39 protein-coding genes, 1 tRNA gene and 1 pseudogene (1 of these 41 running past the window's edge) are annotated in these 45,486 nt (G+C 73.8%); 11 read left to right on the forward strand and 30 right to left on the reverse strand.

The genetic code is table 11. From position 1 onward, the window contains the following. Together ACPYN7_RS06530 and ACPYN7_RS06535 are read right to left on the reverse strand one after the other, a co-directional pair. Nucleotides 1-296, reverse strand: the 5' end (the start) of a protein-coding gene (locus tag ACPYN7_RS06530) for a class II 3-deoxy-7-phosphoheptulonate synthase (protein WP_424347084.1). The gene continues 1,099 nt to the left of window position 1, outside the view; only the first 296 of its 1,395 coding nucleotides appear in the window; its start codon is at nucleotides 294-296; its stop codon lies beyond the left edge, outside the window. 40 nt (nucleotides 297-336) lie between these two features. Beyond that, nucleotides 337-1,188, reverse strand: coding sequence for a lysophospholipid acyltransferase family protein (locus tag ACPYN7_RS06535; protein ID WP_424347085.1), 852 nt, complete (start codon nucleotides 1,186-1,188; stop codon nucleotides 337-339). 149 nt (nucleotides 1,189-1,337) lie between these two features. Between ACPYN7_RS06535 and ACPYN7_RS06540 the strand changes: the two genes are divergently transcribed. From ACPYN7_RS06540 to ACPYN7_RS06550, 3 genes are all read left to right on the forward strand, one after another. After that, a complete protein-coding gene (locus ACPYN7_RS06540; protein ID WP_058873729.1) occupies nucleotides 1,338-2,192 on the forward strand; it encodes an alpha/beta hydrolase in 855 nt (284 codons plus the stop codon). Next, a complete protein-coding gene (locus ACPYN7_RS06545; protein WP_424347086.1) occupies nucleotides 2,189-2,635 on the forward strand; it encodes a hypothetical protein in 447 nt (148 codons plus the stop codon). Before ACPYN7_RS06540 ends, ACPYN7_RS06545 begins: the two co-directional genes overlap by 4 nt. A gap of 70 nt (nucleotides 2,636-2,705) precedes the next feature. After that, nucleotides 2,706-4,598, forward strand: a complete 1,893-nt coding sequence (locus tag ACPYN7_RS06550) for an AMP-dependent synthetase/ligase (RefSeq protein WP_424347087.1) — start codon at nucleotides 2,706-2,708, stop codon at nucleotides 4,596-4,598. A gap of 21 nt (nucleotides 4,599-4,619) precedes the next feature. Here ACPYN7_RS06550 and ACPYN7_RS06555 read toward each other — a convergent pair whose 3' ends face one another. Beyond that, nucleotides 4,620-6,077: a mycothione reductase gene (locus tag ACPYN7_RS06555; RefSeq protein WP_424347088.1), complete on the reverse strand. Its 1,458-nt coding sequence runs from the start codon at nucleotides 6,075-6,077 to the stop codon at nucleotides 4,620-4,622. Between the two features lie 86 nt (nucleotides 6,078-6,163). After that, nucleotides 6,164-9,616: a pyruvate carboxylase gene (locus tag ACPYN7_RS06560; RefSeq protein WP_424347089.1), complete on the reverse strand. Its 3,453-nt coding sequence runs from the start codon at nucleotides 9,614-9,616 to the stop codon at nucleotides 6,164-6,166. A gap of 348 nt (nucleotides 9,617-9,964) precedes the next feature. Here ACPYN7_RS06560 and ACPYN7_RS06565 point away from each other — a divergent pair, with 348 nt between their 5' ends. Further along, nucleotides 9,965-10,753, forward strand: coding sequence for a ParA family protein (locus tag ACPYN7_RS06565; protein ID WP_058873757.1), 789 nt, complete (start codon nucleotides 9,965-9,967; stop codon nucleotides 10,751-10,753). Between the two features lie 10 nt (nucleotides 10,754-10,763). Here the strand turns inward: ACPYN7_RS06565 and ACPYN7_RS06570 are convergent, their stop codons facing one another. The 6 genes from ACPYN7_RS06570 to ACPYN7_RS06595 all read right to left on the reverse strand — a co-directional run bounded on the left by ACPYN7_RS06570 (nucleotide 10,764) and on the right by ACPYN7_RS06595 (nucleotide 14,944). After that, on the reverse strand, nucleotides 10,764-11,366 hold the full coding sequence (locus ACPYN7_RS06570) for a MerR family transcriptional regulator (RefSeq protein WP_058873734.1): 603 nt from the start codon (nucleotides 11,364-11,366) through the stop codon (nucleotides 10,764-10,766). Between the two features lie 180 nt (nucleotides 11,367-11,546). Continuing rightward, a complete protein-coding gene (locus ACPYN7_RS06575; protein WP_424347090.1) occupies nucleotides 11,547-12,071 on the reverse strand; it encodes a bifunctional nuclease family protein in 525 nt (174 codons plus the stop codon). Nucleotide 12,072: 1 nt separating this feature from the next. Further along, nucleotides 12,073-12,819 carry a MerR family transcriptional regulator gene (locus ACPYN7_RS06580; protein ID WP_058873736.1) on the reverse strand — a complete coding sequence of 249 codons (747 nt, stop codon included), beginning with the start codon at nucleotides 12,817-12,819 and terminating at the stop codon, nucleotides 12,073-12,075. Nucleotides 12,820-12,828: 9 nt separating this feature from the next. Next, nucleotides 12,829-13,284, reverse strand: a complete 456-nt coding sequence (locus ACPYN7_RS06585) for an FHA domain-containing protein (protein WP_058873737.1) — start codon at nucleotides 13,282-13,284, stop codon at nucleotides 12,829-12,831. 180 nt (nucleotides 13,285-13,464) lie between these two features. Then, nucleotides 13,465-13,851 carry a glycine cleavage system protein GcvH gene (gcvH, locus tag ACPYN7_RS06590; RefSeq protein ID WP_058873738.1) on the reverse strand — a complete coding sequence of 129 codons (387 nt, stop codon included), beginning with the start codon at nucleotides 13,849-13,851 and terminating at the stop codon, nucleotides 13,465-13,467. A gap of 94 nt (nucleotides 13,852-13,945) precedes the next feature. Next, complete coding sequence (locus tag ACPYN7_RS06595) at nucleotides 13,946-14,944, reverse strand: adenosine deaminase (RefSeq protein ID WP_424347091.1); 999 nt, start codon at nucleotides 14,942-14,944, stop codon at nucleotides 13,946-13,948. 210 nt (nucleotides 14,945-15,154) lie between these two features. On the opposite strand from ACPYN7_RS06595, the gene ACPYN7_RS06600 reads away from it, so the two are divergent. Then, nucleotides 15,155-16,075, forward strand: coding sequence for a PfkB family carbohydrate kinase (locus tag ACPYN7_RS06600; RefSeq protein ID WP_424347092.1), 921 nt, complete (start codon nucleotides 15,155-15,157; stop codon nucleotides 16,073-16,075). A gap of 86 nt (nucleotides 16,076-16,161) precedes the next feature. On the opposite strand, the gene ACPYN7_RS06605 is transcribed toward ACPYN7_RS06600, so the two are convergent. The 9 genes from ACPYN7_RS06605 to ACPYN7_RS06645 form a co-directional block, all read right to left on the reverse strand. Further along, nucleotides 16,162-16,235, reverse strand: a tRNA-Pro gene (locus ACPYN7_RS06605). 79 nt (nucleotides 16,236-16,314) lie between these two features. Further along, the gene (gene der / locus ACPYN7_RS06610) at nucleotides 16,315-17,874 is read right to left on the reverse strand and encodes a ribosome biogenesis GTPase Der (RefSeq protein WP_424347093.1); all 1,560 of its coding nucleotides are present in this window, start codon (nucleotides 17,872-17,874) and stop codon (nucleotides 16,315-16,317) included. A gap of 72 nt (nucleotides 17,875-17,946) precedes the next feature. After that, nucleotides 17,947-18,684, reverse strand: a complete 738-nt coding sequence (gene cmk / locus ACPYN7_RS06615; protein WP_424347094.1) for a (d)CMP kinase — start codon at nucleotides 18,682-18,684, stop codon at nucleotides 17,947-17,949. Beyond that, complete coding sequence (locus ACPYN7_RS06620) at nucleotides 18,681-19,805, reverse strand: prephenate dehydrogenase (protein WP_058873741.1); 1,125 nt, start codon at nucleotides 19,803-19,805, stop codon at nucleotides 18,681-18,683. The genes cmk and ACPYN7_RS06620 overlap by 4 nt, the downstream gene beginning before the upstream one ends. Nucleotides 19,806-19,814: 9 nt before the next feature. After that, nucleotides 19,815-20,945: a pseudouridine synthase gene (locus tag ACPYN7_RS06625; protein WP_424347095.1), complete on the reverse strand. Its 1,131-nt coding sequence runs from the start codon at nucleotides 20,943-20,945 to the stop codon at nucleotides 19,815-19,817. 9 nt (nucleotides 20,946-20,954) lie between these two features. Further along, on the reverse strand, nucleotides 20,955-21,569 hold the full coding sequence (gene scpB, locus ACPYN7_RS06630; protein ID WP_424347096.1) for an SMC-Scp complex subunit ScpB: 615 nt from the start codon (nucleotides 21,567-21,569) through the stop codon (nucleotides 20,955-20,957). Then, nucleotides 21,566-22,468, reverse strand: coding sequence for a segregation and condensation protein A (locus ACPYN7_RS06635; protein WP_424347097.1), 903 nt, complete (start codon nucleotides 22,466-22,468; stop codon nucleotides 21,566-21,568). The genes scpB and ACPYN7_RS06635 overlap by 4 nt, the downstream gene beginning before the upstream one ends. Next, nucleotides 22,468-23,361: a ParA family protein gene (locus tag ACPYN7_RS06640; RefSeq protein WP_058873745.1), complete on the reverse strand. Its 894-nt coding sequence runs from the start codon at nucleotides 23,359-23,361 to the stop codon at nucleotides 22,468-22,470. The genes ACPYN7_RS06635 and ACPYN7_RS06640 overlap by 1 nt, the downstream gene beginning before the upstream one ends. 226 nt (nucleotides 23,362-23,587) lie before the next feature. Then, entirely contained in the window at nucleotides 23,588-25,021 is a 1,434-nt protein-coding gene (locus tag ACPYN7_RS06645; protein ID WP_424347098.1) for a cation:dicarboxylate symporter family transporter, read from the reverse strand. Nucleotides 25,022-25,203: 182 nt separating this feature from the next. Between ACPYN7_RS06645 and ACPYN7_RS06650 the strand changes: the two genes are divergently transcribed. Then, nucleotides 25,204-26,841: an ATP-binding protein gene (locus tag ACPYN7_RS06650; protein ID WP_424347099.1), complete on the forward strand. Its 1,638-nt coding sequence runs from the start codon at nucleotides 25,204-25,206 to the stop codon at nucleotides 26,839-26,841. Further along, complete coding sequence (locus ACPYN7_RS06655; protein ID WP_424347100.1) at nucleotides 26,838-27,551, forward strand: response regulator; 714 nt, start codon at nucleotides 26,838-26,840, stop codon at nucleotides 27,549-27,551. The genes ACPYN7_RS06650 and ACPYN7_RS06655 overlap by 4 nt, the downstream gene beginning before the upstream one ends. 36 nt (nucleotides 27,552-27,587) lie before the next feature. On the opposite strand, the gene ACPYN7_RS06660 is transcribed toward ACPYN7_RS06655, so the two are convergent. Then, nucleotides 27,588-29,543 carry a propionyl-CoA synthetase gene (locus ACPYN7_RS06660; protein WP_424347101.1) on the reverse strand — a complete coding sequence of 652 codons (1,956 nt, stop codon included), beginning with the start codon at nucleotides 29,541-29,543 and terminating at the stop codon, nucleotides 27,588-27,590. A 217-nt stretch (nucleotides 29,544-29,760) separates the two neighbouring features. Between ACPYN7_RS06660 and ACPYN7_RS06665 the strand changes: the two genes are divergently transcribed. Genes ACPYN7_RS06665 through ACPYN7_RS06680 form a run of 4 tightly spaced genes read left to right on the forward strand, consistent with a single transcriptional unit; the run spans nucleotide 29,761 to nucleotide 34,094 of the window. Next, nucleotides 29,761-30,438 carry a GntR family transcriptional regulator gene (locus ACPYN7_RS06665; RefSeq protein ID WP_424347102.1) on the forward strand — a complete coding sequence of 226 codons (678 nt, stop codon included), beginning with the start codon at nucleotides 29,761-29,763 and terminating at the stop codon, nucleotides 30,436-30,438. A 52-nt stretch (nucleotides 30,439-30,490) separates the two neighbouring features. Further along, on the forward strand, nucleotides 30,491-32,011 hold the full coding sequence (locus ACPYN7_RS06670; protein WP_424347103.1) for an MmgE/PrpD family protein: 1,521 nt from the start codon (nucleotides 30,491-30,493) through the stop codon (nucleotides 32,009-32,011). A gap of 3 nt (nucleotides 32,012-32,014) precedes the next feature. Beyond that, nucleotides 32,015-32,923 (forward strand): methylisocitrate lyase, encoded by a 909-nt coding sequence (gene prpB / locus ACPYN7_RS06675; RefSeq protein ID WP_424347104.1) that lies wholly within the window; start codon nucleotides 32,015-32,017, stop codon nucleotides 32,921-32,923. A gap of 28 nt (nucleotides 32,924-32,951) precedes the next feature. Continuing rightward, the gene (locus tag ACPYN7_RS06680; RefSeq protein ID WP_368826352.1) at nucleotides 32,952-34,094 is read left to right on the forward strand and encodes a bifunctional 2-methylcitrate synthase/citrate synthase; all 1,143 of its coding nucleotides are present in this window, start codon (nucleotides 32,952-32,954) and stop codon (nucleotides 34,092-34,094) included. A gap of 94 nt (nucleotides 34,095-34,188) precedes the next feature. Here the strand turns inward: ACPYN7_RS06680 and ACPYN7_RS06685 are convergent, their stop codons facing one another. From ACPYN7_RS06685 to ACPYN7_RS06730, 10 genes and pseudogenes are all read right to left on the reverse strand, one after another. Further along, a complete protein-coding gene (locus ACPYN7_RS06685) occupies nucleotides 34,189-35,406 on the reverse strand; it encodes a D-alanyl-D-alanine carboxypeptidase family protein (protein ID WP_424347105.1) in 1,218 nt (405 codons plus the stop codon). A gap of 258 nt (nucleotides 35,407-35,664) precedes the next feature. Further along, on the reverse strand, nucleotides 35,665-36,729 hold the full coding sequence (locus ACPYN7_RS06690; RefSeq protein ID WP_424347106.1) for a site-specific tyrosine recombinase XerD: 1,065 nt from the start codon (nucleotides 36,727-36,729) through the stop codon (nucleotides 35,665-35,667). Then, the gene (locus ACPYN7_RS06695; RefSeq protein WP_424347107.1) at nucleotides 36,726-37,379 is read right to left on the reverse strand and encodes an NUDIX domain-containing protein; all 654 of its coding nucleotides are present in this window, start codon (nucleotides 37,377-37,379) and stop codon (nucleotides 36,726-36,728) included. The genes ACPYN7_RS06690 and ACPYN7_RS06695 overlap by 4 nt, the downstream gene beginning before the upstream one ends. Before the next feature lie 131 nt (nucleotides 37,380-37,510). Beyond that, nucleotides 37,511-39,235, reverse strand: coding sequence for a CTP synthase (locus ACPYN7_RS06700; protein ID WP_424347108.1), 1,725 nt, complete (start codon nucleotides 39,233-39,235; stop codon nucleotides 37,511-37,513). Between the two features lie 36 nt (nucleotides 39,236-39,271). After that, nucleotides 39,272-41,002, reverse strand: a complete 1,731-nt coding sequence (gene recN, locus ACPYN7_RS06705; protein WP_424347109.1) for a DNA repair protein RecN — start codon at nucleotides 41,000-41,002, stop codon at nucleotides 39,272-39,274. Beyond that, nucleotides 41,003-42,076, reverse strand: coding sequence for an NAD kinase (locus tag ACPYN7_RS06710; protein WP_424347110.1), 1,074 nt, complete (start codon nucleotides 42,074-42,076; stop codon nucleotides 41,003-41,005). A gap of 109 nt (nucleotides 42,077-42,185) precedes the next feature. Then, on the reverse strand, nucleotides 42,186-42,953 hold the full coding sequence (locus ACPYN7_RS06715) for a TlyA family RNA methyltransferase (RefSeq protein WP_424347111.1): 768 nt from the start codon (nucleotides 42,951-42,953) through the stop codon (nucleotides 42,186-42,188). Next, the gene (locus tag ACPYN7_RS06720; protein ID WP_424347112.1) at nucleotides 42,950-43,234 is read right to left on the reverse strand and encodes a hypothetical protein; all 285 of its coding nucleotides are present in this window, start codon (nucleotides 43,232-43,234) and stop codon (nucleotides 42,950-42,952) included. Before ACPYN7_RS06720 ends, ACPYN7_RS06715 begins: the two co-directional genes overlap by 4 nt. Then, entirely contained in the window at nucleotides 43,231-44,235 is a 1,005-nt protein-coding gene (locus ACPYN7_RS06725; RefSeq protein ID WP_424347113.1) for an HAD-IIA family hydrolase, read from the reverse strand. Before ACPYN7_RS06725 ends, ACPYN7_RS06720 begins: the two co-directional genes overlap by 4 nt. Continuing rightward, a pseudogene (locus ACPYN7_RS06730) lies at nucleotides 44,228-45,486 on the reverse strand (hypothetical protein); the annotation flags it as partial. The pseudogene ACPYN7_RS06730 and the gene ACPYN7_RS06725, both read right to left, overlap by 8 nt.

Below are 45,486 nucleotides of genomic sequence, written 5' to 3' on the forward strand. Positions count from 1 at the left end.
TCGGCGGTGGCGCCCTCGAAGGTCTCGGCGCAGTCCCCGCCCTGCAGGAAGAACGCCCGGCCGTTGGCGACCTCGGCCAGACGGTCGCGCAGCTTGTCCACCTCCCCCGCGAAGACGAGGGGCGGGACCGCGTTGAGCTCGGCGATCGAGGCGGCGAAGTCGGGGTGGTCGCGCCACGTCGGCTGCTGGTCGGCGGCCAGGCCGCGCCAGTCGTCCAGCCCCGGGTAGTCGGCCGCTGAGGGCACCGGGGAGGCCAGGTTGCGGAGGCTGTCGGGAACGGTGAAGTCGAGCATCATGTCTTCCTATGTCTCGTCCGGGGCGGGGCCGGGCGGGGGATCAGGGGGTGGTGGGCGGCGGGGCGTCCCCGTCCGCGGGCTCGGGACGGTCGCGGTGGGTGATGGAGTCCGCGGTCCGGCGCGCGCTCCGGGCGGCGGTGCGCGCCCTGTCCTTGGCGCTGCCGACGATCTCCGCGGCGGCCTGCCTGGTCTCCTGGCGCTTCTGCTCGGTGAGCCGCTTCTTGTGCTCCGAGGCGTAGACGTCCACGTAGACCTGGCCGGAGAGGGCCTGGATCGCATGCATGATCTCGTCGGTGACCTCGCGCAGCAGGGCGTGCTCGCTCTGCCGGCCCCGGTAGCGGGAGAAGTCGAGCGGCTCGCCGAAGATGGTGGCGACCCGGGCGCTGCGGCGGGGCAGCGGCAGCCTGGTCCCGATCGGCTGCACCTTGTCGGTGCCCACCATGGCGATCGGCACGACCGGGGCGCCCGTCTCGAGCGCGAGCCGGGCCACGCCGATCTTGCCCTTGTACATGCGGCCGTCCGGGGAGCGGGTGCCCTCCGGATATATCCCGAGCAGCTCGCCCTCGAGCAGCTTGCGCCCGCCGTTGCTCAGGGACTTCGCGCTGGCCCGGCCGCCGGTCCGGTCCATAGGGATCTGGTTGATGGCGCGGAAGAACGCCGCCACCGCCCTGCCCTTGACCCCGGGGCTGTCGAAGTACTCCGACTTCGCCAGGAAGAACACCTGCCGGGGCACGGCCACGGGCATGAACACCGAGTCGGAGACCGAGAGGTGGTTGCTCGCCAGGATGGCCGGGCCCTCGGTGGGCACGTGCTCCAGGCCGCGGACCTCGGGCCGGAAGGCGACGTTGATCAGGGGGCCGACGACGTAGCGCTTCAGAAACATGTAGACCATGTGGGTAGAGGACTCCTTCGTGCTGATCGGGATGTCGCGAGGGTCCGTGCCGCTCGGACCGGGTCCGGCCTCCGGTATTCTCTCACGTCCGCGCGGGCGCCGCCGCCGGTGCACCCGCCGACGGCGCCCGGCCCTGACATCATGGAGGCATGACGCCACCCGTCGGAGACCAGCACCTGTCCATCCCCTCCCCGGACGGGGCGCCCGCCGCCGAGCACGTTCCGGGCGCTCCCTTCCGCTTCCCGGCCGACGGCCCCGCGGGCGCGCTCGTGCTGCACGGCTTCACCGGCGTCCCGTTCAGCGTCCGCCCCTGGGGCCGGGCCCTGCACGAGGCGGGGGCCGACGTCGTGGGGCCCCTGCTGCCCGGCCACGGCACGCGCTGGGAGGACCTCGCCGCCGTGCGCTGGGAGCAGTGGCGCGACCACGCCGCCGAGCAGGTGCGGGAGCTGCGGGCCCGGCACGACGTCGTGCTGGTGTGCGGGCTGTCCATGGGCGGGGCGCTCGCCCTGCACCTCGCCGCGACGCTGCCCGTCGACGGGGTCGTGGCCCTGAACCCGGCCCTGTCCCTCGTCAGCCGCACGGCGCGGTTCGCCCCGGCCCTCCACCGCGCGGTGCCCTCCGTGCCGGGCGTGGGGGACGACATCAGCCTCCCCGGGGTCACCGAGCACGCCTATCCGCGCACGCCCGTGGCGGGCGTCGCCGAGCTGGGCCGGTTCATGGCCCGGACCCGGAGGATGCTGCCCGCGGTCACCGCCCCCGTCCTGGTCCTGCGCTCGCAGCACGACCACGTGGTCTCCGACGCCTCGCACCACCACGTGCTGCGCCGGGCGGGCGGGGACGTGGAGCTGGTCCGGCTGGCGGAGAGCTTCCACGTGGCCACCCTGGACCGGGAGGCGGACGTGGTCGCGGCGCGGTCCGTGCGCTTCCTCGACGACCTGCTGGCCGGCCGCAACCCGGTGACCGCGAGACCGCTGCGCCCCGCCGACCGGGAGGTGCGGCGATGAGCGGCGGCCCGGGCGCCCCCGGTGGCGCCGGCCAGGGACCCGAGGACGAGTGGAGCCGGATCGTGTCGGACCTGGACGACGTGCGCAGGGCCGGGGACCGGCACCTCGCGGGCCCACGGGACTGGTCCCCCGAGGACGCGGTCTTCGGCGGGCCCGCCGCGGGGGCGGAGGACCCGGAGGGCGCCGTGGACCCCGAGGACGACGACGCGCCCTACTCCCCCGACCCGGGACCGGTCACGCAGGGACTCAGCGGCGGGGCGCTGCTGTCCTGGACCGTGCTGGTCGGAGTGCCGGTCCTGCTGGTGGCGCTCTCCCTGCTGCCCGGCTCCCTCCCGTGGTGGGCCATCGTGGCGGGCCTGGTCGCGGTGACCGCGGCGATCGGCCACCTGCTGAGGTCGCTGCCCGACGACCGCGACGACCTGGACGACGGCGCCCGCGTCTGACGTCGTTTGCGTGAGCCAATTCACTAGACTGGCCGGGACGGCACACCGACCCCGATCCGAGGAGAACTCCATGCGCCACGTCGCGACCGACGCCATCGTGGACCCGCCGGTCCACAGCCGCATCACGGACTTCCTGCTGATGCAGGCGGACCGGGCCGAGGACCCGCACCTGTACACCGTGCTGGGGGCGGAGGGGTCGTCCCGTGAGGTGCACGCCCGGGAGTTCCTGGCCTCCGTGCAGGGGGTGGCCAAGGGGCTCGTGGCCGCGGGGATCGAGCCGGGCGACCGGGTGGGCATCCTCAGCCGGACCCGCTACGAGTGGACCCTCGCGGACCTCGCGATCTGGTACGCCGGCGCGGTGCCCGTCCCCGTCTACGACTCCTCCTCGGCCCAGCAGATCGCCTGGATCATGGGCGACTCCGACGCCAAGGCCGTCTTCGTGGAGACGCAGGCCCTCGAGGACTCCGTGCACGCGGCCGCGCGGGAGACGCCGTTCCGGGCCGCGGCGAACGTCTGGCGCCTCGACGGCACGGGCACCGGTCTCGACGAGCTCGTCCGGGCCGGCGCGGACGTCCCGGACGACGAGCTCGAGGCCCGCCGCACCTCGCGGGCGCTCGAGGACGTCGCCACGATCATCTACACCTCCGGGACCACCGGACCGCCCAAGGGGTGCGAGCTCACGCACGGGAACTTCGTGCGGCTGTGCGAGAACACGACCCTGGTCGTCGCGGACATCATCCACCCGGGCGCGCGCACGCTGATGTTCCTGCCGCTGGCCCACGTGTTCGCCCGCTTCGTCGAGGTGATCGCCCTCTACTCCGGGACCGTCCTGGCGCACACCCCGGACGTGAAGAACCTCATGGCCGATCTCGAGGCCTTCCGGCCCACGTTCATCCTGGCCGTCCCGCGCGTGTTCGAGAAGATCTACCAGAGCGCCCGCCTCAAGGCCGAGAAGGCCGGGAAGGCGAAGTCCCTGATCTTCGAGCGCGCCGTGGCCACGGCCGTGGCCTATTCGAGGGCCGGGCAGGCCGGCCGGGTGCCGCGGGTGCTGCGGGCACGCCACGCCCTCTACGACCGGCTCGTGTACTCGAAGCTGCGGGCGGCGATGGGCGGGGAGGTCACGCACGCCGTCTCGGGCGGCGCCGCCCTCGGCACCCGGCTGGGCCACTTCTTCAACGGGATCGGCGTGTACGTCGTCGAGGGCTACGGGCTCACGGAGACCACCGCCCCGATCGCCGTCAACACCCCGGAGATCGGCAAGATCGGCACCGTGGGACTCCCGCTGCCGGGCAACGAGGTGCGGATCGACGAGGACGGGGAGGTCCTGGTCCGGGGCGCCCACGTCATGCGCGGCTACCACGGGCGCGAGGACCTCACCGAGGCGGCGTTCGAGGACGGGTGGTTCCGCACGGGCGACCTCGGCTCGCTCGACGAGGACGGCGCCCTCACCCTCACCGGGCGGAAGAAGGAGATCATCGTCACCGCCGGGGGCAAGAACGTGGTCCCCAACGTCCTCGAGGACCCCATCCGCGCCTCGGCCCTGGTCTCCCAGGTCATGGTGGTCGGGGACGACCGGCCGTTCGTGGCCGCGCTCGTGACCCTCGACCAGGACGTGCTCCCCGCGCGCCTGGAGCTGATGGGCCTGGACCCCGCGATGCCTGTGGCCGAGGCCGCGCGCCACCCGCAGGTCGTCGAGCACGTCCAGGCCATCGTCGACCACGCGAACCAGGCGGTCTCCCGGGCGGAGAGCATCCGGGCATTCGAGATCCTCGACGTCGACTGGACCGAGGCCTCCGGGCACCTGACCCCGTCCATGAAGATCAAGCGGGCCAGGATCGCCCAGGACTTCGCGGACCGGATCGAGGAGATCTACTCGCGCCCGGCCCCCGAGCCGGCCCCCGCCACCCCGGCGGAGCGGATCAAGGAGAAGCTCTCCCAGGCGCACCTGCCGGGCCGCGGGTAGGCGGGTCGGCGGCCGGGTGGATCACCGGCCGCCGACGAGGGCCTCCGGGGCCAGCGGTGAGTGCTCGGGGACGTCGAGGCCCAGCAGGGCGTTCTCGACGACCTCGCTCAGGGCGGGGTGGATCCAGTACTGGCCGCGGGCCATCGTGTGGGCGTCGAGGCCGAAGTGCATGGCCTGGACCAGCGGCTGGATGAGCAGGGAGGCCTCCTCGCCGATCAGGTGCGCCCCCAGCAGGCGTCCGGTGCCCTTCTCCGCGATCAGCTTGCACAGCCCCGTGTGGTCCTCCATCGCCCACCCGTAGGCCGTGGCCCCGTAGTCCTGCACCTTGACGGTGATCTCGCCGCCCTGCTCGACCGCCCACTGCTCGGCCTCCTCCTGGGTCATGCCGACGGACGCGATCTGCGGGCTGGTGAACACGGCGGAGGGCACGAACCGGTGGTCGGTGGCCCGCAGGTCGCCGGGGTGCAGGAGGTTGTGCTGCACCGTGCGGGCCTCGGCGTTGGCGACGTGCTTGAGCTGGTAGGGCGAGCTGATGTCGCCGAGCGCCCACACCCCCTCCACGGGGTGCCCGCCGGAGAGGGCGCGCTGGTACTCGTCGACGGCCAGCAGGCCGTCCTCCCGCACGTCCAGGCCGCCGGCCCGGGCGTCGAGCACGTCGGTGTTCGGCTGTCGCCCCGTGGCCACCAGCACCACGTCCGCGGGCAGCCGCAGGACGAGCTCCGGGTCCTCCGGGTCGCGGAAGGTGACCATCGCGGCGCACTCGTCGCCGTCCCACTCCTCGACCCCGCTCAGCGTCCAGCCCGTCTCGAGCTTCCACTGCCGGGAGGCCTCGCGCGCGAACCGCTCGGCGATCTCCGGGTCGTGGTAGCGCAGGATGCGGTGGGAGCGGTTGACCTGGGTCACCCGGGAGCCCAGGTTCGAGAACACGTGGGCGAACTCGGCACCGATGTAGCCGCCGCCGACCACCACCACGCGGTGGGGCAGCACGTCGATGCGCATGACCGTGTCCGAGGTGTGCACCTGCGGCAGGTCGATCCCCGGGACCTCGGGCCGCACCGGGCGTGAGCCGGCGGCCACCACGATCTGCGCGGCCGTGAGGTCCTCCCCCGACGCGGTGCGCAGGGTCCGCGGACCGGTGAAGCGCACGTGCTCGGAGTAGACCGTCACGTGCGGCAGCGTCCGGCGGTACTCGAGACCGCCGTGGGAGATCGCGTCGATCCGCCCGAAGATCCGGTCCCGCATCTCCCGCCACCGCACGCCGTTCACCGCGGCGTCGAGGCCGAGCCGCTCGGCCTCGTGGGCGCGGCGGGCCACACTGGCCGGGTACGCGTACATCTTCGTGGGGATGCACCCCACGTTCAGGCACGTGCCGCCGAAGGTCCCGCCGTCGATGATCGCGACGTCCAGGTCCTCGTACTCCTCGGTGAGGATTGAGTTGCCCGAGCCGGAGCCGATGATGATGAGGTCGAAAGTCCGCATGGCGCCCATCCTATGCGCGGCGCGCGGCCGCTCCGGGCGCCCGGCGCCACGGCCCCGTCGCGGGGCCGCGGCGCCGGCGGGCCGGCTCAGCCGGCGGGCTCGAGGGCGATCAGCAGGTCCCCGCCGGAGACCTGGGTGACGCCCTTCAGAGCCACCCGGGCGACGGTGCCGCCGGTGGGCGCGGTGATGGAGGCCTCCATCTTCATGGCCTCGATGGTCGCGACCTGCCCGCCGGGCTCCACGGCGTCGCCCTCGGCCACGGTCACGGTGACGGCCCCGGCGAACGGGGCGGCCACGTGACCGGGGTCCGAGGGGTCGGCCTTCTCCGTCTCTGGCACGGCCGAGGCGACCGAGGTGTCGCGGACCTCGATCATCCGGGGCTGGCCGTTGAGGGTGAGCATCACGGTGCGCATGCCCTTCTCGTCGGCCTCCGAGATCGCCTGGAGGGTCACCAGCAGGCGCACGCCCTTGCCGAGGGAGATCACGTGCTCGTGCTCGGTGGTCAGCCCGTAGAGGAAGTCGCGGGTGTGCAGCAGGGCGAGGTTGCCGTACTTGGCCCGCCCGGCCTCGTACTCGCGGGTCGGGCCGGGGAACAGCAGGCGGTTGAGCGTGGCCCGCCGGGTCGCGGAGTCCCCGGTGAGGGCCTCGGCGTCCTCGGGCGCCAGCTCGGTGACCCCGACCCGCACGTTGCGCCCCTCGAGCGCCTTGGAGCGGAAGGGCTCGGGCCAGCCGCCCGGCGGGGTGCCCAGCTCACCGGCGAGGAAGCCGATCACGGACTCCGGGATGTCGAAGCGCTGCGGGTCGGCGGCGAACTCCGCCGGGTCCACGCCCATCCCCACCAGCTGCAGGGCGAGGTCGCCGACGACCTTCGAGGACGGGGTGACCTTCACCAGCCGGCCCAGCATGGCGTTCGCGGCGGTGTACATGTCCTCGATGTCCTCGAACCGTTCGCCCAGGCCCAGGGCGATCGCCTGCTGGCGCAGGTTCGAGAGCTGCCCGCCCGGGATCTCGTGCCGGTACACCCGCCCGGTGGGGGCGGTGAGCCCGGACTCGAACGGGGAGTACATCCGGCGGATGATCTCCCAGTAGGGCTCCATCGCGGAGATCGCCTCGAGCGGGATCCCGGTGTCCCGGTCGGTGTGCGCCAGCGCCGCCACCAGCGCCGAGGCGGGCACCTGGGAGGTGGTCCCGGCCATCGAGGCGTCGGCGACGTCCACCGCGTCCACCCCGGCCTCGATCGCGGCCATCAGCGTGGCCAGCTGCCCGCCGGCGGTGTCGTGGGTGTGCAGGTGCACCGGCAGGTCGAAGCGCTCCCGCAGGGCGCTCACCAGCTTCGCCGCCGCGGCCGGGCGCAGCAGCCCGGCCATGTCCTTGATCGCCAGCACGTGCGCCCCGGCGTCGACGCACTGCTGCGCGAGGTCCAGGTAGTAGTCCAGCGTGTACAGGTCCTCGGCGGGGTCCAGCAGGTCCCCGGTGTAGCACAGGGCGACCTCGGCCACCGCGGTCCCCGTCGCCCGGACGGCCTCGATGGCCGGGGCCATCTGCGACACGTCGTTGAGGGCGTCGAAGATCCGGAAGATGTCCACGCCGGTCGCCGCGGCCTCGGCCACGAACGCGTCCGTGACCTCGGTGGGGTACGGGGTGTAGCCCACGGTGTTGCGCCCGCGCAGCAGCATCTGGATCGGGATGTTCGGCATGGCCTCGCGCAGCAGCCGCAGCCGCTCCCACGGGTCCTCCCCCAGGAACCGCAGGGCGACGTCGTAGGTCGCCCCGCCCCAGGCCTCCACCGACAGCAGCTGCGGCAGCGTGTGGGCGTAGGCGGGGGCCGCCGCGAGCAGGTCACGGGTCCGCACCCGCGTGGCCAGCAGGGACTGGTGGGCGTCCCGGAACGTCGTGGAGGTCACCGCCACGGCCTGCTGCTCCCGCAGCGCGGCCGCGAAGCCCTCGGGGCCCAGCTCGAGCAGCTTCTGCCGCCAGCCGTCCGGCGGGGTGTGCTCGGAAGGCCCGTCGAAGGGCGAGCGGAACGGCTCGTCCTGCTTGTCCCCGGGGTAGTGCGGCAGCTTGGTGCGCGGGTCGATGCCCTCCACCCGCTCCCCGTTGGGCCGGTTCACGGTCACCTCGGCCAGCCAGGTCAGGGCCTTGGTGGCCCGGTCCCCGGAGGTGCGGGCCTCCAGCAGCTCGGGGCGGCGCTCGATGAAGTCGGTGGCCACGTTGCCGGCGAGGAACTCGGGGTCGGCCAGCACGGCCTGCAGGAACTGGATGTTGGTGGCCACGCCGCGAATCCGGAACTCCGCCAGCGCGCGCTGGGACCGGTGCACCGCGGTGGGGTAGTCCCGGCCCCGGCAGGTGAGCTTGACCAGCATCGAGTCGAAGTGCGGGGAGATCTCCGCCCCGGCGTAGACCGTGCCCCCGTCCAGGCGCACCCCGGCACCGCCGGCGGAGCGGTAGGCGGAGATCTTCCCCACGTCGGGGCGGAACCCGTTGGCCGGGTCCTCCGTGGTGATCCGGCACTGCAGGGCGGCGCCGCGCACGGTCAGCTGGTCCTGGGCGATCCCCAGGTCCGTCAGGGTCTCCCCGGCCGCGATCCGCAGCTGGGACTGGACGAGGTCGACGTCGGTGATCTCCTCCGTGACCGTGTGCTCCACCTGGATGCGCGGGTTCATCTCGATGAACACGTGCTGGCCGGCCCGCTCCCCGGCGGTGTCGACCAGGAACTCCACCGTGCCCGCGTTGACGTAGCCGAGCTCCTTCGCGAACTTCACCGCGTCCCGGTGCAGGGCCTGGCGGATGTCCTCGTCGAGGTTCGGGGCCGGGGCGATCTCCACGACCTTCTGGTGCCGGCGCTGCAGCGAGCAGTCGCGCTCGAACAGGTGCACCATCCCGCCGTCGTGGTCGGCGAGGATCTGCACCTCGATGTGCCGCGGGCGCAGCACCGCCTGCTCCAGGAACACGGTGGGGTCCCCGAACGCGGTGTCGGCCTCGCGCATCGCCGCGGCCAGCGCCTCGGGCAGCGCCTCCGGGGTCTCCACCCGGCGCATGCCGCGGCCGCCGCCGCCGGCGACCGCCTTCACGAAGATGGGGAACCCGATCCCCTCCGCCTGCGCCAGCAGCTCGTCGGGGTCCGCCGAGGGCTCCGTGGAGGCCAGGGTGGGGATGCCCGCGCGCTTGGCCGCCTTCAGCGCGGCGACCTTGTTGCCGGCCAGCTCGAGGATCTCGGCCCGGGGCCCGACGAAGGTGATCCCCTCCGCCGCGGCCGCACGGGCCAGCTCCGGGTTCTCGGACAGGAACCCGTAGCCCGGGTAGATCGCGTCCGCCCCCGACTCCTTGGCCACCCGGACGATCTCCGCGACGTCCAGGTACGCCCGCACCGGGTGGCCCTCCTCCCCGATCCGGTACGCCTCGTCGGCCTTCTGCCGGTGGATCGAGTTGCGGTCCTCGTAGGGGAACACCGCCACAGTCTTGGCCCCGAGCTCGTACGCGGCGCGGAAGGCGCGGATCGCGATCTCGCCGCGATTGGCCACCAGGATCTTGGAGAACATCAACACCCGTTCCGCACCCGGGTCCGTCCGGTGGACACCCGGGCACTGATTCTTGAGAGGTCGTGCGAGGTAGCGCACAGGGCCAGCATGACCACCCGTGCGCGGTCCTGACCAGTGAACCACGCCGTCACCGGGCAAACCGTGACCCCGGTCACAGAACGGCATCCCGGTCAGACTACACCGGGCGGCGGGGGACGGCCGCCCGGCCCGCGGACGGCTCCGCGCCGGACCCGGGCGGACGGCGCGCACCCGGCTACGATGGGCGCAGCCGTCTCCTCGCCCGGCCCCCGTTCCCGGAGCCGAGGAGCCGCCTCCCCCGTGTCCCCGCGAGCGAAGGGTGTCCCCTCCGTGCAGATCGTCAGCGTCAGCAGCCTCAAGGGCGGTGTCGGCAAGTCCTCCGTGACCCTGGGGATCGCCTCCGCGGCCCTGCAGGCGGGAGTGCCCACGCTGGTGGTGGACCTCGACCCGCACGCCGACGCCACGACCGGGCTGGGGGTGCACCCGGAGCGCGGTCACGACATCGGCGAGGTGCTGCGCAGGCCACGCCGCGGGTCCCTCGAACGGGTGGTCGTGGCCTCGTCCTGGGCGGTGCGGGACGGCCTGGACGCCAGGGCCCTCGACGTCGCCCCGGGTTCGGCCCGGTCCTCCCACCTCGACCGCTCCGACTACCGGGACAAGGACCTCGGCCGGCTGGAGCGGGCGCTCTCCGGCGCCACGGGCTACGACCTGGTGCTGGTCGACTGCCCGCCCACCCTGAGCGCGCTGACCCGCACCGCGTGGGCCGCCAGCGACAAGGTGCTCTCCGTGGCGGAGCCCTCGCTGTTCTCGGTGGCGGGGACCAAGCGCACGATGACGGCGATCGCCCAGTTCGAGCAGAGCCGCACGTGGGCGGTGCCGGCGGCCGGCGTGGTGGTCAACAAGGTCCAGCACTCGTCGGTGGAGCACCGTCACCGCCTGACGGAGCTGCAGGAGCTGTTCGGCCCGCTGCTGGTCAGCCCGGTGATCCCGGACCTGCCGGTCTGGCAGCAGGCGCAGGGGGCGGCCTGGCCGATCCACCGCTGGCCGGGGGCGGAGGCCCGGGACATCTCCGGGCGATACACGGCGATCCTGCAGGGCCTGCTCGACGGCCCGTCCTGAGCCGCCGGGATCAGCCGGCGTTCTGCCGGCGGGCCCGGCGGGCGGAGAGCTCGTCGTCGGGCAGGGGCTCCTGCCCGGGGGCCCGGTCCTGGCCGGTGTGCTCCCCCGGCAGCGCCGCCAGGGTGCCCTCGACCTCGCGCCACACCCGGCCCACGGCGATCCCGAAGACGCCCTGCCCGCCCTGCACCAGGTCGATGACCTCGTGCGGCGACGTGCACGCGTAGACGCTCGCGCCGTCGCTCATCATCGTCAGCCGCGCGAGGTCCTCGACACCCTGGGCGCGCAGCGCGCCCACGGCGGTGCGGATCTGCTGCAGGGAGACGCCGGTGTCCAGGAGGCGCTTGACGATCTTGAGGACCAGGATGTCCCGGAAGCTGTAGAGGCGCTGGGTGCCGGACCCGGAGGCGCCGCGCACGGTGGGCTCCACGAGCCCCGTGCGCGCCCAGTAGTCGAGCTGGCGGTAGGTGATGCCGGCGGCCTTGCACGCGGTGGGCCCGCGGTAGCCCACGGACTCGTCGCGGACCACGGAGTCGTCGAAGAGGACCCCCTGGGTGCCGTGCGCCGGAGGGCTGCCGGTCCCCGCCGTGCCGCCGGGCTGCTCGCGGTCGCTCACGCCGCCTCCTCGCTCGTGGACCCGGTCCTCGCGGTGCCGGGAGTGGATGGTCTCGCAGAGACGTCCGGATCCCCCCGGGAACACCTCGAGTACAGCTTCGACGGTAGACCTCCCCGGGGGCCGGGTCAAAGACATCGGCGGGCCGGGCCCCGTGTCGGGCGGACGGGCGCGGGGCCCGGGTCAGAAGTCCTCGGGGTCGACGTTGTCGAGGAAGTCGCGGAACTGCTCGACCTGCGTCTCCGGGGGCAGCTGCTGCTCGCCCTCGCCCGGGCGGGGACCGGGCTCCCGCAGCTCGCCGTCCCCGCTCATCACGAGGCCGGCCTCGTCGAGGACCGTCTCGGTGCACAGGATGGGGCAGTCGGTGCGGGCGGCCAGGGCGATCGCGTCCGAGGCGCGGGAGTCCACGACCGTTCCGTCCGAGAACTCGAGCGCGGCGTGGAAGACGCCCTCCTCCACCGTGTGGATCCGCACCCGGGTGAGGGTGCGCCCGAAGGCGGTGGCCACCGACAGCACGAGGTCGTGCGTCAGGGGCCGGGGCGGCTCGATGCCCTGCACGGCGAAGACGATGGACGTCGCCTCGTTCGTGCCGATCCAGATCGGCAGGTGCCGCCCGCCCTCGACCTCGCGCAGGACGACGACGGGCTGCGCCGACGGCACGTCCATGCGGACGCCGGTGATCTCCATCAGGACCTGGTGCACGGCCATGTCAGCCCTCCACCGCGGCCCGCTCCTGGAGCGCGGCGATCTCCGAGCGCACGAGCGAGGTGTGGATGGTGAGGCACAGCCCGGAGATCTCCTCGGCGCGCTCGACGGCGCGGGCCCGGGAGGCCGCGTCCCGGCGGGAGCTCAGGGGCGCCACGGCCCGTTCGACGAGGCCCAGCTCGCGGTCCGCCGCGGCCTTGAACGGGCGCAGGTGGCGCGGTTCCAGGCCGTGGGCCGTCAGGGCGTGGGCCGCGCGGGTGATGGCGAGGGCGTGGTCGTCGAAGACCCCGTTCTGCTCCCGGATCAGGCCGTAGCTCACGAGCTCGCGGACCAGCGGGATGCCGGCGCCGGTGCGCGCGGCGAGCTCCCGCAGGCTGTAGGTGCGCGGCGCGCTGACGACCGGCAGGGGTGCGGTGACGGGGTCGGCGGACTCCGCGGCGCGCCGGGCGTCCTCGTCCCGGGCGTCCTCGTCGGCGTCCAGCCGCTCCCGGATCACCTTCAGCGGGAGGTAGCGGTCGCGCTGGAGCTCCAGGATCCGCCGCAGCCGGTCCACGTCCGCGCGCGAGAACTTGCGGTAGCCCGACGCGGTGCGGGCCGGGTGGACCAGGCCCTTGTCCTCCAGGAAGCGCAGCTTCGAGGCGGTGATGCCGGGGTGGTCAGCACCGAGCTCCTTGAGCACGGCGCTGATGCCCACCCGGGGCTCGTGCTGGACGTCGTCCCGGTGGGGATCGGTCTCCGCGGGGTCGGTCATGGCTCCCTTCTACTGGTCCGACTGCGAGCGCAGCGAACGGTAGAACGTGAACCGGAACTTCCCGATCTGGACCTCGTCGCCGTTGTCGAGCTGCACGCTGTCCACGCGGTCGCCGTTGACGTAGGTGCCGTTCAGGGACCCGGAGTCGATGATCTCGAAGGTGTCGCCGCGCCGGACGAACCGGGCGTGCCGGCGGGAGACGGTGACGTCGTCGAGGAAGATCTCGGAGGACGGGTGGCGGCCGGCGGGGACCTCGTCCCGGTCCAGGAGGAAGCGGGAGCCGGTGGCGCCGCTGTCGTGGGCGACGAGCAGGGCGCTGCGCGGCGGCAGCGCGGAGACCGCGGAGCTCTCCTCGGGCGAGAGCTTGTGGGAAGCCGCGTGCGAGAGGACCTCGGCCACGATCTGGATCGACGTGGTCTCCGGCTCCCCCTGGGGTGCGTTCGAGCCGTTCTGGGTTCTGGACATCTCTTCCCTCGACTGGTGACGTGATGGTGGACGGATCCTGTGGGACCCCGACCCCGCGACCTCCTGTCCCGGCGGTTTCCGGGCGACCGGCCGGAGCCACCCGGTTGCTCTTCAGTGTACCGGGTGGTGGAGACACGCAAGGGCGGCCGGGACACGTCCCGGCCGGGGTGCCTGCGCGGTTCAGTCCAGCTGGGCGGCGTACCCCTCGGCGTCGAGCAGCCCGGACCGGTAGTCCTCGGCGGCGGGGCGCACCTCGAACAGCCAGCCCTCCCCGTAGGGGGCGGAGTTCACGGTCCCGGGCTCGTCCTCGAGCGTCTCGTTGACCGCGGTGACCTCGCCGGAGACGGGGGCGAAGATGTCGCTCACCGACTTGGTGGACTCGATCTCGCCCACGGAGGCGCCGGCCTCGACGCTCTCCCCGACCTCGGGCAGCTGGACGAACACGACGTCGCCCAGCTCGTTCTGCGCGTGGTCGGTGATCCCGATGCGCACCGCGCCGTCGGCGTCGGGGGCGGCGATCCACTCGTGCTCGGCCGTGTAGGACAGGTCGGCGGGAATGTTGCTCATGGGGTCACTCCTGGTCCGGCGGGTGCGGTCGGCTCGATTATGGCACAGACCCCACCGCGGGCCCGGGCGTGCCGGAGCACCGGGTGTCGGGCGCTCAGCGGCGCTCCCACGCGGTGATCTCGGCGTGGATCGAGCGCTTGCGCTCCGGCCCGGCGAAGGACGCGTCCACCGAGTTGCGGGCCAGGACGGCCGCCTGCCCGTCGGTGAGGCCCAGGGTGTCGCGCAGCCCCTGGAAGACGTCCCCCACGTAGCCGCCGAAGTACGCCGGGTCGTCGGAGTTCACCGTGACCAGCAGGCCCCGCTCGAGCATCTCCAGGACGGGGTGGTCGGCGAGCGTGTCGACCACCCGCAGCCGGACGTTGGACAGCGGGCACACGGTGAGCGGCACCCGCTCGGCGACGAGCCGGTCCACGAGCCCGGGGTCGCGCAGGCACTGGATCCCGTGGTCCACCCGCTCCACGCGCAGCACGTCCAGGGCCTCCCGGACGTACTCGGGGCCCGCCTCCTCCCCCGCGTGGGCGACGACGTGCAGCCCGGCCGACCGCGCTCGCGCGTAGACCGCCTCGAAGCGGGCCGGCGGGTGGCCCACCTCGGCCGAGTCGAGACCGATCCCGTCGATCCGCGCCAGCTGGTCCCCGAGCGAGTCGAAGAGCTCCTCCGCCTCGGCCGCGGGCCGGTCCCGCAGGAAGCACAGCAGCAGCGTGCTGGTGAGCCCGTGCTCGGCGCGGGCGGCGTCGAGGGCGGCGCGGATGCCGTCGACCACGGTGCCGAGCGGTACCCCCCGGGCGAGGTGCGCCTGCGGGTCGAAGAAGACGTCGACGTGCCGCAGGCCCTGGGCGATGGACCGTTCGAGGTACGCCCGGGTCAGGGCCTCGAAGTCGGAGGCGTCCCGCAGCACCGCCATCGTGGCGTAGTAGAGGCGGAGGAACGAGGACAGGTCCTCGAAGTCGTACTGCCGCCGGAGCTCCTCGACCGAGCCGTAGGGCAGCTCCACCCCGTTCTTGGCGGCGAGCTCGAAGGCGAGCTCGGGCTCGAGGGTGCCCTCGATGTGCAGGTGCAGCTCCGCCTTCGGCAGGGTGTACAGGTCGTTCAACTCCGGCGCTCCTTCGTGGTCGGCCCCGGGACCGGGGCACTCGACGTTCCGTGCAGTGTATGCGCCGCGGACCGCCGCGGCCCGCCGCCACGGGACCGGCCGTGCGGGTCCGCCGCCGCCCGACGGCGTCCCCGGCGGGGCGACCCCTGGGGACCGTGGCCGGCGTGGCCTAGGCTCGCGAACGGAAGCACTCGGCGGAAGGAGGACCGGATGTCCGGTGTCGTGGTGGTGGGGCAGGTGGCGCGGGATCTCGTGCTGACCGTGGAGGAGCTCCCGGCGGCCGGCGGGTCGACGGACGTGCTCGAGCGGCAGGAGCTGCTCGGCGGCAAGGGCGCCAACCAGGCCGTCGGGTGCCGCCAGCTCGGGGCGGAGGTCCACCTCGTCGGCGTCGTCGGTCGGGACCGCGCCGGCGAGGAGGTGCTCGCCCAGGCCGCCGGTGACGGGATCGGCGTCGGCGCCGTGGTGCGCCGCTCCGGCGCATCGACCGCGCTGCTCGTCGACCTGGTGGGGCCCCGCGGGGTCCGCCGGCTGCTGGAGGACGTGGACGCCCGGACGCTGCTGACGGCCGAGGACGTGCGCGCGAGCCGGGACCTGCTGCGCTCGGCGGACGCGGTCCTGGTCCAGCTGCAGCAGCCGGGGCCCGCCGTGGCGGAGGCCCTGGAGGCCGCCGCGGCGGGCGGGGCGCTGACGGTGGCCGACGGCGGCCCGGCGGACGAGGACGTGCGCCGGCGGGTGCTGGCCACCGCCGCCGTGGTGCGGGCCGACACGGCCGAGGCCGAGGCCCTGGTGGGCTGGGCGCCGCAGGACGTGCCGGGGACGGTGCGGGCCGCGCGGTCGCTGCTCGCGGAGGGCCCGCGCGTCGTGGCCCTGGCGACCGGGGAGGGCGACGTGGTCGCCTGGCCCGGCGGGCACGTGGTCCTGCCGCACCTGGGCGAGGACCCCGTGGACCCCACCGGTGCCGGCGACGCGTTCGTCGCCGCGCTCACCGTCGCGCTGCTGCGCGGCGAGAGCCCCGAGTCCGCGGCCTGGTGGGCCGCCGCCGCGGCGGCCCAGGTCGTGGGCACCGCCGGCGGCCGGCCGGACCTCGACCCCGACCGGCTGCGCGAGTCGGCCGCCCGGGCCCGGCAGTAGGCCGCGCGGGGCGCGCCCGCGCCGCCGCCCCGGGAACGAGAGAAGGCCGGTGGTCCGCGTTCCCGCGGTCCACCGGCCTCGAATCGTCGGGCTGACAGGATTTGAACCTGCGACCCCTTGACCCCCAGTCAAGTGCGCTACCAAGCTGCGCCACAGCCCGAACTGCTCAGTGCGTTCCCGCCCCGAGCACTCGCATCACATTACAGCAACCTCCGGCGGAATTCATCTCGGCCGGCGCCTCAGCGCTTCCGGCTCCGCTTCTCCCGCACGCGCATGGACACCTCGATGGGCGTGCCCACGAAGCCGAAGGTCTCGCGGAGGCGGCGGGTGATGAACCGCCGGTAGCCCGGGTCCAGGAAGCCCGTGGTGAACAGCACGAAGCGCGGCGGGCGGGAGGAGGCCTGCGTGCCGAAGAGGATGCGGGGCTGCTTGCCGCCGCGCACGGGGTGCGGGTGGGCGGCCACGATCTCGCCGAGGAACGCGTTGAGCCGCCCGGTGGGGACGCGGGTGTCCCAGGACTCGAGCGCCGTCTCGAGGGCGGGCACGAGCTTGTCCTTGTGCCAGCCGGTCTTCGCCGAGACGTTCACCCGCGGCGCCCAGGCCACGTGGGCGAGGTCGCGGTCGATCTCCCGCTCCAGGTAGTAGCGGCGGTCCTCGTCCATGAGGTCCCACTTGTTGAAGGCGAGCACGAGGGCGCGCCCGGAGTCCACGGCCAGCTGCAGGATGCGGACGTCCTGCTCGGAGAGCACCTCGTCCGCGGCCAGCAGCACCACGGCCACCTCGGCGCGCTCGAGCGCCGCCTGGGTGCGCAGGGACGCGTAGAAGTCCGCGCCCTGGGCCATGTGCACGCGGCGGCGGATGCCGGCGGTGTCGATGAACCGCCACGGCTTGCCGCCGAGCTCGATCAGCTCGTCCACGGGGTCGCGGGTGGTCCCGGCCAGGGGGTCCACGACGACGCGCTCGGAGCCGGCCAGCTTGTTCAGCAGCGACGACTTGCCCACGTTGGGGCGTCCGATGAGCGCCACGCGGCGGGGGCCGCCCGTCAGTTCGGTCTCGGCGACGGCGGAGAACTCGGGCAGCACCTCCATGACCGCGTCGAGCACGTCGGCGGCGCCGCGCCCGTGCAGGGCCGACACCGGGTGCGGCTCCCCCATGCCGAGGGACCACAGGTAGGTGGCCTCGACCTCGAGCTGCGGGGAGTCCACCTTGTTGGCGACCAGGATCACCGGCTTCCGGACCTTGCGCAGCATCTTCACGATGGCCTCGTCGGCCGCGGTGACGCCCACGGTGGCGTCGAGCACGAGCAGCACGGCGTCGGCGAACTCTACGGCCATCTCGGCCTGCTCGGCGACCCGGGCGTTGATGCCCTTGGCGTCGTACTCCCACCCGCCGGTGTCCACGAGGGTGAAGTTGCGCCCGTTCCACGTGGCCCGGTAGGAGACGCGGTCCCGGGTCACGCCCGGGGTGTCCTCCACGACGGCCTCGCGCCGGCCGAGGATGCGGTTGACCAGGGTGGACTTGCCCACGTTGGGCCGCCCCACGATGGCGAGGACCGGGGCGGGCCGGCGCACCGGGGCCCGGTCGCCGTCCTCCGCCCACTCGGCGAGCAGCGCGGCGTCCTCCTCGTCGAGCTCGTAGTCCTTGAGCCCGGCCCGCAGCGCCTGCGCGCGCTGGTCGGCCTCGTCGTCGTCGATGGCCGCGAGCCGCTGGGCGACGTCGTCCGTGCTGCCGCCGAGGAGCTCGGCCTCGTAGGGGTCGTGCGCGGTGTCGTGCGCGGGGTTCTCGGGGTTGCCGGTCATGGCTGTCCTTCGCTGGGCCGGGTGCGGCCGGTCGGGGTGCGGAAAATGTCTCGGGGGCCCGGGCGGGCCGGTCTAGGCGGAGCGGCCCGCGGCCCGGACGACCACGTCGACGACGGCCTGGACCGTCTGCTCCACGGTGAGCTCGGAGGAGTCGATGGTCACGACGCCGTCGGCGGCCTCGGTGAAGTTCACGACCGTGGAGTCCTTCGCGTCCCGGCCCACGACCTGGGCCCGCAGCCGGTCGGCGTCCTCGACGCCGCCGATCTGCAGGCCGCGGCGGGCCATCCGGGCCCGCTCGTCGGCGGTGAGCAGGATCCGGGCGTCGGCGTCCGGGGCCACCACGGTGGTGATGTCCCGGCCCTCGGCCACGATCCGCCGGCCGCTGTCCGCGATGATCTCCTGCTGGCGGGCCACCAGCACGGCCCGTGCCGCCGGGTTGGTGGCCACCGCGCTGACGGCCTCGGTCACCCGGGCGCCCCGGATCTCGACCCCCACGTCGGTCCCGCCGACGAACACCAGCTCCCGGTCGGGGTCGGTGCCCTGGGCGAGCGGGAAGTCGCGGGCGGCCTCGGCCACGGCGTCGCCGTCGGCGAGGTCCACGTCCCGGTCGAGGCACCACCACGTCAGGGCGCGGTACATCGCGCCCGTGTCCAGGTAGGCGAGGCCGAAGCGGCGGGCCACCTCCTTGGACACGCTGGACTTGCCGGAGCCGGAGGGGCCGTCGACGGCCACGACCAGCGGCCGTCCGGCCGGGTCCGGTGCCCCGGTCCCGGGGGCTGCGCTGCGGGCGGTGTTCGTTCCGGTGTTCACTGCACGACCTTCCATCCGCGCTCCTGGAGCGCCTCGACGAGTTCCTTGCGGCGGTTGGGCAGCACCGAGACCTCGACGAGGCCCACGGGCTGGCCCGGGGAGTGCTCGAGGCGCAGGTCCTCGAGGTTGACCCCGATCTCCCCGATCTCCGTGAGCAGGCGGGCGATCTGCCCGGGGACGTCGCCCACGAGGACGGTCAGGGTGGCGAACGCCCGGGGGGCCCCGCCGTGCTTGCCCGGGATGCGGGCCTGGCCGGCGTTGCCCTCGGCCACGAGCTGGGCGATGTCCAGCCTGGCGCCGGGGGCCCGCGGCTCCTCGAGGGTGGCGATGAGCCGCTCGAGGTCCTCGCGCACGCCGTGCAGGGACGCGACGACCGGTCCGGCGTTGGCGGAGAGGATCTGCACCCACAGGCCGGGGTCGGAGGCGGCGATGCGCGTGGTGTCCCGCAGGCCCTGCCCGGCGAGGGAGAGGTGGTGCAGCGGCGTGTCCTGCAGCCGGGAGGCCAGCAGGGAGGACATCACCTGCGGCAGGTGGGAGATCAGCGCGACGGTCGCGTCGTGCTCCCGGGCGTCCATGAAGGTCACGGTCGCCCCGAGGTCCACGGCGAGGTTCTTCGCCGCGGCGAGCGCCGCGGGCGCGGAGCGGCCCGAGTCGCACACCACCCAGGGCATGGACGTGAACAGCTCGCCGCGGGCGGCCACGGGCCCGGACTTCTCCCGGCCTGCCATGGGGTGGGTGCCCACGTACCGGGTGAGGTCCCCGCCCAGGGCGCGCACGTCCTCGAGCACCGCCTCCTTGACGGAGGCGATGTCGAGGACCACGGCGTCCGGGTGGCGCCCCAGCGCCTCGACCACGGTCTGCGCGGTGACGTCGGGCGGGGTGGCGACGACGACGAGGGCCGGCTCCGGCACCTCGGCCTCCCCGGCGGCGCGGCAGGAGCGGCCGGCGCCGATGTCCTGGGCCACGGCCTCGGCGGTGGGCGAGGAGTCCTGCAGCCAGACGTCCACGCCGAGGTGGCGCAGGCCCAGCCCGATGCTGGCGCCGAGCAGGCCGGCGCCGACCACGAGCACGGGCCCGGAGGTCGCCGCGGGGGCCGCGGGCGCGGAGGGGGTCTGCGTCACGGGTGCTCCTTACATGCCGACCGAGGCGAGGAGGTGCCCGACCTCGGTCTTCGAGAGCCGGCGGATGGTGCCCTGGCGCTGGTCCCCGATCCGGATGGGGCCGACCTCGGTGCGCACGAGCTTCTCGACGGGGTGGCCCACGGCGTCGAAGAGCCGCCGCACGATGCGGTTGCGCCCGGAGTGCAGGACCACCTCCACGAGCAGGTGCCCGGGGGTGGAGTCCACGAGGCGGAAGGAGTCCACGGAGGCGATGCCGTCCTCGAGCTCGATGCCGGCCTTCATGGCCGCGCCGATGCCCTTCTCCATGGGACCGCGCACCTGCACGAGGTAGGTCTTGGGGACCTCGTAGGAGGGGTGGGTGAGCCGGTTGGTCAGCTCGCCGTCGTTGGTCAGCAGCAGCAGGCCCTCGGTCTCGACGTCGAGGCGCCCGACGTGGAAGACGCGCTCGTTGCGCTGCTGGTTGAGGTAGTCGGACACGCACGGCCGCCCCTCGGGGTCGTCCATGGTGGAGAGCACGCCCTCGGGCTTGTTGAACGCGTAGTAGACGAGGTTCTCGTCGAGCTGCACGCGGACGCCGTCGACGTGGATCTCGACGCTGTCCGGGTCCACCCGGATGCCGAGCTCCGTGACGGTCTCCCCGTTGACCTGCACCCGGCCGGCCTCGATCATCTCCTCGCACACCCGCCGCGAGGCCACGCCGGCCTGGGCCATGAGCTTCTGCAGCCGGACCCCGTTCGGGTCGTGCTGGTCGAGCCGGTCCACGGGCGGGTTCTTGGGCCGGCGCTTGCGGTGCGGCGGGCGGTACGGGGTGGCGGGCATCCGCCGGGCGCTCTTCTCGGAGGACGCGAAGGGACGGGGCCCGCGATCCTGGCCGGCGCCCGCCGAGGACGCGCCCTTGCCGCCGCCCCCGGCGGCGCCTCCCTTGGCCGGGCCGCCCTGGGACCCGCGGCCCCGGGCTCCGCCCTGGGGCGCGGCGCCCTTGGCGGTGCCGCCCTTCGCGGGGCTGCGGCCGGGGGCGCCCTTGCCGCCCTGGTAGGACGTGCCGCCCTGGCCGGTGCGGGGCTTCCGGCCGCCCTGGGACCCGGGCGCGCGGCGCCCGCCGGGCCCGGGTCGCCCGGATGATGAACGTGAAGTGGCCATGGTGGTGTCTCAGTCCTCGTAGTGGTCGATCTGGTCGATGCCCGGCAGATGAGGGGCGATGTCGGGGAGCTCGTCGAGCGAGCCGATGCCCATCTTCTCCAGGAAGAACGTGGTGGTGCCGTAGAGCACGGCGCCGGACTCGCCGTCCCGCTCGAGCTCACGGATCAGGCCCCGCTGCACGAGCGTGCGGACGACGCCGTCGACGTTGACCCCGCGGATCGCGGAGATGCGCCCCCGGCTCACGGGCTGGCGGTAGGCCACGACGGCCAGGGTCTCGAGGGCCGCCTGCGACAGCCGGGCGGTCTGTCCCTCCGCGACGAACGCGGAGACGACGGGGGCGAACTCGCTGCGCGAGTGGATCCGCCAGCCGGCACCGGTGCTGCGCAGCTCGAACCCGCGCGGCGCCAACATACCATCATACCCCGGATCCGTGCCGACGCCGTCGTACTCCGCACGGAGCCGGTCGAGGACCCGCTGCACGGACGCGACCGGGAGCACCAGGGCGGCGGCGATCGCGTACTCGCTCACCGGCTCGTCGGCGACCATCAGGATCGCCTCGACGGCGGCCCGCACGCCGCCGGGCAGCGCCTCGAGGTCCGGTCCGTCCTCGGCCGCGGCGCTCACGCGGAGGCTCCCGAGACGGCCGGGACCGCGTCCGGGGTCGGGAGGCCGTGCGGGGACGCGCCGCCGTCCGGTGCTCCCGCGGCGTCCTCGGACAGCCGGTCGGCGGTCCACCCGGTGCCCGCCCCGGTCCAGCGGACCGTCAGCTCGCCCAGCGGCTGCTCCTGGGCGAGCTCGAGCACCGCGTCCCGGTACATCTCGAGCAGGGCCAGGAACCTCACGACCACCGCGAGGGTGGACCCGGCGTCCGCGACGAGCACCCGGAAGGAGCGCGGGGCGCCGTCCTCGAGGAGTCCCGCGAGGATCTCGGCCTGGTCGCGGACCGTCACGACCGCCTCGTGCAGGTGGTCCACCCCGACCTCTGCGGGCGCCCCGGGCCGGGATGTGAAGACCGAGCGGGCGATCTCGGCGAACTGCTCGGGCGTGGTCCGCCAGTCGAGCTCGGGCAGCGCGGCCGCCACCTCCGGGTCCAGGGGCACCGACCGGGGCAGGCGGGTGGACTCGGCCCGCATCCGCTCGTCGAGCAGGACCGCCACCTCCTTGAACGCCTTGTACTGCAGCAGGCGCGCGAAGAGCAGGTCCCGCGCCTCGAGCAGTGCCACGTCCTCCTCGTCCTCGACCTCGCCGCGCGGCAGCAGCCGGGCGGCCTTGAGGTCCAGGAGGGTCGCGGCGACCACGAGGAACTCGCTGGCCTCGTCGAGGGCGCGCGCCGAGCCGTTCCGGTGCAGGGCGCGCACGTACTGGAGGAACTCGTCGGTGACGGTGGCCAGCGCGATCCGGGTGATGTCCAGCTCGTGCTTGGCGATCAGGGAGAGCAGGACCTCGAAGGGCCCCGCGAAGTCCTCCAGCCGGACCGCGAAGCCGCCGGTCCCCGTGGGGTCCGGCAGCTCCTCGGGGTGCATCAGGGCGCGCCGCCGCGCGAGATGAGCTCCCGCGCCAGCTGGCGGTAGGACTCGGCGCCCTGGTGGGCCGTGGCGAAGGACAGGATGGGCTCGGCGGCCACCGTGGCGTCCGGGAACTTCACGGTGCGCTTGATGACCGTGTCGAAGACCTTGTCCCCGAACGCGTCCACGATCCGGGCCATGACCTCGCGGGAGTGCAGGGTGCGGGAGTCGAACATGGTGGCGAGCACGCCGTCGATCTGCAGCCGGGGGTTGAGCCGGTCCTGGACCTTCTCGATGGAGTCCACGAGCAGCGCCACGGCGCGCAGGGCGAAGAACTCGGCGATGAGCGGGATGACCACCCCGTGCGCCGCGGTCAGCGCGTTGACCGTCAGCAGCCCCAGCGAGGGCTGGCAGTCGATGATGATGACGTCGTAGTGCTCCTCGAGCTTGCGCAGGGCACTGGCCAGGACCTGCTCGCGGGCCACCTCGGTGACCAGCTGCACCTCGGCCGCGGAGAGGTCGATGTTGGCGGGGAGCAGGTCGACGCCCTCGACGTCGGTCTCCTGGACCACGTCCCAGACGTCCACGGAGCGGTCCATCATGACGTTGTAGACCGTCAGCTCCAGCTCGTGGGGGTTGGCGCCGAGACCGGCGGAGAGAGCTCCCTGCGGGTCGAAGTCGACCAGCAGGACCTTGCGGCCCAGCTCGGCGAGCGCGGCGCCCAGGTTGATGGTCGAGGTGGTCTTGCCGACCCCGCCCTTCTGGTTGACCATCGCGATGATCCGGGCGGGCCCGTGGGTGGAGAGCTCGGGCGGCTCGGGGAAGTCGCGCACGGGACGGCCGGTCAGGCCGACGGTTCCCGTCCCGGCCTCGCCCGTGCCGGGGATCCTCTCGTCGCTCTGCTGGCTCACTCGTGGCACCGCTCTTTCGTTCGTGGTCGCCCCCGGGCGGACCGGCCCCGGGCACGGGGCGGCCCGGGCCGGACGGGCCGACCTGGGGCTTTCCTGGACTCGATCAGCTACCAGGGTACCGCCGCCGCCGGGCGGCCCCGAATTCCCGGGACCGGCGGAGCCGGGAACGCCCCGCGCCCGCCGTGCCCGGACGGGCACGGCGGGCGCGGGGCGGCGCCGGGGCGGGTCAGCGCACGCCGGCCCCGACCTCGACCTTCTCGGCGACGGAGTCCTCCACGCGGGCTCCGGCACCGCCCCGGGGAGCGGGACCGTCCTGGGCGGCGCCGTGCGAGTGGGCGGCCATGGTGGCCTCGTCGAACGCGTCCCGGCCCGAGAGCACCCGCTCGACCTGGACGAGGTCGATCTCCCGGGTCCACTTGCCGATCAGCAGGGTGGCGACCGCGTTGCCGGTGAAGTTCGTCAGGGCTCGGGCCTCGGACATGAAGCGGTCGATGCCCACGATGATGCCCACGCCGTCGACCAGGTCGGGCCGGTGGGACTGCAGCCCGCCGGCGAGGGTGGCGAGGCCCGCACCGGTCACGCCGGCGGCCCCCTTGGAGGCGATGATCATGAACACCAGCAGGGAGACCTGCTCGCCCAGGGCCAGCGGGTTGCCCATCGCGGAGGCCACGAACAGGGCGGCCATGGTCAGGTAGATGGCCGTGCCGTCCAGGTTGAAGGAGTACCCGGTCGGCACCGTGACGCCGACCACCGGCTTCGAGACGCCCACGTGCTCCATCTTGGCGATCAGCCGGGGCAGGGCCGCCTCGGAGGAGGAGGTCGAGAAGATCAGCAGGTACTCGCGGCCCAGGTACTTCATGAGCCGGAAGATGTTGATCCCCGTGACCGCCTTGAGCAGGCCGCCCAGGACCACCACGACGAACAGGACGCAGGTGAGGTAGAAGGCGATCATCAGCGTGGCCATCGAGACGATGGCCTGCACGCCGGTCTCCCCGACCACGCCGGCGATCGCGCCGAACGCCCCGACGGGGGCGGCCCACATGACCATGATCAGGATCCGGAAGACCAGGGCCTGGACGTGGCCGACGGCCTTGAGCACCGGCTTGCCGGCCGGGCCCATCTGCTGCAGCGCGAAGCCCACGACGAGCGCCACGAACAGGGTCTGCAGGATGTTGCCCTCGGTCAGGGAGGACAGCAGCGTGGTGGGGATGATGCCGAGCAGGAAGCCGATGGTCCCGCCCTCGCCGTCCCCGTGGCCGGTGTCCGTGATCTCGTACTCCGAGCCCTGGATGTTCAGGCCCTCGCCGGGGTGGATGAGGTTGCCGACCAGCAGGCCGATGCCCAGTGCCATCGTGGACATCGCCATGAAGTAGGCCAGGGCCAGGCCGCCGACCTTGCCGACGGTCGCCGCCTTGGCGATGGAGCCGACGCCCAGGACGATCGTGCAGAAGATGATGGGGGCGATCATCATCTTGATCAGGGCGATGAACGCGGTGCCGACCGGCTTGAGGGCCCGGGCGAACTCGGGGGCCACGAGGCCCAGGACGGCGCCGGCGACGACGGCGACGATCACGAAGACGTACAGGTAGTGCGTCCTGTCCTTCTTCTGCTTCTGGGCGGGCGGCTGGGGGTCGACGGGGTCCGTGGCGACGGTGGCCATGCTTCTCCTCCGGTTCGGATGGGCGGTTCGGATGGGCGGTGCGGTGGGGCAGTGCGCGGGGCCCGGGAGCGGGCCGATGTGACGAGTCTCACCGCCGCCCGGCGCCCTGTCGTGTTGTGGTCATAATGGTCGTGACGCCCACCACAGCCGAGGGGGGACGACCGGGAGATCGAGGAGCGGACATGTCCCTGGCCCGGCGCTTCCTCCTGATGCAGCTCGCCGTCGTCGCGCTCGTGACCCTCGCCGTCTCCCTGGTGCTGTTCGCCCACGAGCGCGGGGCCGTGGTGGAGCGCGCCGAGGCCGTGACCCGCGTCCTCGCCACGGCGCTCGCGGACGACCCGTACGTGCTCGAGGCGGTGGGCGGGCCGGACCCGCACGCCGTGCTGCAGCCGCTCACGGACCGGCTGCTCGCGGACACGGAGCTCGACTTCGTCACGATCATGGCCCCGGACGGCACGCGCTGGACGCACCCTCTGCCCTCCTCGGTCGGCGAGGCCTACCGCGGGGACCGCTCGCACGCACTCGCCGGGCAGACCTGGACCAGCACGGAGCGCGGCAACCTCGGCCCCTCCGTGCGCACGATCGCCCCGGTCCGGGACGGGGACGGCACGGTCGTGGCGCTCGTGGCCACGGGTGTCCTCCTCGAGGCCGTCTCGCAGCAGGCGCTCGCCCAGCTGCCGGCGGTGCTCCTCGTCGGGCTGCTGCTGCTGGCCGCGTCGGCGACGGTCGCGGCGCTCGGGGCGCGGTACCTGGGCCGGGTCACCCACGGCTGGGGGCCGGAGGAGCTCGCCCAGGTCCACTCGCTGCACGACGCCGTGCTCAACGAGGCCACCGAGGGCCTCCTGCTCGTGGACACGGCCGGGGCCGTGCCCGTGCTCAACGCCCGGGCCCGGGAGCTGCTGGGCATCCGGGCGCCCGCGCCGGGACCCGCTCGGCGCCGGCCCCTCCCGGTCGAGGGCCTGGGGCTGCCCTCCGCCCTGGAGGCCGTCCTGCTCGCCGGGGCGTCCGTGCAGGAGCAGTGGTTCGTGGTCGCCGAGCGCACCCTCATCGTCTCGACCCTGCCCGCCCGCGGGGCGCTCGCCGGGCGCGGCACGATCGTGATCCTGCGCGACCACACTGAGATCTCCCGGCTCTCGGGACAGCTGCGCGCCACCGCCGCGCTGGCCGGCGCGCTGCGGGCCCAGACCCACGAGCACGCCAACCGAATGCACACGGTCGTCTCCCTGCTGGAGCTCGGCCGCGACGAGGAGGCCCTCGGCTTCGCCTCGGCCGACATGGCGCGCACCCGGGTCCTGTCCGAGGACCTCCTCGCCCACCTCGACGACCCGTTCCTCGCGGCCCTGCTGGTCGGCAAGACCGCCGCCGCCCACGAGCGCGGCGTGGAGCTGGAGGTCGCCGTGGAGCCGGGTCTGCCCCGCATCCCCGTCTCCCCCGCCGACCTCGTGACCCTCGTGACCCTCGTCGGCAATCTCGTCGACAACGCCGTCGAGGCCGCGGCGGCCAACGCCGCCCGGGTGCCGCCCGTCGTCGAGGTCGAGATCGCCCGCGCGGACGACGACGCAGACCCGGCCCGGGACGCCGTCGCGATCACCGTCGCCGACACCGGGATGGGAGTCCCCGACGACCTCGCCCAGGAGGTGTTCGAGCTCGGCGTCAGCACCAAGCCGGCCGGCCCCGAGGGACGCGGCGTGGGCCTGCACCTGGTGCGGGAGGTCGCCGACCGGTGGGGCGCGCGGATCGAGCACCGCAACGACGGCGGGGCCGTGTTCACGGTGACCGTCCCGGTGACCCGCGACGCCGCGGCGGAGCGGGTCCCGTGAGCGCGCCGGTCCGCGTCCTGGTCGTCGACGACGAGCCGCTCACCGCCGCCGCCCACGCCCAGTACGTCGAGCGCTCGCCGGGCTTCGAGACGGCCGCCACCGCCGTGTCCGGGCGGACGGCCGTGCAGGCCGTGCAGGCCGCCCGGCGGGCGGGGCGGCCCGTGGACCTCGTGCTCCTGGACGTGAACCTCCCGGACATGTCCGGCCTCGACGTGGCCCGCACCCTGCGCGCCCGCGGCGAGACCGTGGACCTGCTGGTCATCACGGCCCACCGGGACGTGGCGACCGTCCGCGCGGCGCGCACGCTCGGCGTCGTCGGCTACCTCATCAAGCCCTTCACCTACGCCGTGTTCGAGGAGAAGTTCGCCGCCTACCGCCGCTACCGCTCCGCCCTGGGCGCGGCGGGGACCATGGGGCAGGCCGAGGTGGACCGCGCGTTCCCGGTCCTCGGCGCCTCGGCCCGGCCGGACGCGCCCAAGGGCCTGTCCGCCCAGACCCTGGAGTCGGTCACCGCGCTGGTGCGCGGCGGGGGCTGGCTCTCCGCGGGAGAGGTCGCGGAGCGCAGCACGCTGTCCCGGGTCACCGCCCGGCGCTACCTCGAGCACCTGGTCGCACGCGGTCTCGTGCAGCGCCGCCCGCGCTACGGCACACCGGGCAGGCCCGAGCTCGAGTACGGGTGGGCCGGGCAGGACGTCTCCCCCGGCCGCTGAGCACGGTCGTGCGGCGACCGTGCCGCGGCCGGGGCGTCACCCTCCCCGGGACGGGCGCAGCACCTTCTCGAGGACCTCCAGCACGGAGGGGTCCTCGATCGTCGAGGGCACGGCATAGTCCTCGCCGTCGGCCATCTGGCGCATGGTCTTGCGCAGGATCTTCCCCGACCGGGTCTTGGGGAGCCCCTCCACGACCGAGACGTCCTTGAAGTCGGCCACCGCCCCGATCTGCCGGCGCACCAGCGCCACGAGCTCCTCCCGGAGCTGCTCCACCGGCAGGTCGGCGCCGGTCTTGAGCACCACGTAGCCCGCGGGCCGCTGGCCCTTGAGCGGGTCCCCCACACCGATCACGGCGCACTCGGCCACCGCCGGGTGCGAGGCCAGGACCTGCTCCATCGCCCCGGTGGAGAGGCGGTGCCCGGAGACGTTGATGACGTCGTCGGTGCGCCCCATGACGTAGACGTAGCCGTCCTCGTCCACGTGCCCGGAGTCGCCCGTGGCGTAGTAGCCGGGGAACGCGCTGAGGTAGGAGTTCACGAACCGCTGGTCGTCCCCCCACAGCGTGGTCAGCGTGCCCGGCGGCAGCGGCAGGCGCAGGGCGATGTTGCCCTCCTCGCCGACCCCGACCGGCCGGCCCAGGGGGTCCAGGATCTCCACCCGGTAGCCCGGCACCGGCACGGACGGCGAGCCGGCCTTGAGGGGCAGCCTCTCGATCCCGAAGGGATTGGCGCAGATGGCCCACCCCGTCTCCGTCTGCCACCAGTGGTCGACGACCGGGACGCCCAGCACCCGGGAGGCCCAGTGGTACGTCTCGGGGTCCAGCCGCTCCCCCGCCACGAACAGGGTCTGCAGGGCGCCGATGTCGTGCCGGCGCACCAGCTCGCCCTCGGGGTCCGCCCGGCGGATGGCGCGCAGGGCCGTGGGCGCGGTGAACAGCACCTTGACGCCGTGGTCCTCGACGCGCTGCCAGAACGCGCCGGCGTCCGGGGTGCCCACGGGCTTGCCCTCGTACAGCACGGTGGTGGCCCCGGCCAGGAGCGGGCCGTAGACGATGTAGGAGTGGCCCACGACCCAGCCGACGTCGGACGCGGTCCACATCACCTCGCCGGGGCCGACGTCGTAGATGTTGCGCATGGACCACGTCAGCGCCACGGCGTGCCCGCCGTTGTCGCGGACCACGCCCTTGGGCGTCCCGGTGGTCCCGGAGGTGTACAGCACGTAGAGCGGATCGGTGGCCGCGACCGGGACGGGCGCCGCGGGCTCGACGCCCTCGACGGCGCTCGCCCAGTCGAGCCACTCGACGGCGGGCCGCCCGTCGGCCCCGGCCCGGGCCCGGGCGTCCTCGACCGTGGTCTCGAACCCGGGGCGCTCGTGCACCAGCACCGTCCCGGGCGCGTGCTCGGCCATCCGCAGGGCCTCCTCGATCGCCGGGATGTACTCGATCCGCCGCTTCGGCTCCACCCCGCCGGTCGTGGTCACCACCACCGCCGGCCGGGAGTCGTCGATCCGGGAGGCGAGCTCCTTCGGGGCGAACCCGCCGAAGACCACGGAGTGCACCGCGCCCAGCCGGGCACAGGCGAGCATCGCCACCGCGGCCTGCGGGATCATAGGGAGGTAGACGAGCACGCGGTCGCCCTTGCCCACCCCCCGGGCCGCGAGCGCCCCGGCGAACAGGGCGACCTCGTCCCGCAGGCGGGCGTAGCTGTAGCGCTCCTGGACGCCGAGCACCGCGGAGTCGTAGATCAGCGCGGTGCGCTCGCCGTGCCCGGCCTCCACGTGCCGGTCGAGAGCGTTGTAGGAGGTGTTGAGCTCGCCGTCGGGGAACCAGCGGTAGATCGGGGCGGTGGTGTCGTCGAGGGCCCGGGTGGGCTCGCGCACCCAGTCCACCGCGCGGGCGGCGTCGAGCCAGAAGCCCTCCGGGTCCTCCACGCTGCGCTGGTAGACCTCCGCATAGCCCTCGCCGTGCGGCGGTGTTCGGTAGTCGGTGCTCATGGGTCCTCCCGAGGTTGCGGTCCTGCGGGACACCCTAGTGGTGCAGGTCACAGGGAACAAGACCCTTGTATACATTGACGGGAAATCTTCCCGAGGACGGCCCGCAACGCTCGCCATCCTTCCCGAACTGTGTATACAATGGGCGGGCATTGTGATGCCTGTCACCCAGGCCCGCGCCGCACTCCCCGGCGCGGTCCCCGAGAGCGAGGAGGGAGCCGTGCGAGCGAGCGACCGCGCCTACGAAGCGCTGCGCGAGGACATCGTCGAGTGGCGGCTGCTCCCGGGCCAGGTGCTCGGCGAGGTCGAGCAGTCCGAGCGCTTCGGCATCTCCCGCACGCCGATCCGCGAGGCCCTGAGCCGGCTCACCGCCGACGGTCTCGCGGAGACGCACCGGGGCCGCGGCGTGGTGGTCTCCCAGGTCTCCCTCGAGGACGTCCGCGCCCTGTTCGAGCTGCGGGAGGCCCTCGACTGCCGGGCCGCCCGGCTCGCCGCCCGGCGCCGCGACCCGGTCGCGTTCCAGCGCCTGGCCGCGGAGCTCGAGGCGGTCGTGGCCCAGCTGCACGGGCCGGGAACGGACCGGGCCGGGTACTACGACCTCGTGGAGCGCATGGACCGGGCCATCGACGAGGCCACGGCCAATCCGTACCTGACCGCGGCCCAGCGCTCCCTGCGCCTGCACCTGGCCCGGGTGCGCAAGCTGTCCCGCACCAACCCCGACCGCCTCGCCCGGGCGGCCGCCGAGCACGCCCAGATCGCCCGCGCGGTCGCAGAGGGCTCCGAGGAGCTCGCCGAGGCCGCCACGCGCGTGCACCTGGCCAACTCCCTGCAGGCCGTCCTGACCACCCCTGTCCGCGAGTGGGTCCAGCCCGCTCCCCCGCTCGAGGCCGCCGGCTGAGCGCGGGCACCCCCGATCCGATCCCTGGTCGGCCCCGATGAGAGGAAAACCCATGACCGTTCTGCACCCCGTGCGCGTCCACCCGTCCAAGGACAACCTGCCCCGGCAGGAGCAGCTGGCCTGGAAGATGGCCGAGGTCGCGGCGGACCCGGTCGAGGTCACCCCGGAGGTGACCGAGATGGTGATCAACCGGGTCCTGGACAACGCCTCGGTGGCGATCGCATCGCTCAACCGGGACCCGATCGTCTCGGCCCGGGACCAGGCGCTGTCCCACGCCCCGGGCCCGCACGGGACCGGCTCCGCCCTCTACGGGGTGGCCGCCGACCAGCACAAGGTCTCCCCCGAGTGGGCCGCCTGGGCCAACGGCGTGGCCGTGCGCGAGCTCGACTACCACGACACGTTCCTGGCCGCCGAGTACTCCCACCCCGGCGACAACATCCCCCCGATCCTGGCCGTGGCCCAGCACGTGGGCTCCACCGGCCGCGACCTGGTGCGCGGCATCGCCACCGGCTACGAGCTGCAGGTGGACCTCGTGAAGGCCATCTGCCTGCACCAGCACAAGATCGACCACGTCGCCCACCTCGGCCCGTCCGCGGCCGCCGGGATCGGCACCCTGCTGGGCCTGGACGTCCAGACGATCTTCCACGCGATCGGCCAGGGCCTGCACACCACCACCGCGACCCGCCAGTCCCGCAAGGGCGAGATCTCCACCTGGAAGGCCCACGCCCCGGCCTTCGCCGGGAAGATGGCCGTGGAGGCCGTGGACCGCGCGATGCGCGGGCAGACCTCCCCCACCCCGATCTACGAGGGCGAGGACGGCGTGATCGCCTGGCTGCTGGACGGCCCCGGCGCCGCCTACGAGGTGCCGCTGCCCGCCCCGGGCGAGGCCAAGGCCGCGATCCTGGACACCTACACCAAGGAGCACTCCGCCGAGTACCAGGCGCAGGCCTGGATCGACCTGGCGCGCAAGCTGCACCGGGAGCGGCCCGAGCTGGCCGACCCGGAGCGGATCGAGCGCATCGTGCTGCACACCTCCCACCACACCCACTACGTGATCGGCTCCGGGGCCAACGACCCGCAGAAGTACGACCCGACCGCGACCCGGGAGACCCTCGACCACTCCATCCCCTACATCTTCACCGTGGCCCTGCAGGACGGGGCCTGGGACCATGTGGGCTCCTACGCCCCCGAGCGCGCCGGGCGGCCGGACACCGTGGCCCTGTGGCACAAGGTCACCACGGCCGAGGACGCCGAGTGGACCCGCCGCTACCACTCCCTGGACCCGGCCGAGAAGGCCTTCGGGGGCCGGGCCGAGATCACCCTCACCGACGGGTCCACCGTGGTCGAGGAGATCGCCGTGGCCGACGCCCACCCGCTCGGGGCCCGCCCGTTCGCCCGCGAGCAGTACGTCGCCAAGCTGCGGGCACTGGCCGCCGGCGTCGTCGCCGACGAGGAGCTGGACCGGTTCATCGACGCGGCCGAGAACCTCCCGGACCTGGGCGCCGGACAGCTGGACGCCCTCAACGTCACCGCCGCCGTCGAGCTGCGCACCGGAACGAAGGGAATCTTCTAGACCATGCTGTTCTCCACCACCACCCCCGAGGCCAAGCGGACCGCCCTGCGCGAGATGCTCGCCGGGCCGTCGATCGTGCAGTTCCCCGGCGCCTACACCCCGCTGTCCACGAAGCTCATCCAGGAGCAGGGCTTCGACGGCGTCTACATCTCCGGGGCCGTGCTCGCCAACGAGCTCGGCTTCCCCGACATCGGGCTCACGGCCCTGCCCGAGGTCGCCGCCCGGGCCGGGCAGATCGCCCGGACCACGGACCTGCCCTGCCTGGTCGACGCCGACACCGGCTTCGGGGAGCCCATGAACGTGGCCCGCACCGTCCAGGAGCTCGAGAACGCGGGCCTGGCCGGATGCCACATCGAGGACCAGTTCAACCCGAAGCGGTGCGGGCACCTCGACGGCAAGAACGTCGTGGACCTCGACACGGCCGTGAAGCGGATCCGAGCCGCCGCCGAGGCCCGCCGGGACGAGAACTTCCTGATCATGGCCCGCACCGACATCCGCGGGGTGGAGGGCCTGAGCGCCGCCACCGACCGGGCCAGGGCCCTGGTGGACGCCGGCGCGGACGCGATCTTCCCCGAGGCGATGGCGGACCTGTCCGAGTTCGAGGCGATGCGGGCGGCCGTGGACGTGCCGATCCTGGCCAACATGACCGAGTTCGGGAAGTCGCAGCTGTTCACCGCCGACCAGCTCCAGGACGCCGGGGTGAACATGATCATCTACCCGGTCACCCTGATGCGCGCCGCCCTGGGCGCGATGGAGCGCGTGCTGCAGAGCATCCGCGCCGACGGCACCCAGGAGGCCGCCGTGCCGGACATGCTCACTCGCGCTCGGCTCTACGAGCTGGTGGACTACAACGGGTACAACCAGTTCGACTCCGGGGTCTTCGACTTCGAGGTCCCCGGACTGCACCACTGACCGCACCGACCACGTGAAGGAGACCACCATGACCGAGACCCAGAACGAGGTCCGCAAGGGACTGGCCGGCGTCGTCGCCGACTACACGGCCGTGTCCAAGGTGAATCCGGACACCAACTCCCTGCTCTACCGCGGCTATCCCGTGCAGGAGCTGGCCGCCTCCTGCTCCTTCGAGCAGGTCGCCCTGCTGCTGTGGAACGGCGAGCTGCCCACCGACGCCGAGCTGGCGGAGTTCACGGCGCGGGAGCGGGAGCACCGGGCCCTGACGCCCGAGCTGAAGGCGATCATCGACGCCCTGCCCACCACCTGTCACCCCATGGACGTGTGCCGCACCGCGGCCTCCGTCCTGGGCGCGCAGGACCCGCAGGCCGAGGACTCCTCCCCGGAGGCGAACCTGGCCAAGGCGCAGAAGCTGTTCGCGGCCATGCCGGCGGTGGTGTGCTACGACCAGCGCCGCCGCCGCGGCCAGGACGTGGTGGAGCCGCGGGCGGACCTGGACTACTCCGCGAACTTCCTGTGGATGGCCTTCGGCGAGGAGGCCGATCCGAAGGTGGTCGAGGCGTTCAACACCTCGATGATCCTCTACGCCGAGCACTCCTTCAACGCCTCCACCTTCACGGCGCGGGTGGTGACCTCGACCCTGTCGGACCTGCACTCGGCGGTCACCGCCGCGATCGGCGCGCTCAAGGGCCCGCTGCACGGCGGGGCCAACGAGGCCGTCATGGAGACGTTCGTGGAGCTCGGCATCCGCAAGGAGGAGTCGGCCGCCGACGCCGAGGCCCGTGCCAAGGCCTGGATGGACGAGGCCCTCGCGGCGAAGAAGAAGGTCATGGGCTTCGGCCACCGCGTGTACAAGCACGGGGACTCGCGGGTGCCGACCATGAAGGCGGCCCTGGACACGATGATCGAGCACTACGGCCGGGACGAGCTGCTGGGCCTGTACAACGGGCTCGAGAAGTCCATGGACCAGGCCAAGGGCATCAAGCCCAACCTCGACTACCCGGCCGGTCCCACCTACTGGCTCATGGGCTTCGACATCCCCACGTTCACGCCGCTGTTCGTGGCCGCCCGGATCACGGGCTGGACCGCCCACATCATGGAGCAGGTCGCCGCCAACTCCCTGATCCGCCCGCTGTCCGAGTACAACGGCCCCGACGAGCGCCACCTGTAGCATGACGGCGAGAGGGGGGCGGGTCCGCGGACCCGCCCCCCTTTCCTGCGTGCCCCCGTCCGCAACGGTGCGCGGCGGCCGGGACCGGACCGGCTCAGTAGGTGGGCGCCGCCGGCAGCCCCATATAGTGCTCGAGCGTGGGGATGTCCTGGTCCACCATGCCGGTGGCCACGTGCACCCCGACGTAGCGCAGGTGCCACGGCTCGTAGGCGTAGCCGGTGGTCGCCGTCCGGCCGCGGGGGTAGCGCACGATGAAGCCGTGCTCGTGCGCGTGCTCCCGAGCCCACGCCCCGGCGGGGGTGCCCTCGAAGCAGCTCTGCAGGGCGCACTGCCCGCTCGGGTCCCCGATGTCCATGACCAGCCCGGTCTGGTGCTCGCTGTGCCCGGGACGGGCCGAGATGAGATCCGCCTGCGCCTGCCCGTAGAGCGCCACGTAGTGGCGGTAGAGACCGTCCTGCGTGGCGTAGGAGCGGTAGCCGCTGACCGCCGTCATGGGGGCGCCGTCCCCGGCGGCCTCCCGCTGCATCCGCCGGAACGCCGCGGCGGCGTCCGACCGCAGGAGCTGCCCGCCCACGGACTCGAGGGGGCGCGGCACGTGATCGGCGGGGTCCAGGGGGCGGCGCTTGTTGACGACGACGTACACCGACGCGGCGCGGTCGATCTCCCGGGCCACCCGGGTCCCGGCGCCGCGCGCCCAGGTGATGGACCCGCGCTGGAAGGACTGCCGGCAGCCGCTGCCGGTGCAGGACTCCGCCGAGACAGGGTAGCCCAGGGCACCGTGCTCCGCGCCGTGGCGCAGCCACGCCGCCCGGATGCCGCCCACGGTGGGGTGGGCCCCGCTCGGCCGCGACCACAGCACGACCCCGCCCTCGAAGGCCTGGTAGCAGCCGGCGTCGCGCAGCCCGCAGACCTCACGGCCCACCGGATAGCCCAGCCGGCCGCGCTCGTAGTCCTGCGCGGCCCACGCGGCACGGATCGCGCCCCACGTGGGCCGCGCGCCGGTCCGCGGCGACCAGTGGATGGTCCCGCGCTCGAACTTCCGGTAGCAGCCGTCCCGGACGAGCCCGCAGCGCTCGGGGCCCAGAGCGCTGCCGAGCCGGCCCTCCGCTCCCCCGAGCCGCTGGTGCTCGGCCTGGATCGCGGTGGCCCCGAACGCCGGGGTGCCGAGTCCGGGGAGCACGAGTCCGAGTGCGCAGAGCAGCACGAGCAGCATCCGGCGCGTCCGTCCGGCGCTCCCCGTGGTCCGCAGCGTGTCCTGCTCCGGGTCCTGCTGTGTCTCCTGCCGCGTGTTCTGCCGCGTGTCGTTGCGCATGACGTCCCCGTCCGTCCGCCCGAGCGGGGCGCCCGGGCGTGCGTCCAGGCTAGGCCTCCGGCGGTCTTCACGACAGCACCGACCGGTGTGTGACCGATCGGCGACGAGCCGCCGGGAGGGGCGGCGGCCCCCGGGCACGGGGACGGGGCGCGGCCCCCGGGGGTGGGAACGGAGGACAGCTGCCGGGTGAGGAAACGGACGACGGCTACCCGGCGCGGGGATGGGCCGCGGCCACCGGGTGAGGGAACCGGACGACGGCTACCGGGCGCGGGGATGGGCGGCGGCGTAGACCTCCCGCAGGGAGTCGACGGTCACCAGGGTGTAGACCTGCGTGGTGCTGACCGACGCGTGGCCGAGCAGCTCCTGGACGACGCGCAGGTCGGCTCCGCCCTCCAGGAGGTGGGTCGCGAAGGAGTGCCGCAGCGTGTGGGGGGTGATCCGGTCGCCCAGCCCCACCCGCTCCGCCGCGCTCTTCACCGTGGACCACGCCGTCTGGCGGCTGATCCGCCCGCCCCGGGCGTTGAGGAACAGCGCGGGAGTGCCGCGGCCCTTGGCGGCGAGCGCCGGCCGGCCCCGCACGAGCCAGTCGTCCACGGCGCGCACGGCCCAGGAGCCGAGGGGGACCATCCGCTCCTTGCCGCCCTTGCCGAACAGCCGCACGAAGGGCATGCCCGCGCCGGTCTCCTCCGGATCCCCGCCCCGGCGCACGGCCCGGGAGAGGTCGTCGACGTCGAGGCCGGTCGCCTCGGAGATGCGGGCCCCGGTCGAGTAGAGGAGCTCGAGCAGCGCCCGGTCGCGCAGCTGCTGGGGAGTCTCGGTGCCGGTCGACTCGAGCAGCGCGGTGACCTGCTCCACCGGGACGGCCTTGGGCAGGCGCATTCCGGGCGTGGGCGGCGGGACGGGCGCGGCGGGATCGGTGCGCGTGAGGCCCTCGAGGGCCCAGAAGCGGTGGGCGCCCCGGACCGCGACGAGGCAGCGCGCGGCGCTGCGGGTGCTCAGGGGAGCCCGGTCCTGCGACCCGGCCGAGAGGTCCCGGAGGAAGTCGCGCACGTGCCCCGTGCCGATGCCCTCCGGGGTGGTCACGGGCGGGTCCGTGCGCTCCCGCAGGTGCTCGGCGTAGCGGGCCAGGTCCCGCCGGTAGGCGGCCAGCGTGTTGGCGGCGAGGCCCCGTTCGACGGCCAGGTGCTGCAGATAGCGCTCCAGTGCCCGCTCGAGGGCGTCCCCGGGCGTCACCCCGGACCCCTCGGCCGCGGCACCGCCGACCGGGACACCGCCGGCAGGGGCGGAACCGGCCGGGGCGCCACCGGCAGGGCTTCCGGTCACCGGAGGTCGGGGTGACCGGGCCACGGGGAGTCGGCCGGGCGCAGCGACCGGTAGTCCTCCGACCGGGCCGCGTGGGCGGCGAGGATCCCGATCACCGCCGCGGGCGAGTTCAGGCGGCCCTCCAGCACGGCCCGCACCGCGCCGTCGAGCGGCACCCACGCCCCGTGGATCTCCGCCTCCTCGCCGTCGCGCTCGTGGAGCTCGTGGTCGGGGACGTCGCTCAGGCCCCGCGCCAGGAACACCCGGTTGGCCTCCGAGGAGGAGCCGGGACTGTTGTGGAAGTCCACGAGGACGTCCCAGCGCTCGGCGCGCAGATCGGCCTCCTCGGCGAGCTCCCGCTGCGCCGCCGTCGCGGGGTCCTCGCCCTCCACGTCCAGCAGGCCCGCGGGGATCTCCCACATGGTCATCCCGACCGGCCGTCGGTACTGGTTGATGAGGAACACCTCGTCCTGGTCGTTGAGCACGAGCACGGACACGGCGCCGGGGTGGGTGATGTAGTCGCGCCGGAGGGGGTCCTCCCCCCGGGCGAGCTCGAACTCGTCACGCCGGACGTCCCAGATGAATCCCTCGTAGACCGTCTCGGAGGCCACGGTGCGGCGGTCGCTGAACCGGTCGGAGAGCTCCTCGGCGGTGAGGTGGCGGATGTCCATGGGGGTCCTTTCCGGGAGGTCCGCCCGTCGCTCGGCGGCGGGCGGGGCTGGCGGCGGGGACGGTGCAGGCGCCGGTCCCCGGGAGGACGCGGCGCCTGCACCGTGCTGCCCGTGCGGTGACGGGCGCGGGTTCAGCGGCCCTCGGCCTCGCGGCGCTCGAGGGCGGCCTTCACGAGCCCGTCGAACAGCGGGTGCGGGCGGGTCGGGCGGGACATGAGCTCGGGGTGCGCCTGCGTGCCCACGTAGTACGGGTGCACGTCCGCGGGCAGCTCCACGAACTCCACGAGGGTGCCGCCCGGGGAGGTCCCGGAGATCACGAGGCCCGCCTCCTCAAGCCGCTCGCGGTACTCGTTGTTCACCTCGTAGCGGTGACGGTGGCGCTCCTTGACCTCGGTGGAGCCGTAGGCGCCGGCCACCACGGACCCGGGCCGCAGCTGCGCGTCGTAGAGGCCCAGCCGCATGGTGCCGCCGAGGTCGCCGGCGCCCTGGACGAACTGCTTCTGCTCGTCCATGGTCGCCACGACGGGGTACTCGGTCTCGGGCTCGAACTCCGTCGAGGAGGCGCCGCCCAGTCCCAGCTCCGTGCGGGCGTACTCGATGACCATGCACTGCAGTCCCAGGCACAGGCCGAGGGTCGGGATGCGGTGCTCCCGGGCGAAGCGCAGGGTGCCGAGCTTGCCCTCGATGCCGCGGATGCCGAAGCCGCCGGGGACGCAGATCGCGTCGACGTCACCGAGCTCGCGCTGGGCGCCCTCCGGCGTCTCGCACAGGTCCGAGGCCACCCACTTGATCTTCACGCGGGCGTCGTTGGCGAAGCCGCCGGCGCGCAGGGCCTCGGAGACCGACAGGTAGGCGTCCGGCAGGTCGATGTACTTGCCGACCATGGCCACCGTGACGAAGTGCGCGGGCTCGTGCACGGCCTTCAGCAGGCGCTCCCACTGCGCCAGGTCGGCGTCGCGGTAGTCCAGGCCCAGGTAGTCCAGGATGTAGGTGTCCAGCCCCTGGGAGTGCAGGGTCCGGGGGATGTCGTAGATGCTCGGCGCGTCCGGGCAGGAGATCACGGCGTCGTGGTCGACGTCGCAGGCGTTGCCGATCTTGCGCAGCATCGTGTCGGGGACCTGCCGGTCGGAGCGCAGCACGAGGGCGTCCGGCTGGATGCCGAGCCCGCGCAGGGCGGCCACGGAGTGCTGGGTCGGCTTGGTCTTCAGCTCGCCCGAGGGGCCGATGTAGGGGATCAGCGACACGTGCAGGTAGAAGACGTTGCGGCGGCCGACGTCCTGGCGGACCTGCCGAGCCGCCTCGAGGAACGGCTGGGACTCGATGTCGCCGACCGTGCCGCCGATCTCGGTGATGATGATGTCCGGCTGGTCGTCACCCTCCGCGCGGCGGCGCATGCGGTTCTTCAGCTCGTCGGTGATGTGGGGAATGACCTGGACGGTGTCCCCGAGGTACTCCCCCCGGCGTTCCTTGGCGATGACCGTGGAGTACACCTGGCCGGTGGTCACGTTCGCCGAGGCGTCGAGGTTCTCGTCGAGGAAGCGCTCGTAGTGGCCGATGTCGAGGTCGGTCTCCGCCCCGTCGTCGGTCACGAAGACCTCGCCGTGCTGGAAGGGGTTCATGGTGCCCGGATCGACGTTGAGGTACGGATCCAGCTTCTGCATCGTCACGGAGAGCCCGCGTGCCCGCAGCAGCATCCCGAGGGACGAGGCGGTCAGGCCCTTGCCGAGGGAGGAGGCCACGCCGCCCGTCACGAAGATCTGGCGGGTCACCTTGCCCGGTCGCTGGTTTTCGGTCTGCTGTGCGCCGGCCTCGCGGGCGGCTTCGTTTGCATTCACCACGGAATTCGACCCTATCATTCTTGTCCTCCCGGGACGTCGGTTGCGTGCTGGGGATCACCGTGCGGAGGCGTCTCGGAGCACCGCCCCGCGGACCAGTTCCCGGGCGTGCTCGCGCGCGGCCGCGGAGTCCTCGTGACCCGCGAGCATGCGGGCGAGCTCCACCACGCGCTCCTCCTCGTCCAGCACGCGCACGTCGCTGACCGTGGCGTCCGGGCTCTTGGTCACGAGGATGTGCTGATCGGCGAAGGCCGCGACCTGCGGCAGGTGCGTGACCACGAGGACCTGGACGTGCTGGGCGAGCATCTTCAGCCGGCGGCCGATCTCCACGGCGGCCTTGCCGCCCACGCCCGAGTCCACCTCGTCGAACACGAACGTCGGCACGGGGTCCACAGCGGCGAGGACCACCTCGATGGCGAGCATGAGCCGGGACAGCTCACCGCCGGACGCCCCCTTGCCGAGGGGCCGCGGCGCGGCGGCGGCGTGCGGCTTGAGCAGGAAGGCGATCTCGTCCCGCCCGTGGCCGGAGAACTCCTCCGTGGGCTCGACCTCGATGACGAGGGAGGCGTTGGGCATGGCCAGCGCCGTGAGCTCGGAGCTGACGGAGGCGGAGAGCCGGTCCGCCGCGTCCCGGCGCCGTTCGGTCATCCGCGCCGCCAGCTCGCTCAGCTCCGCGTGCAGCTGCTCGAGCCGGGCGCGGAGCTCCTGCTCCCGCGCCGGGTCGTCGGTGAGCTCGTCGAGACGCGCCCGCGAGCGCTCCGCCCATTCGAGGACCTCGTCCACGGTGGCACCGTACTTGCGGGTCAGCGCCTTGAGCTTGGCCCGCCGGGCCTCCACCTCCGCCAGGCGTGCGGGGCCCTCGTCGTCGAGCCCGGAGGCGTAGCCGGAGAGGTCCGCGGCGATGTCGTTGACGAGCACGGCCAGCTCGGCGACCCGCCCGGAGAGCTCCTCGAGCTCCCGGTCGGCGCCGGCCTCCTGCTCGAGGGCCCGGTGGGCCGCCGCCACGAGGGCGGTCGCGTCCGGGGTGTCGCCGTCGGCGAACTCCCCGCCGCTGAGGGCGGCGTGGGCCGTGAGCGCGGCGGCGCGCAGCTGCTCGAGGTTGGTCAGCTTCTGGCTCTCCTGGTCCAGGCGCTCGTCCTCCCCCGGCTGGGGGTCCACGGCGTCGATCTCCTCGAGGGCGCCCTGCAGGCTCTGCGCCTCGAGGGCGCGCTCACGGCCGTGCTCGGTGACCTCGCGCAGGGTCTGCTGCACGGAGCGGTACTCGGTGAGCCGTTCCCGGTAGCGGCGCAGCTCCGCGGTCAGCTCCTCCCCCGCGTACTGGTCCAGGGCGTGGCGCTGGGCGGCCGGGGACTTCAGCCGCAGCTGGTCGGACTGCCCGTGCACGGCCACCAGGGTCTGGCCCACCGCGGAGAGTGTGCCCACGGGTGCGGAGCGGCCACCGACGTGGGCGCGGCTGCGCCCCTCCGCCGTCACGGTCCGTGCGACGGTGACGAGGGCCTCCTCGGCGTCGCCGACGGCCTCGACGTCGACGGCCCCGCCGGCGTCCTCGACGAGGGCCGCGGCGGGGTGGCCGGCCGGGACCCGCACGACGGCCTCGGCCACGGCCCTGGGCGCCCCGGAGCGCACGGCGCCGGCGTCGGAGCGGTTGCCCAGCAGCATCCCGAGGGCGGTGACCACCATGGTCTTGCCCGCGCCGGTCTCACCGGAGAGGATGCTCAGCCCCGGGCCCAGGGGCAGCACGGCGTCGGTGATGACGCCGAGGTCGTGGATGTGGATCTCCTCGATCATTCAGTCGCCCTCCCCGGTCTCGGTCCGGGAGCGGCGGGAGGACGGGGCGTCCGGTTCGTGGGGCATCTCGTGCCCCACCGTGGACTTCTGCGGCTCCTGCGCCCGCCCGCCGGTGGGCTGGTCGCCGCGGACCGTGGGCAGGGCCGTGGTCCGCGCCGCGGCCGCCTCGTGCGGGGGCACGGGGCCGCGCCAGCCGCTCGTGGGCAGCTCGAACTTCTTCACGAGCCGCTCCGAGAAGGGGGTGCGGTGCATCCGTGCCAGGTTGACCGCCTTCGGGGAGCGCACCACCTCGATCCGGGAACCGGGGGGCAGCTCGGTGGTCCGGCGGCCGTCGCACCACAGCACGCCGCGGGCGTCGGTGCGGGTGAGGACCTCGACGGCCATCATGGAGTTCGGGGAGATGACCAGCGGCCGGGAGAACAGGGCGTGGGCGCTCAGCGGCACCATGAGGAGGGCCTCGACCTCGGGCCACACCACGGGTCCTCCCGCGGAGAACGCGTAGGCGGTGGAGCCGGTCGGGGTGGCGAGGACCACGCCGTCGCACCCGAAGGTGCTCAGCGGCCGACGGTCCACCTCGATGACCACCTCGACCATCTTCTCGCGGTCGCCCTTCTCCACCGATGCCTCGTTCAGCGCCCAGGTGTGCAGGACCTTCTTCTCGTCCTGCCACACGGTCACGTCGATCGTCATGCGCTGCTCCACCGTGTACCGCCCGTCCACGATGGCCTCCACGGACTCGCGGAGGTCGGAGCGCTCGCTCTCGGCGAGGAAGCCCACGTGCCCCAGGTTCACGCCCAGCAGCGGGGTGTCCACGCTGCGCACCAGCTCGGCGGCGCGCAGGATCGACCCGTCCCCGCCGAGCACCATGACGAGCTCGATCTCCCGCAGGGAGACGTCCTCCTCGATGACCTCCACGGGCGCGAGGGGCACGGCGTCCTCCTGGAGCGCCTCGAGATCGTCCCGGGAGATCACCGGCACCAGGCCGGCCTCGTGGAGCTGCAGACAGGAGTCGCGGGCGGCGTCCTTGGCCTCTTCCCGGCCCATGTGGGCCATGACCAGGATCTTTCTGCTCACACCGGGTCCTCCCGTTCTCGACTGCTCGGTGCACGCGGGCGTCGTCGTGGCCGGGACCGGACGGTCCGTGGCGCGCGCCGTGCCCGCGGACCGGGCAACGCTCACCACACTACGCGAGGGCGGGGACACTCAGGACGGGCGGATCCCGGCGGCACCACAGGAAGAACTCGTGGTTGCCGTCCTGGCCCGGCAGCGGGCTGCGCTCACGACCCAGGACCGAGAGCCCGTGGGTCCGCGCCGCGGCGGCCACCGCCTCGACGGCCCGGGCCCGTTCGTCCTCGCTGGTGACCACTCCCGTGCGCGCGAGCCGGTCGGCACCGACCTCGAACTGCGGCTTGACCATCAGCACGAGATCCCCGCCGGGCACCGTGGCGGCCGCCAGCGGCGCCAGGACCAGGGTCAGCGAGATGAAGGACAGGTCGCAGACCGTGAGCTCCGCCGCGCCGCCGATGTCCTCCGGCCGCATCCAGCGCACGTTCATGCCCTCGAGCACGCGCACCCGGGGATCGGCGCGCAGCGCGGGATCGAGCTGGTCGTGGCCGACGTCCACGGCGACCACCTCCCGGGCGCCCCGGCGCAGCAGCACGTCAGTGAAGCCGCCCGTCGAGGCGCCGGCGTCGAGGCACCGCTTGCCCGCCACGCCGACGTCCGGGAACGCGGCGAGCGCCCCGGCCAGCTTGTGCCCGGCCCGGCTGACGTAGTCCGGGGCCTCTGCGGGACGGACCTCCAGCAGGTCCTCGGGGCCCACCCGGACGGAGGGCTTGGTCGCCGGCCGGCCGTTCACGAGCACCCGGCCCTCGCCGATCCACCGGGCGGCGACCGTGCGCGAGCGGGCCAGCGCGCGAGTGGTCAGCTCCTGGTCCAGCCGGGAGCTCACCGCGGCCCCGCCTCCTCCTGCCCGGTCCGCGGACGCGGCACGAGGCCCGCGGGAACGGTGCCGGGCTCCGCCTCGAGCTCGGCGACGAGTGCCGCGTGCAGCTCCTCGTAGCGTCCGGGGTGCTCCGTCACCGGCAGCGTCTCCAGCTGCACGGCACGCTCGAGCACGGCGTCCACCCCGGGGTGACCGGTCGGGCGCAGAGCTGCGCCGCCCTCGCCGGTCCCGTTCTCCCCGATCCCGTTCTCCCCGGCCCCGTGCGAGGGCACCGGCCGCCCGGTCATGCCGAGGGCTCCCACTCGGGCTCGGGGACCACCGGGACGTCGGAGTCGGGGTGTGCCGCCCACCAGGCGGCGCACGCGGCCCGCCAGGCGTCGAGGTCGTCCTGGGCGCCCCGGATCCGCAGCCGCGCGCCGTCGGTCACGGCCTCCGCCGCCCCGCAGCGAGCGGTGTGCTCCCGCCCCGAGGACGCGACCTCGACGTCGGGGTACGGCTCGAAGAGCTCGTCCAGGGTGCCGACGACGTGGTCCGGGCGCTCTGCGGTGCAGGCGGCGAGGATCGTGTGCACGGTGTCCACCCCGGTGAGGACCGCGATCGTCGAGAAGCCGGCGGCGTTGCCGCCCCGGATGTCGGTGTCCAGCCGGTCCCCCAGCACCACGGGCCGGGTGCTGCCCGCCCGCTCCGCGGCGGTGCGGAAGATGGGCGCCTCCGGCTTGCCGGCGACGACCGGCGGCCGCGCCGTGGTGGCCGCCACCGCGGCCACCAGGGTGCCGTTGCCGGGGGCCAGACCACGGGCCTGCGGAATGGTGCGGTCGGTGTTGGTCGCGACCCACAGCACGTCGGGGTCCGCCAGCGTGTACGCGGCCTCGGCCAGCTCGGCCCAGCCCAGGCCGGGGTCGAAGCCCTGGATCACGGCACGGGGTGCGTCGGACTGGGCACGGACCGGGACCAGCCCGGCGTCCGCCACCACGTCGGCCAGAGCCTGGGACCCCGTGATGAGCACGGCGGTGCCGGCCGGGACCCGCTGCGCCAGGAGCTCGGCGCCGGCCTGCGCCGCGCTCACGACGCCGTCCGACGTCGTGGGCACCCCGAGATCGGTCAGGTGCTCGGCGACCGTCGCCACGGAGCGCGAGGCGTTGTTGGTCACGAACACCACGGGCACGCCGTCCGCCGAGATCCTCCGCAGGATCTCCGGAGCTCCGGGAATGGCGTGGGGGCCGGCGTAGACGACGCCGTCCAGATCGCTCAGGACGGCGTCGAACCGGTCGAGCAGCCGCTCAGCCATGCTCCGGGCCGCCGTCCGCGCCGCCGTTGCCGTCCGCGGCGTCGAGGTCCGCGAGCTCCGCGTCGTCGTCCGGGTCGAGATCGGCCTCGGAGCCGCCCTCGAAGTCGTCGTCGGGGTCCAGATCCTCCTCACGGTCCGCCTCGTCCTCCTCGTCGTCCGGCTCCTGGTCGGAACCGTCGTCGAGCACGCCGTCGGACTCGTCGTCCCCGTCGTCGAGATCGTCGAGATCGTCGCCGACGTCGTTCCCGGCCTCAGCGCTGGGAACGCCCTCGGCCGCACGGGTCGGGGCCGGGTCCTGGGCCGGCTCCTCGACCGGCTCCTCGGCATCGGCCAGGACGACACCGGCGGCCGGCACCTGCTCGGTCTCGTCCTCGTCGTCGAAGTCGATGATCTCCGGCTCGGCGAACTGCCCGGTTCCGAGAGCGGCCTCGGCCACCACGGCCTGCCGGTCCCACGTCAGGGCCTCCCGGTCCCTCCCGACTCCCCGCAGGGCCTCGGCGTAGGCACGGAACAGCCGGGGGCTGTAGGCGAAGCCGCGGTTCTTGTCGAGCTGCGGAATGGTCAGTGCGTCCACCGCCCCCTGGGCGTCCCCCTGGTCCCGCCGCATGCCGGCCAGGACGATCGCCAGTTCCACCTTCTCGCCGGGCTCGAGGGACTGCACGGCCTCCGACGTCGCCAGCTCGACGGCCTTGTCCAGGCGCCCGAGGGCCCGCTCGCAGTCCACCATCAGAGGAAGGTGGATCTCGGCGCCGGTCATCCGGCGGAACGTGCGCAGCTCCTTGAGCGCCAGCGCGAAGTCGCCGGCCTCGTAGGCCGCGATCCCCGTGGCCTCCCGCACCGCGGCGATGCGGCCTCCGCGCCGTCCGGCGGCCTGCGCGTGCTCGAGGGCGAGCTCGGGCGCGTCGAGCAGGTAGCGCCCGGCCATGACCAGGTGCTTGGCGACGGCCTCGGCGTTGCGCGGTTCGAGGGCCCCCAGCTGGGCTCGGGTGGGCTTGTCGAGCTCCCGGCCCGTGACGTCGTCGTCGACCTCGGGCGCACGGTGACGGTGGGTCGAGACGTCGTCCCGGTCATCACGCCGGTCACGATAGCTTTCGGTGCGGTCCGGGAAGCCGGCGCGGTGGTCACCGCGCGGGGCGTAGCCACCGCGGCGGTCGTCCTGCCGGTCATCACGACGACCCGGGCCACCGTAGCCTCCACGGCGGTCACCCTCACGGCGGTCACCCTCACGCCGCTCGCCACGTGGAGCGTAGC

The sequence above is a fragment of the Kocuria sp. CH-021 genome, from assembly GCF_049716185.1.
Classification (GTDB): domain Bacteria; phylum Actinomycetota; class Actinomycetes; order Actinomycetales; family Micrococcaceae; genus Kocuria; species Kocuria cellulosilytica.

Bases quoted from the DNA above. Each gene is read 5' to 3' on its own strand.
- ACPYN7_RS06625 (WP_424347095.1), bottom strand. From the start codon at position 20,945: ATGGCCACTTCACGTTCATCATCCGGGCGACCCGGGCCCGGCGGGCGC.
- ACPYN7_RS06535 (WP_424347085.1), bottom strand. From the start codon at position 1,188: ATGGTCTACATGTTTCTGAAGCGCTACGTCGTCGGCCCCCTGATCAAC.
- ACPYN7_RS06720 (WP_424347112.1), bottom strand. From the start codon at position 43,234: ATGACCGGGCGGCCGGTGCCCTCGCACGGGGCCGGGGAGAACGGGATC.
- ACPYN7_RS06660 (WP_424347101.1), bottom strand. From the start codon at position 29,543: ATGAGCACCGACTACCGAACACCGCCGCACGGCGAGGGCTATGCGGAG.
- ACPYN7_RS06650 (WP_424347099.1), top strand. From the start codon at position 25,204: ATGTCCCTGGCCCGGCGCTTCCTCCTGATGCAGCTCGCCGTCGTCGCG.
- ACPYN7_RS06695 (WP_424347107.1), bottom strand. From the start codon at position 37,379: ATGGACATCCGCCACCTCACCGCCGAGGAGCTCTCCGACCGGTTCAGC.
- ACPYN7_RS06635 (WP_424347097.1), bottom strand. From the start codon at position 22,468: ATGCACCCCGAGGAGCTGCCGGACCCCACGGGGACCGGCGGCTTCGCG.
- ACPYN7_RS06685 (WP_424347105.1), bottom strand. From the start codon at position 35,406: ATGCGCAACGACACGCGGCAGAACACGCGGCAGGAGACACAGCAGGAC.
- prpB (WP_424347104.1), top strand. From the start codon at position 32,015: ATGCTGTTCTCCACCACCACCCCCGAGGCCAAGCGGACCGCCCTGCGC.
- ACPYN7_RS06580 (WP_058873736.1), bottom strand. From the start codon at position 12,819: ATGACCGACCCCGCGGAGACCGATCCCCACCGGGACGACGTCCAGCAC.
- ACPYN7_RS06600 (WP_424347092.1), top strand. From the start codon at position 15,155: ATGTCCGGTGTCGTGGTGGTGGGGCAGGTGGCGCGGGATCTCGTGCTG.
- ACPYN7_RS06540 (WP_058873729.1), top strand. From the start codon at position 1,338: ATGACGCCACCCGTCGGAGACCAGCACCTGTCCATCCCCTCCCCGGAC.
- ACPYN7_RS06555 (WP_424347088.1), bottom strand. From the start codon at position 6,077: ATGCGGACTTTCGACCTCATCATCATCGGCTCCGGCTCGGGCAACTCA.
- recN (WP_424347109.1), bottom strand. From the start codon at position 41,002: ATGATCGAGGAGATCCACATCCACGACCTCGGCGTCATCACCGACGCC.
- ACPYN7_RS06585 (WP_058873737.1), bottom strand. From the start codon at position 13,284: ATGTCCAGAACCCAGAACGGCTCGAACGCACCCCAGGGGGAGCCGGAG.
- ACPYN7_RS06670 (WP_424347103.1), top strand. From the start codon at position 30,491: ATGACCGTTCTGCACCCCGTGCGCGTCCACCCGTCCAAGGACAACCTG.
- ACPYN7_RS06560 (WP_424347089.1), bottom strand. From the start codon at position 9,616: ATGTTCTCCAAGATCCTGGTGGCCAATCGCGGCGAGATCGCGATCCGC.
- ACPYN7_RS06700 (WP_424347108.1), bottom strand. From the start codon at position 39,235: ATGATAGGGTCGAATTCCGTGGTGAATGCAAACGAAGCCGCCCGCGAG.
- ACPYN7_RS06725 (WP_424347113.1), bottom strand. From the start codon at position 44,235: ATGGCTGAGCGGCTGCTCGACCGGTTCGACGCCGTCCTGAGCGATCTG.
- gcvH (WP_058873738.1), bottom strand. From the start codon at position 13,851: ATGAGCAACATTCCCGCCGACCTGTCCTACACGGCCGAGCACGAGTGG.
- ACPYN7_RS06545 (WP_424347086.1), top strand. From the start codon at position 2,189: ATGAGCGGCGGCCCGGGCGCCCCCGGTGGCGCCGGCCAGGGACCCGAG.
- ACPYN7_RS06575 (WP_424347090.1), bottom strand. From the start codon at position 12,071: ATGGCCGTGCACCAGGTCCTGATGGAGATCACCGGCGTCCGCATGGAC.
- der (WP_424347093.1), bottom strand. From the start codon at position 17,874: ATGACCGGCAACCCCGAGAACCCCGCGCACGACACCGCGCACGACCCC.
- ACPYN7_RS06550 (WP_424347087.1), top strand. From the start codon at position 2,706: ATGCGCCACGTCGCGACCGACGCCATCGTGGACCCGCCGGTCCACAGC.
- ACPYN7_RS06645 (WP_424347098.1), bottom strand. From the start codon at position 25,021: ATGGCCACCGTCGCCACGGACCCCGTCGACCCCCAGCCGCCCGCCCAG.
- ACPYN7_RS06680 (WP_368826352.1), top strand. From the start codon at position 32,952: ATGACCGAGACCCAGAACGAGGTCCGCAAGGGACTGGCCGGCGTCGTC.